The sequence below is a fragment of the Comamonas antarctica genome (assembly GCF_013363755.1).
In the GTDB taxonomy this organism is placed as follows: domain Bacteria; phylum Pseudomonadota; class Gammaproteobacteria; order Burkholderiales; family Burkholderiaceae_C; genus Comamonas; species Comamonas antarctica.
Genome location: NZ_CP054840.1, coordinates 2,833,810 through 2,890,542, shown reverse-complemented (window position 1 = coordinate 2,890,542; position 56,733 = coordinate 2,833,810). Strand labels below are relative to the sequence as shown.

At 67.0% G+C, this 56,733-nt stretch carries 46 protein-coding genes, 3 tRNA genes, 1 pseudogene and 1 riboswitch (1 of these 51 only partly in view); of the genes and pseudogenes, 28 read left to right on the top strand and 22 right to left on the bottom strand.

The annotated features are described in order from the left end of the window. Positions 1 to 118: 118 nt before the first annotated feature. The 4 genes from HUK68_RS13320 to HUK68_RS13305 are packed head-to-tail and all read left to right on the top strand — an operon-like array spanning position 119 to position 4,817. A complete protein-coding gene (locus tag HUK68_RS13320) occupies positions 119 to 1,243 on the top strand; it encodes a metallophosphoesterase (RefSeq protein ID WP_175504597.1) in 1,125 nt (374 codons plus the stop codon). A gap of 18 nt (positions 1,244 to 1,261) precedes the next feature. Continuing rightward, complete coding sequence (locus HUK68_RS13315) at positions 1,262 to 2,497, top strand: MFS transporter (protein ID WP_175504596.1); 1,236 nt, start codon at positions 1,262 to 1,264, stop codon at positions 2,495 to 2,497. 39 nt (positions 2,498 to 2,536) lie between these two features. Beyond that, positions 2,537 to 4,081: an acetolactate synthase large subunit gene (locus HUK68_RS13310; RefSeq protein WP_175504595.1), complete on the top strand. Its 1,545-nt coding sequence runs from the start codon at positions 2,537 to 2,539 to the stop codon at positions 4,079 to 4,081. Between the two features lie 34 nt (positions 4,082 to 4,115). Beyond that, entirely contained in the window at positions 4,116 to 4,817 is a 702-nt protein-coding gene (locus tag HUK68_RS13305; RefSeq protein ID WP_175504594.1) for a response regulator, read from the top strand. On the opposite strand, the gene HUK68_RS13300 is transcribed toward HUK68_RS13305, so the two are convergent. The 6 genes from HUK68_RS13300 to HUK68_RS13275 all read right to left on the bottom strand — a co-directional run bounded on the left by HUK68_RS13300 (position 4,814) and on the right by HUK68_RS13275 (position 12,767). Continuing rightward, positions 4,814 to 6,136: a sensor histidine kinase gene (locus HUK68_RS13300; protein ID WP_175504593.1), complete on the bottom strand. Its 1,323-nt coding sequence runs from the start codon at positions 6,134 to 6,136 to the stop codon at positions 4,814 to 4,816. The genes HUK68_RS13305 and HUK68_RS13300 overlap by 4 nt on opposite strands. A 93-nt stretch (positions 6,137 to 6,229) precedes the next feature. Next, entirely contained in the window at positions 6,230 to 7,837 is a 1,608-nt protein-coding gene (locus HUK68_RS13295; RefSeq protein ID WP_175504592.1) for a phosphoethanolamine transferase, read from the bottom strand. Beyond that, a complete protein-coding gene (locus HUK68_RS13290; RefSeq protein ID WP_175504591.1) occupies positions 7,837 to 8,520 on the bottom strand; it encodes a phosphatase PAP2 family protein in 684 nt (227 codons plus the stop codon). Before HUK68_RS13290 ends, HUK68_RS13295 begins: the two co-directional genes overlap by 1 nt. Before the next feature lie 61 nt (positions 8,521 to 8,581). Continuing rightward, positions 8,582 to 9,568, bottom strand: coding sequence for a thymidylate synthase (locus HUK68_RS13285; RefSeq protein ID WP_175504590.1), 987 nt, complete (start codon positions 9,566 to 9,568; stop codon positions 8,582 to 8,584). A gap of 75 nt (positions 9,569 to 9,643) precedes the next feature. Continuing rightward, positions 9,644 to 11,665 carry an ABC transporter permease subunit gene (locus HUK68_RS13280; protein ID WP_175504589.1) on the bottom strand — a complete coding sequence of 674 codons (2,022 nt, stop codon included), beginning with the start codon at positions 11,663 to 11,665 and terminating at the stop codon, positions 9,644 to 9,646. Between the two features lie 58 nt (positions 11,666 to 11,723). After that, complete coding sequence (locus HUK68_RS13275; RefSeq protein ID WP_208458666.1) at positions 11,724 to 12,767, bottom strand: amino acid ABC transporter substrate-binding protein; 1,044 nt, start codon at positions 12,765 to 12,767, stop codon at positions 11,724 to 11,726. A 248-nt stretch (positions 12,768 to 13,015) separates the two neighbouring features. Here HUK68_RS13275 and HUK68_RS13270 point away from each other — a divergent pair, with 248 nt between their 5' ends. The 4 genes from HUK68_RS13270 (at position 13,016) to HUK68_RS13255 (ending at position 17,371) form a co-directional block, all read left to right on the top strand. Then, a complete protein-coding gene (locus tag HUK68_RS13270) occupies positions 13,016 to 14,230 on the top strand; it encodes an aminotransferase class V-fold PLP-dependent enzyme (RefSeq protein ID WP_175504588.1) in 1,215 nt (404 codons plus the stop codon). Beyond that, complete coding sequence (locus HUK68_RS13265; protein ID WP_175504587.1) at positions 14,220 to 15,026, top strand: aspartate dehydrogenase; 807 nt, start codon at positions 14,220 to 14,222, stop codon at positions 15,024 to 15,026. Before HUK68_RS13270 ends, HUK68_RS13265 begins: the two co-directional genes overlap by 11 nt. Before the next feature lie 170 nt (positions 15,027 to 15,196). Next, the gene (locus HUK68_RS13260; RefSeq protein WP_175504586.1) at positions 15,197 to 16,480 is read left to right on the top strand and encodes an O-acetylhomoserine aminocarboxypropyltransferase/cysteine synthase family protein; all 1,284 of its coding nucleotides are present in this window, start codon (positions 15,197 to 15,199) and stop codon (positions 16,478 to 16,480) included. A gap of 276 nt (positions 16,481 to 16,756) precedes the next feature. Continuing rightward, the gene (locus tag HUK68_RS13255; protein ID WP_175504585.1) at positions 16,757 to 17,371 is read left to right on the top strand and encodes an Ivy family c-type lysozyme inhibitor; all 615 of its coding nucleotides are present in this window, start codon (positions 16,757 to 16,759) and stop codon (positions 17,369 to 17,371) included. Here the strand turns inward: HUK68_RS13255 and HUK68_RS13250 are convergent. Both HUK68_RS13250 and HUK68_RS13245 read right to left on the bottom strand, forming a co-directional pair. Beyond that, positions 17,368 to 18,798, bottom strand: coding sequence for an FAD-binding oxidoreductase (locus HUK68_RS13250; protein ID WP_175504584.1), 1,431 nt, complete (start codon positions 18,796 to 18,798; stop codon positions 17,368 to 17,370). The genes HUK68_RS13255 and HUK68_RS13250 overlap by 4 nt on opposite strands. A 26-nt stretch (positions 18,799 to 18,824) precedes the next feature. Further along, positions 18,825 to 19,211, bottom strand: coding sequence for a DUF2069 domain-containing protein (locus HUK68_RS13245; protein ID WP_175504583.1), 387 nt, complete (start codon positions 19,209 to 19,211; stop codon positions 18,825 to 18,827). Between the two features lie 21 nt (positions 19,212 to 19,232). Here HUK68_RS13245 and HUK68_RS13240 point away from each other — a divergent pair, with 21 nt between their 5' ends. Next, entirely contained in the window at positions 19,233 to 20,573 is a 1,341-nt protein-coding gene (locus HUK68_RS13240) for a YihY family inner membrane protein (RefSeq protein ID WP_175504582.1), read from the top strand. Between the two features lie 3 nt (positions 20,574 to 20,576). Then, positions 20,577 to 21,005: a VOC family protein gene (locus HUK68_RS13235; RefSeq protein ID WP_175504581.1), complete on the top strand. Its 429-nt coding sequence runs from the start codon at positions 20,577 to 20,579 to the stop codon at positions 21,003 to 21,005. Between the two features lie 54 nt (positions 21,006 to 21,059). Here HUK68_RS13235 and HUK68_RS13230 read toward each other — a convergent pair whose 3' ends face one another. Together HUK68_RS13230 and HUK68_RS13225 are read right to left on the bottom strand one after the other, a co-directional pair. Further along, entirely contained in the window at positions 21,060 to 21,872 is an 813-nt protein-coding gene (locus HUK68_RS13230; RefSeq protein WP_175504580.1) for an alpha/beta fold hydrolase, read from the bottom strand. A gap of 9 nt (positions 21,873 to 21,881) precedes the next feature. After that, on the bottom strand, positions 21,882 to 23,180 hold the full coding sequence (locus HUK68_RS13225) for an O-acetylhomoserine aminocarboxypropyltransferase (RefSeq protein WP_175504579.1): 1,299 nt from the start codon (positions 23,178 to 23,180) through the stop codon (positions 21,882 to 21,884). 224 nt (positions 23,181 to 23,404) lie between these two features. Between HUK68_RS13225 and HUK68_RS13220 the strand changes: the two genes are divergently transcribed. The 3 genes from HUK68_RS13220 to HUK68_RS13210 all read left to right on the top strand — a co-directional run bounded on the left by HUK68_RS13220 (position 23,405) and on the right by HUK68_RS13210 (position 25,860). Next, a complete protein-coding gene (locus HUK68_RS13220; RefSeq protein WP_175504578.1) occupies positions 23,405 to 23,854 on the top strand; it encodes a CBS domain-containing protein in 450 nt (149 codons plus the stop codon). 146 nt (positions 23,855 to 24,000) lie between these two features. Continuing rightward, positions 24,001 to 25,098, top strand: coding sequence for a chorismate synthase (aroC, locus tag HUK68_RS13215; protein WP_175504577.1), 1,098 nt, complete (start codon positions 24,001 to 24,003; stop codon positions 25,096 to 25,098). Positions 25,099 to 25,290: 192 nt separating this feature from the next. Beyond that, complete coding sequence (locus tag HUK68_RS13210; RefSeq protein ID WP_175505840.1) at positions 25,291 to 25,860, top strand: HdeD family acid-resistance protein; 570 nt, start codon at positions 25,291 to 25,293, stop codon at positions 25,858 to 25,860. A gap of 103 nt (positions 25,861 to 25,963) precedes the next feature. Here the strand turns inward: HUK68_RS13210 and nrdR are convergent, their stop codons facing one another. From nrdR to HUK68_RS13195, 3 genes are all read right to left on the bottom strand, one after another. Then, entirely contained in the window at positions 25,964 to 26,413 is a 450-nt protein-coding gene (gene nrdR / locus HUK68_RS13205) for a transcriptional regulator NrdR (protein ID WP_175504576.1), read from the bottom strand. Positions 26,414 to 26,428: 15 nt separating this feature from the next. Beyond that, positions 26,429 to 27,676, bottom strand: a complete 1,248-nt coding sequence (gene glyA, locus HUK68_RS13200; protein ID WP_175504575.1) for a serine hydroxymethyltransferase — start codon at positions 27,674 to 27,676, stop codon at positions 26,429 to 26,431. Between the two features lie 33 nt (positions 27,677 to 27,709). Then, positions 27,710 to 27,859, bottom strand: a riboswitch (ZMP/ZTP riboswitch). Between the two features lie 80 nt (positions 27,860 to 27,939). Continuing rightward, positions 27,940 to 28,776: a lytic transglycosylase domain-containing protein gene (locus tag HUK68_RS13195; RefSeq protein ID WP_175504574.1), complete on the bottom strand. Its 837-nt coding sequence runs from the start codon at positions 28,774 to 28,776 to the stop codon at positions 27,940 to 27,942. A gap of 1,013 nt (positions 28,777 to 29,789) precedes the next feature. Here HUK68_RS13195 and HUK68_RS13190 point away from each other — a divergent pair. After that, positions 29,790 to 32,624, top strand: coding sequence for a DUF349 domain-containing protein (locus HUK68_RS13190; protein WP_175504573.1), 2,835 nt, complete (start codon positions 29,790 to 29,792; stop codon positions 32,622 to 32,624). A gap of 143 nt (positions 32,625 to 32,767) precedes the next feature. Here the strand turns inward: HUK68_RS13190 and HUK68_RS13185 are convergent. The 4 genes from HUK68_RS13185 to HUK68_RS13170 form a co-directional block, all read right to left on the bottom strand. Next, positions 32,768 to 32,852, bottom strand: a tRNA-Leu gene (locus tag HUK68_RS13185). 577 nt (positions 32,853 to 33,429) lie between these two features. Next, entirely contained in the window at positions 33,430 to 34,602 is a 1,173-nt protein-coding gene (locus HUK68_RS13180; RefSeq protein ID WP_175504572.1) for a zinc-dependent alcohol dehydrogenase, read from the bottom strand. A gap of 10 nt (positions 34,603 to 34,612) precedes the next feature. Then, entirely contained in the window at positions 34,613 to 35,344 is a 732-nt protein-coding gene (locus HUK68_RS13175) for an SRPBCC family protein (protein WP_175504571.1), read from the bottom strand. 77 nt (positions 35,345 to 35,421) lie between these two features. Beyond that, positions 35,422 to 36,603, bottom strand: a complete 1,182-nt coding sequence (locus HUK68_RS13170; protein ID WP_175504570.1) for an L-dopachrome tautomerase-related protein — start codon at positions 36,601 to 36,603, stop codon at positions 35,422 to 35,424. 375 nt (positions 36,604 to 36,978) lie between these two features. On the opposite strand from HUK68_RS13170, the pseudogene HUK68_RS13165 reads away from it, so the two are divergent. After that, positions 36,979 to 38,127, top strand: a pseudogene (locus HUK68_RS13165) (glutathione-independent formaldehyde dehydrogenase). A 117-nt stretch (positions 38,128 to 38,244) separates the two neighbouring features. On the opposite strand, the gene HUK68_RS13160 reads toward HUK68_RS13165, so the two are convergent. Further along, positions 38,245 to 38,329: transfer RNA gene (locus HUK68_RS13160), tRNA-Leu, on the bottom strand. A 179-nt stretch (positions 38,330 to 38,508) separates the two neighbouring features. Further along, a tRNA-Leu gene (locus tag HUK68_RS13155) sits at positions 38,509 to 38,593 on the bottom strand. 34 nt (positions 38,594 to 38,627) lie between these two features. Between HUK68_RS13155 and rnr the strand changes: the two genes are divergently transcribed. Then, positions 38,628 to 40,961: a ribonuclease R gene (gene rnr / locus HUK68_RS13150; protein WP_175504569.1), complete on the top strand. Its 2,334-nt coding sequence runs from the start codon at positions 38,628 to 38,630 to the stop codon at positions 40,959 to 40,961. Positions 40,962 to 41,006: 45 nt separating this feature from the next. On the opposite strand, the gene HUK68_RS13145 is transcribed toward rnr, so the two are convergent. The 3 genes from HUK68_RS13145 to HUK68_RS13135 are packed head-to-tail and all read right to left on the bottom strand — an operon-like array spanning position 41,007 to position 45,195. Next, complete coding sequence (locus HUK68_RS13145; protein WP_175504568.1) at positions 41,007 to 42,509, bottom strand: NAD(P)H-hydrate dehydratase; 1,503 nt, start codon at positions 42,507 to 42,509, stop codon at positions 41,007 to 41,009. A 26-nt stretch (positions 42,510 to 42,535) separates the two neighbouring features. After that, a complete protein-coding gene (locus HUK68_RS13140) occupies positions 42,536 to 43,762 on the bottom strand; it encodes an FAD-dependent oxidoreductase (protein ID WP_175504567.1) in 1,227 nt (408 codons plus the stop codon). A gap of 56 nt (positions 43,763 to 43,818) precedes the next feature. Next, a complete protein-coding gene (locus tag HUK68_RS13135; protein ID WP_175504566.1) occupies positions 43,819 to 45,195 on the bottom strand; it encodes an amidase in 1,377 nt (458 codons plus the stop codon). A gap of 206 nt (positions 45,196 to 45,401) precedes the next feature. Between HUK68_RS13135 and rpsB the strand changes: the two genes are divergently transcribed. From rpsB to fabZ, 12 genes are all read left to right on the top strand, one after another. Beyond that, a complete protein-coding gene (gene rpsB / locus HUK68_RS13130; protein ID WP_175504565.1) occupies positions 45,402 to 46,154 on the top strand; it encodes a 30S ribosomal protein S2 in 753 nt (250 codons plus the stop codon). Between the two features lie 104 nt (positions 46,155 to 46,258). Beyond that, a complete protein-coding gene (gene tsf / locus HUK68_RS13125; RefSeq protein ID WP_175504564.1) occupies positions 46,259 to 47,155 on the top strand; it encodes a translation elongation factor Ts in 897 nt (298 codons plus the stop codon). A gap of 59 nt (positions 47,156 to 47,214) precedes the next feature. Next, positions 47,215 to 47,937 (top strand): UMP kinase, encoded by a 723-nt coding sequence (gene pyrH, locus HUK68_RS13120; protein ID WP_175504563.1) that lies wholly within the window; start codon positions 47,215 to 47,217, stop codon positions 47,935 to 47,937. Positions 47,938 to 47,981: 44 nt separating this feature from the next. Then, positions 47,982 to 48,542 carry a ribosome recycling factor gene (frr, locus tag HUK68_RS13115; protein WP_175504562.1) on the top strand — a complete coding sequence of 187 codons (561 nt, stop codon included), beginning with the start codon at positions 47,982 to 47,984 and terminating at the stop codon, positions 48,540 to 48,542. A gap of 26 nt (positions 48,543 to 48,568) precedes the next feature. After that, complete coding sequence (gene uppS, locus HUK68_RS13110; RefSeq protein WP_279614228.1) at positions 48,569 to 49,300, top strand: polyprenyl diphosphate synthase; 732 nt, start codon at positions 48,569 to 48,571, stop codon at positions 49,298 to 49,300. A gap of 12 nt (positions 49,301 to 49,312) precedes the next feature. Then, the gene (locus HUK68_RS13105) at positions 49,313 to 50,167 is read left to right on the top strand and encodes a phosphatidate cytidylyltransferase (protein ID WP_175504561.1); all 855 of its coding nucleotides are present in this window, start codon (positions 49,313 to 49,315) and stop codon (positions 50,165 to 50,167) included. Next, positions 50,164 to 51,348 (top strand): 1-deoxy-D-xylulose-5-phosphate reductoisomerase, encoded by a 1,185-nt coding sequence (ispC, locus tag HUK68_RS13100; RefSeq protein ID WP_175504560.1) that lies wholly within the window; start codon positions 50,164 to 50,166, stop codon positions 51,346 to 51,348. The genes HUK68_RS13105 and ispC overlap by 4 nt, the downstream gene beginning before the upstream one ends. A gap of 44 nt (positions 51,349 to 51,392) precedes the next feature. After that, entirely contained in the window at positions 51,393 to 52,757 is a 1,365-nt protein-coding gene (gene rseP, locus HUK68_RS13095; protein ID WP_175504559.1) for an RIP metalloprotease RseP, read from the top strand. A gap of 44 nt (positions 52,758 to 52,801) precedes the next feature. Then, a complete protein-coding gene (bamA, locus tag HUK68_RS13090; protein ID WP_175504558.1) occupies positions 52,802 to 55,099 on the top strand; it encodes an outer membrane protein assembly factor BamA in 2,298 nt (765 codons plus the stop codon). Next, positions 55,099 to 55,605, top strand: coding sequence for an OmpH/Skp family outer membrane protein (locus HUK68_RS13085; RefSeq protein ID WP_175504557.1), 507 nt, complete (start codon positions 55,099 to 55,101; stop codon positions 55,603 to 55,605). Before bamA ends, HUK68_RS13085 begins: the two co-directional genes overlap by 1 nt. A gap of 23 nt (positions 55,606 to 55,628) precedes the next feature. After that, on the top strand, positions 55,629 to 56,630 hold the full coding sequence (gene lpxD / locus HUK68_RS13080) for a UDP-3-O-(3-hydroxymyristoyl)glucosamine N-acyltransferase (RefSeq protein WP_175504556.1): 1,002 nt from the start codon (positions 55,629 to 55,631) through the stop codon (positions 56,628 to 56,630). Further along, on the top strand, positions 56,627 to 56,733 hold the start of the coding sequence (gene fabZ / locus HUK68_RS13075; protein ID WP_159913763.1) for a 3-hydroxyacyl-ACP dehydratase FabZ. It continues 334 nt past the right edge of the window; 107 of the gene's 441 nt are visible here — the first part of the coding sequence; it begins with the start codon at positions 56,627 to 56,629; its stop codon lies off the right edge, out of view. Before lpxD ends, fabZ begins: the two co-directional genes overlap by 4 nt.

The window sequence follows — 56,733 nt, the reverse complement described above, 5'->3', positions numbered from 1 at the left end:
CCATCTTAGCGGGCGCGGCTGCCTGCGGCGTATGCATGCGCGACAGCAACTGCCGGCGCGAATGCCGATGGCACGGCAGAATACCCGGCGTCCTCCTGCCTCATTTCCCGGGTCCCCTGTGTTTCACGTCTACTGCGCCATTGCCTATCTGTTCATCGTCGCGCGCGTCATCGCACCGCTGCCGATCCGCCCGCGCTGGCGCTTTCTGCTGGCCGTCGCGCTGCTGCCCGGTGCGCTCTACCATTTCTGGAGCCGCCTCCTGTTCGGCACCATGTTCTCGGCCGAGGTGCCGTATGCCATTGCCGCGCTGCTGGGCTGGACCTTCTGCAGTTTCGTGCTGCTGCTGGTGTTCACCGTCATCGGCGAGATCGTGGCCATGCTGCAGGCCCTGGCGCTGCGCCGCCTGTCGAATCCGCCCGGCGCGACGGCACGCCGGGTCACCAAGCTGGTGCTGGCGTTCGCGCTGGGCGGCTATGGCTTCATCCAGGCCGCGCGGCTGCCCGAAGTCCACCGCGTGCCACTGGCCGTGAAGGACCTGCCGGCCGATCTCGAAGGTTTCAGGATGGTGCAGCTTACCGACCTGCACATCAGCAAACTGTTCCAGCGCGACTGGGTCGAAGGCGTGGTCGGGCGCACCAATGCGCTCCAGGCCGATCTGATCGTCGTGACCGGCGATTTCATCGACGGCACGGTCGAGGCCCGTCGCGACGATGTCGCGCCGCTGGCGCAGCTCAAGGCGCGCCATGGCGTGATCGGCATTCCCGGCAACCACGAGTACTACTTCGATTACGGCGCCTGGAAAACCGCGCTCGAAGGCCTGGGCATACGCATGCTCACCAACCAGCATGCGGTGGTGCAGCACGGCGCAGGCCAATTGACCGTGGCCGGCATTGCCGACGCGGTCGCGCAGCGTTTCGGCTACGAAGGCCCCGACCTGAACAAGGCGCTTGAAGGCGCGCCGGCCGCCGCGCCCGTCGTGCTGCTCGCGCACCGGCCCGCGGGCGCGGCCAGCCACGCCGAGGCGGGCGTCGCGCTGCAGCTGTCGGGGCATACGCATGGCGGCATGGTGATGGGCATGGAGCCGGTGTTCGGCCCGCCCAACGAAGGCTATCTGAGCCGGGGCTACCGCGTTGGCGGCATGCAGCTTTACGTGAGCAACGGCACCGGGCTGTGGATGGGTTTCCCGATCCGGCTGGGCGTGCCGTCCGAGATCACCGAATTCGTGCTGACCCGTGATCGGTAAGCTGCCGTGACAACCCCCATGGACACCCGATCCTCCGTGCGCGGCCTGGCCGCGCTGACCTTTGCGCTCATGCTGAGCCAGTTCTTTCGCAGCTGCCTGGCCGTGATGGCGCCCGAGGTGCAAAGCGAGTTGCAGCTGTCGCCGGCCGGTTTCGGCACGCTGTCGTCGTGCTACTTCCTGTCGTTCGGCATCGCGCAGATTCCCGTGGGCATGGCCTTCGACAAATATGGCGTTGGCGCGCCCACGCGGGTGCTGCTGGCGCTGGGCGTGGTGTCCGCCGCGCTGTTTGCGTTCGCGCCCAACGGCGGCACGGCCATGCTGGCCCAGGTCGGGCTGGGCCTGGCCTGCGCGCCGGTCTTCATGGGGCTGATGCATTTCGCGGCGCTGGCGCTGCCGCCGCACCGCTTCGCGGCCTCGGTGAGCCGGGCCAACGCGGCCGGCATGCTGGGCGCGCTGTGCGCGACCGCGCCGCTGGGCTGGGCGGTGCATGCGTTTGGCTGGCGCATGCCGGTGCTGGTGGCGGGCCTGCTGATGGCCGTGGCCTGCTTCTTCGTCGCCACCCAGGTCCGCGACGCCGGCAACGCCGAAGCGCGCCAGGAGGGCACGGCGGCGATGCTGCGCGCCAGCGGCCGCCTGCTGTTCGTGCCCGCGCTGTGGACGCTGATCCCGCTGTGCATGGCGCTGGCCGTGGGCACGACCTTCCGCAACTCCTGGGGCGGGCCTTACCTGGCCGATGTGTTCGGCATGCCCGCCGGCACGCGCGGCCTGGCGCTGGCGCTGCTGAGCGTGGCGGCCATCTGCGCGGCGGCGGTGCAGCCCTGGTTCGTGCAGCGCTATTCGGTGCGCACGACGGTGCTGGGCTGGGCGCTGGCCGCACTGGCCGCGGCCGCGGCGCTGGCGCTGATGCCGGAAGCGGGGCTGCTGCTGGACCTTCCGCTGCTGGCGCTGCTGGGCACCATCGGCGTGCTGCACCCGCTGGTGATGTCCCACGGCCGGCTGCTGCTCGCGCCCGAGGTCATCGGCCGGGGCCTGGGCCTGCTCAATACCTTCGTGTTTCTCGGCTCGGCCGCCGCGGCCTGGATCTTCGGGCTGATTGCCGATGCCAACCTCGGCGCAGGGGGCACGCCCGCCGCCGCGTTCACCCGGATCTTTGCGTTTGCCACGGCCATGGTGCTGGTGGGGATCGCTGCCTATATGCTCAGTCCCTCGATGGCGCGCGCCGCGGCATCGACCCGCAAGCCCCCGGCTTCCTGAAGCCAGGGTTGAATCGAAGTCAAAAAGGAGATGGACAGGATGAATGGTGCAAAGAGCCTGGTGAAGACGCTGCTGGCAGCGGGTGTGGATACCTGTTTCGCCAACCCCGGCACGAGCGAGATGCATTTCGTCGCCGCCCTGGACCAGGTGCCGGGCATGCAGTGCGTGCTGGGCCTGCAGGAGAACGTGGTCACCGGCATGGCCGACGGCTACTACCGCATCGCGCGCAAGCCGGCCTGCACGCTGCTGCACTGCGGCCCGGGGCTGGCCAACGGCATGGCCAACCTGCACAACGCGCGCCGCGCGCGCAGCGGCATCGTCAACATCGTCGGCGACCAGGCCACCTACCACCGCCCGTTCGATGCGCCGCTCACGGCCGACACCACGGGCATGGCGCAGACCGTGTCCGCCTGGGTGCGCACCAGCACGCACAGCGCCGAGCTGGGCCGCGACGCTGCCGAGGCGGTGCGCGCGGCGCAGACCTTCCCGGGCCAGGTCGCGAGCCTGATCCTGCCCGCCGATGTATCGTGGGAAGAGGGCGGCATCGTCGGCACGCCCTTTGCCGTGCCGGTGCCGCCGGGCATCGACAGCGGCGCCATCGAGCAGGCCGCGCGCACGCTGCGCGACCAGCGCGACGTGCTGATCCTGCTGGGCGGCCCGGCCGTGTTCAGCGAATCCCAGGCGCTGGTCCAGCGCATCGCCAGCGCCACCGGCGCGGCCGTGATGGCCAGCTATGCCGGCGCCTCGCACCTCGCGCGCGGCCGCGGCCGCATGCAGCTCGAACGCGTGCCCTATGTCATGGAGCAGGCGATCAAGGCGCTCGACCCGTACCGCCACATCATCCTGGTCAACGCCACCCCGCCGGTCGGCTTCTTCGGCTATCCCGGCATGCCGTCGGAGCAGGCCAACCCGAACGCCCAGTTCCATGTGCTGTCGCGCCCCGACCAGGACCCGGTCGAAGCCCTGCGCGGCCTGGTCAAGGCGCTGAACGCGCCCGAGGCCGCCATTCCCGATCCGGGCCCGCGCCCCGAGGCCGCCAGCGGTGCGCCCACGCCCGAGGGCCTGGCCCAGACCCTGGCCGCGCTGATGCCCGAGAACGCCATCATCTCGGATGAAAGCGTGTCCTACGGCCGCGGTTTCTACAAATTCACGCACGCCGCGCCCGCGCACGACTGGCTGCATCTGGCCGGCGGCGCCATCGGCGATGGCATGCCGGTCGCGACCGGCGCGGCGCTGGGCGCGAAGAAGCAGCGCCGCGTCATCAACCTGCAGGCCGACGGTTCGGCCATGTACACGCTGCAGTCGCTGTGGACGCAGGCGCGCGAACAGTTGCCGGTGACCACCATCATCCTCAACAACAGCAAGTACAACATCCTCATCGGCGAGTACCGCAACGTCGGCGCCACGCCCGGCGCGACCGCGATGAGCATGCTGGACCTGGGCAATCCCTCGATCGAGTGGACCCGGCTCGCCAACGGCATGGGCGTCGAGGCCGCGCGCGCGGACTCGATGGAGGAACTGGCGAAGCTGATGCAGGCCAGCTTCGGCAAGAGCGGCCCCTTCCTCATCGAGCTGATGGTCTGACGCCGCGCCGCGGTATCTGCGCCAGAATCCGGCCATGCGAATCCTCATAGTCGAAGACGATCCCGGCATTGCCGCCGGTTTGCAGGAGAACCTGCAGCAGCGCGGTTACGCGGTGGATGTCTGCGGGAATGTCGCGCAGGCCTGGAGCGCGCTGTGCACCGAGCCGTTCTCGGCGGTGCTGCTGGACCTGGGGCTGCCCGACCAGGATGGCAGCGAGCTGCTGAAGCGGCTGCGCGGCAGCCCGCAAGCCGTGCCCGGCGTGCAGCGCCTGCCCGATCCGGCCACGCCGGTGCTGATCCTGACCGCGCGCGACCAGGTGCACCAGCGCATCGCGGGGCTGGATTCGGGCGCCGACGACTACCTGGCCAAGCCCTTCGACGTGGCGGAACTCGAAGCGCGGCTGCGCGCGCTGCTGCGCCGCTCGGCCGGCCGGGCCTCGCCGACCATCACCCACGGCGACCTGGTGGTCGACCCGGCGACCCGCACGGTGCACCGCGCCGGCGCGCTGGTCGAGATGTCGCCGCGCGAATTCTCGGTCCTGCTGGTGCTGCTCGAAGCGCGCGGGCGGGTGCTGTCGCGGCAGCAGCTCGAAGAGCGGCTCTACAGCTGGCAGAGTTCGCTCGACAGCAATGCCATCGAAGTGCATATCCACCACCTGCGCCGCAAGCTGGGCGGCGAGCGCATCCAGACCATGCGCGGCGTGGGCTACTTCATTCCCTGGGACAGCGAAGGCTAGCTGGCGATATCGCGCAGCGGGCCCATCCTGTGGCCCGTGGCGGCGCGCTCGGGGCAAGCCGTCTTGGCGAAGCCGGCGCCATGGATCGCGGCCACCTTCTGCACCACCTGGTGCCCCAGGCCGAGTCCCATGATTTCATGCGCCGCGCCTTCCTGCGCGCCTGGGCGCGCGGTGTCGCGCACCTCGATCGACACCGGCTCCGTGCCCACCAGCACTTCGATCAGGGTTCCGGGCGGGGTGTGCGCCAGCGAGTTCTCGATCAGGTTGCGCAGGGCCATTTCCAGCAGCGAGCTGTAGCCGCGCAGCATCACGGTGTCGGGCGCGCAGACGCTCAGTTCATGGCGCGCCTGGTAGGCCTTGTCGCCATAGTCGGCCGCCACCTGCCTGACCAGCTCGGCAAGGTTGAACGAGGCTGCATCCTCGGCCAGCTGCGTGCGGCTGGCGCGCGCCAGCGCGAGCAGATCGCGGATCACGGCGGCACTGCGCTGCGCATCCTGGTCCAGCCGCTGCAGCAGCGCCGGCATGGCATCGGGCGGCGCGGTCTTGAGCAGTTCGACATGCAGTTGCAGCGACGCCAGCGGGGTTCTGAGCTCATGCGCGAATTCATTGGCCAGGTCGCGCTCGCGCTGCAGCGCCGAGGTATAGCGGTTGGACAAGGTCTCGATGGCCTTGACCATGGTCTGGAACTCCTCGTGCGGCGGCACCTTCAGCTGCAGCGCCTGGCCGACTTCGAGCGAGCGCACCTGCTCGCTGAGCTGGTTCAGCGGCCGAAGCCCGCGCCGCACCGCCAGCACCAGTACCAGCGCCACGACCGGCAGCAGCCAGAGACCGGGCGTCGCCACCTGCTCGGCGATGTCCTCCGCCAGCGCATCGCGTTCCTCGATCGGCACCAGCACCGCAACGCGCCGCTCGCGTTCGCCGTCGTTCCAGCGCACGAACATGCGCCAGGGCACCTGCTTCGGCCCGAGCGCCACGGTCTGGAAGCCGTCGTCCAGCCCGAAGTCGGGCAACGGCGCCTCGCCGGTGCGCGCCAGCACGCGGCCGTCGCGGTCCCAGATCACGACGCTCATCGAGTGCTGGTAATCATGCGCCTTGAGGCTGGGGTTGCTCAGCGCCGCCGCGTCGGGCTGGCTGGTGAACGCCGTGGCGCGCTGCGCGAGCAGCAGCGAGGTCACGCTGGCCAGGTGCCCGTCGGTCAGCTCGTCGGCTTCATGTTCGCCCGTGAGATAGCCGAACCAGATGAAGGCCGACCAGACCACCACCAGTCCGCCCAGGGTCCACGCCAGCAGCTCGCGCTGCAGGGAAGGTCTGAATTGCATTGCAGGGTTTTTCTTGGAGGAAGGCATGGCGTCCATGCCATGCCCGCCAAGCCTACCCGTATCGCCGCATGGCATGCAAGCCCATGCGGCCACCTAGGTGCGGCATGCCCGGTAGAAGTCCAGTTCCGGCTGGTATTCGCGGGCCGCGACATCCGCCAGGCCCAGCACGGCGTGGAAGTAGCTGTCATGCGTCACGCGCTCGCCCGCGTGCTGGCGCAGGCAGCTGGAAGAGAGCCGGTTCTCGCGCTCGAATTCGGGCGACAGCCAGGTGATCCACGGCACTTTCTTCTGCGTATCGGGCGCAAAGGCATAGGGCAGGCCATGCAGGTAGACATTCGCCTCGCCCAGGGATTCGCCGTGGTCGGACACATACATCAGCGCCGAGTTGTCGGTGTTGGCCTGGAGCCAGTCGATGGCCTTGGCCAGGAAGTGGTCGGTGTAGCGGATCGAGTTGTCGTAGGCGTTGCGTACCTGGTCCTGGCTGCAATCCTTCAAGGCGCTGGTCTGGCACTCCGGCAGGAAAGCCTTGTACTGCTCGGGCGAGCGCTGGTAGTAGGCCGGGCCGTGGCTGCCCATCTGGTGCAGCACGATCACCGTGCCCTTGCCACGCTGGCGCTCGCCCAGCGCGCGCAGCCGCGCCTGCATCGCATTCAGCATGGTTTCATCGAAGCACTCGGCGCTGCCGCACTGGCTGGTGGTCTCGACGTGGGGCACGCGGTTGCAGACCTCCTTGCAGCCGGACTGGTTGTCGACCCACAGCACGTTCATTCCCGCCTTCTGCAGCAGGTCCAGCAGGTTCTCGTAGTTGGCCTTGCGGCCATGGAAGTCATCGCGCCCCAGGTGCGCAAACATGCACGGCAGCGACTCGGCGGTGCTGGTGCCGCAGGACCAGGCGTTGCCGAAGCTGACCACGCCACGCGCCTTCAGCTCGGGATTGGTCTCGCGCTCGTAGCCGTTCAGGCTGAAATGGTCGCTGCGCGCGGTTTCGCCGACGACCAGCAGCAAGGTCAGCGGCTTGGCGCCGGCATGCATCGGCGCCATGGCGCGCGCATCGTCGCCGATGGGCCGCAGCACGCTGGGATCGAGCTCGAAGGGCTTGAGCACGACACGCGCCGCCGAGTAGACGCTGGACAAGGGGTTGAGCAGGTAGCGCAGGTCCTTGTAGTTGCGCATGGTCGACGCCATCGTCTGGTAGGACAGCGCGAGCAGCGCCACGATGGCCACGATGGCCAGCGCCACGGTGGCGAGATTCTTCCACAGCTGCTTGCGTGCCGGGCCGTAGGCGATGGGCTGGCGCCAGATCAGCCAGCCCGGGATCAGGGCCAGCAAGACCACATTCACCACCAGGCCAGGATTGAGCAGGGCACCGGCTTCGTGGACATCGGTCTGTACCGCGTTGGTCACCATGCTGGGGTCGATGACGATGCCAAAGCTGTTCATGAAATGGCTCGCGAATGCCGTGACCAGCAACAGCACCAGCATGGCCGGCTTGAGCGCGCCTTTCCAGGCAAACAGCGCCAGCAACCCGGCCAGCGCCGCCGCGAGCATGACGGACAGCGCGAGCACGAAACCCACGCCAGACAGGTTGTGCATCAGCCCCAGGCTCGCCAGCTTCTTCCACAGGGCCGTGTTGCCGGCATAGGTCATCCACAGGCTGGCCGCGAGGATCAGCCACAGGGAATGGATTTTTCGCGCAAACATCAGCGGGCTCCTTGCGCTTGCGCGACGTGGCGCGAAAAGAAGATGTCGGTGGCCCAGCCGAACAGCCAGCAGATCCAGCCGGTCCACAGGGTGTGGCTCATGAAATGCGCGCCGCGCAGCTGCTGTGCGGCGCCCAGCAGCAGGCCCAGCGCAATCGATGCCGCAAGCCAGATCCGCGCGCGCCGGGGCTTGTCGGCGCGCAAGGCAAAGTAGCCGCCCATGAAGGCAAAGCCCGTGGACGCATGGCCCGCGGGAAAGCAATGCCCGCCGCCGCCATCGGCGCGCAGCCATCCTGCCCAGTGCGAGACCTGGCTGGCCACGCCGCCGAATTCCTGCAGGTCCCAGGGGCAGCTGGTGTGGCTGCCGGACTTGAGCAGCGCAATCACCCCGCTGGCGGCAATGGTCACGGCCGCGAGTTGCAGCCGGCGCGCGAAGGGCAGGCCGCGAAACGGTCCCCAGGGCCAGACCGTGGTGGCCGCGAGCGCCAGCGCGCCCAGCCAGGCCAGCGACTTCGCGGCGTCGTGAAAGACGGTGGAAAGCAGCCAGCTGTCGCGCAGCGGAAAGCCGGCGTGGGAGCCGGCCAGCTGCGCCAGCGCAGTGTCGAGGCCTGACGCATCCCACAGCGCGATCAGGCAGAAAACGGCCAGGGCAGCGCGGCTCTGGCGATCCAGGTACTTGTTCATACCCGGAAGTGTTGAAGCCGCAGCTTAACGCCGTCTTAAGGCGCCGGCGGCCTGCTGTGCGTCAGACCGCCATCGGCGCGGTGATATGCGCGTGGTGCTGGTAGCCCTCGAGCGAGAAGTCCGAAGGCTCGACCTTTTCCAGCCATTCGGGTTCGTACCTGCCCGTGACGGCATAGTCGGGAATGCGGTCGGACAGCAGCAGCTTCGGCGACTCGAACGGCTCGCGCTTGAGCTGTTCCTGCAGCATGTCCACATGGTTCTCGTAGATATGCGCGTCGCCGATGAAGTAGGTGAACCAGCGCGGCTTGTAGCCCGTGAGGCGGCCGACCAGATGCAGCAGCGCCGCGCCCTCGGTCAGGTTGAACGGCGTGCCCAGGCCCACGTCGTTGCTGCGGATGTAGAGGCACAGCGAGATCTCGCCCTTGCTCTTGTCGACCAGGAACTGGTAGAGCAGGTGGCACGGGGGCAGCGCCATTTCATCGAGCTGGGCCCAGTTCCAGCCATGGAACAGGATGCGGCGGTTGCCCGGGTCCTTGATGATCGTGTCCAGGCACTGGCGCAACTGGTCGACGGCCTTGTACATCAGCACGCCCGCCTGCTCGCCGGCGGCGGCATCGAGCACGCCGATCTGCTGGTAGCCCTTGGCCAGCGCGTCCTGGATCTGCGCCGGACCCTGGGGCTGGGCCGGGTCGATCAGCTTGTAGGCCGGCCACTGGCGCCACTGCACGCCGTAGACCGAACCCAGGTCGTCTTCCTGCAGCCGGTAGGGGTTGGCCAGCCACTGCGCGTTCTCGTTGGCGTTCTGGTCCCAGACCTTGCAGCCCAGCGCGCGGAAATCGGCGGCGCTGCGGCAGGCGCGCAGAAAGCCCACCATCTCGCCCACGGCCGACTTGAACGCCAGCTTCTTGGTGGTGACGGCGGGAAAGCCCTGCTGCAGGTCGAAGCGCAGCATCGCGCCCGGCAGGCTCAGGGTGCGGACGCCCGTGCGGTTGTCTTGCCAACTGCCGTTGTCGAAGATGTTCTGGACGAGGTCGAGATACTGTTTCATAGGCCCGGATCGTAGCGCAAGCGGCCCGCGCACGGGTCCGATCGGCGCAATGCCCCGGGCCTGTCGGGCCGCGGTTCAGTGGCGTGCAAGCCGGCGCGACAGCCACGACAGCGGCAGGCAGACCAGCAGGTAGAACAGGCCGACAAAGCAGTAGACCTCGACGAAGTAGGGGCGCCAGGCAGTGTCCGCGACCACGGCCTTGGCCGCGGCCAGCACGTCGAACACGCCGATGCTGGCGACCAGCGAGGTGTCCTTGACCGCGCCGACAAACACGCCCAGCGCCGCCGGCGCGGCCAGCGCGCGGGCCTGGGGCAGCACCACCGCCGCCAGCACCGCCGCCGGGCGCATGCCCAGCGCCATGGCCGCCACGCGCTGGCTGCCGGGCACGGCCTGGAGCGCGCCGCGCAGCACTTCGGCCAGCATGCAGGCGGTGTGCAGCACGATGGCCAGCAGCGCAAGCTGGAACTTCGCGTTGGACCAGTCGCCGCCGATGAAGATCGGAATCCAGAACGAGGCCACGAGCAATTGCACGACCAGCGGAATGCTGCGCACCGCATCGATCAGCGCGGCCGCGGGCCAGCGCAGCGCGCGCCGGGGGCTGCGCCGCATCAGCGCCAGCGCCACGGCCAGGGGGATCGCCAACACGATCGCGCTCAGCGCCATGGCCACCGTGGCCAGCAGCCCGCCCCAGGACACCACCGGCAACGCGGGCCACGGGCCCACGGCGCCGGCCAGCACCGCGGCCGCTGCGCCGCCACCGGCCAGCACCGTTGCCACGCGCCAGCGCGGCGCCAGCCGCGGCAGCACCAGCGCCACCGCCACGCCCGCCAGCAGCGTGCACGCCAGCCCGGCCTGGGCGCGCTGCGCGGGCGCGATCGTGCCGAAGGCCAGCAGCGGCGCGTTATGGGTGACCACGGCCCAGCAGGCGCCCGCGGCCTGGGCGCACGTCCCGGCCGTACCGGTCCAGACCGCATCGGTCAGCGCCCATCGCAGCCCGCGCCACAGCAGCCACAGCGTGGCGCCCCCGAGCACCAGCGTGAGCAGCGCGCGCTGGTGCGTGCCCGCCAGCGCGGTGCGGCTGAACTGCGGCCGGCGCAGCACCTGTCCCAGGCGCAGCGTGCCCGCGGCGTCGACGCTGTAGCAGTTCACATGCGCGTTGTAGCGCGCAATGGCCGCCGCCAGCAGCAGGCCCAGCAGCGCATAGAACGCCATGGCCAGCGTCATGCCTTCTATCGCGCGGCCGGTCTGCGTGATGGTGGTGTTGATGATGGCCATCAGCTCCTGGTAGCCGATGGCAATCGCCAGCGTGCTGTTCTTGATGAGCATCTGGCATTGGTTGGCATAGGGCGGCACGGCGACGCGCACCGCATAGGGGTAGATCACCTGGCGCGCCAGCGCGGGCCCGTCCATGCCCAGCGCCCGGCCCGCGTTGACCTGGCCCACGGGCACGGCCAGCACGCCCCCGCGCACCACATCGGAGATGAAGACCGCATGGAACACCGTCAGGCCCAGCAGCAAGGCGGTGAGTTCGGGGCTCAGGCTCCAGCCGCCGCGCAGGCCCAGTCCCGCGCGCCGCGGCGCATCCCAGTGCCAGGCGGCGTAATCCTGCACGCCGAGTGCCAGCAGCAGCGCGAACGCGGCCATGGCCCATGCCAGGCGCGGCCGGCGCCGCAGTGCCGCCGCGGGCAGCAGCAGCCACAGCGGCCACCCGCTCGCGCCTTCGAGCAGCGGCAGCGCCAGGCCGCGGTTGGACAGATAGACGCCCGGCAGCGGCTGCCAGGCTTCGCGCACTACGGGCAGCTGCAGCAGCAGCGCGTACCAGAGGAACAATTGCAGCAGCACCGGCGTGTTGCGCAGCGGCTCGACCACTGCGGCCAGCACGCGCGCCAGCAGCGGGTGGCGCGACAGGCGCAGCACGCCCAGCAGCAGCCCGAGCGCCGTGGCCAGGGGAATCGCGATCGCGGCCACGGTGAGCGTGTTGACCAGCCCCGCCACGATCACCTGCCAGTAGGGCTGATCGGGCGTCACCGTCCACAGGCTCTGCGCGATCTGGAAGCCGGCGCGCTGGCCGAGAAAGCTGAAATCCAGCAATGCCATGGAAAAAAGGCGGCCCGGGCGCAGCTGCTGCACCCGGGCCGCCGCCTGTATGGAGGGATTACTGGAAGGGCGGGGCGTAGAACAGGCCGCCCTTGTTCCACAGCGCGTTCTGGCCGCGCTCGAGCTTGAGCGGGGTTTTCGGGCCGACATTGCGGTCCCAGATCTCGCCGTAGTTGCCCACGGCCTTGATCACGTTGTAGGCCCACTTGTCGCTGAGCCCGAAACTCTTGCCGATGCCGGCATCGATGCCCAGCAGCCGGCGCACCTGCGGGTCCTTGCTGTTGCTGAAGCTGTCGATGTTTTTCGCCGTGATGCCCAGCTCCTCGGCCGTCACCACCGCATGCACGGTCCACTTGACGATGTCGATCCACTGGCTGTCGCTGTCGCGCACCCAGGGGCTCAGCGGCGACTTGTTCACGCGCTCGGGCAGGATCACGAAATCGTCGGCATGGCCGGCGCGCGACGAGCGGCTCGCGGCCAGCGTCGAGGCATCCGACAGATAGACATCGCAGCGGCCCGCATAGAACGCCTTCTCGAGCTCCACCAGGTTCTCGATGACCACCGCGCGGTATTGCATTTTGTGCGTTGCAAACCAGTCCACGAGGTTCTGCTCGTTGCTGGTGCCCGGCTGCACGCAGACCTGGGCGCCATCGAGGTCCTTGGCGCTCTTCACGCCCAGCTTCTTCGGCACCATGAAGCCCTGGCCGTCATAGAACACGATGGCCGGCGCCGTGACGTTCATGCCGGCATCGCGGCCCGAGGTCACGGTGGTGTTGCGGTTGAGCACATCGATCTCGCCCGACTGCAAAGCCGGGAAACGCTGCTGCGAGCTCAGTGGCACATAGCGCACCTTGTCGGGCGCGTTCAGCACCGCGGCCGCGAACGCCTTGCAGAAGTCCACGTCCAGCCCGCTCCAGCGGCCCTGGTTGTCGGCCAGCGACAACCCGGCCGAGCCCTGGCTCACGCCGCAGACCATCTGGCCGCGTTTCTTGATGGTATCCACCGTGGTGTTCTGGCCCTGCGCACTGGCGGGAACCAGGCTCAACGCAGCGGCCGCGCCGACGGCGGCCAGGGTCAATCGACGCAGCAAGGTATTGCGCATTTTGAATTGGAATGATTGATGGATGATTATCGAATCGTGCTGCGGGCGCGTTTCAGGGAAATGAATATTGCATATTGATGATATTCACCGATGTATTGAAATCTGCGCGCTCAGACGAGGTTTGGTTTATTGTAAGTAAACATTTCAAATCGGGCGGTTTTCGGTTAGAAGGAATGCAACTATGCATATGACTTAAAAAGTGAGGCTGTAACAGCCGTGGGTGAACAGGTCGGTTCTAGAATTTCCCCATGCACACGAGTACCGACGCGCCGCCCTGGCAGCAGGCTTTTCGCCGCCATTTCCCGATCACGGCCGAAAAGATCTATGCCTGCCAGGCGTACTGCAGCCCGATGGCGCCGCGCGTGAGCCAGGCGATGCAGCATTTCTTCAACCATCTGAGCTTGGCGCGCGCCGACAAGCCCGAGTGGCTCGCGGCAGCGGAAGGCGTGCGCACCCAGGTCGCACGGCTGATCGGCGGCAGGAGCCGCGACATCGCCTTCACCAAGAACACCACCGAAGGCCTGAACATCGTTGCCCAGGGCTTCCCCTGGCAGCCCGGCGACAACCTGGTGATCGACGACCAGGAGCATCCGGTCAACGCCGTGCCCTGGCTGCATCTGCGCGCGCGCGGCGTCGAGGTGCGCGTGGCGCGCACCGAAGAGCGGCGCGTGACGCTCGACGCCCTCTGGTCGCGGGTCGATGCGCGCACGCGCCTCATTGCCGTCTCGTACGTGCAGTACAGCACCGGCGTGCGCGCCGACATCGAGGCGCTGGCGCGGCGCTGCCGGGAGCAGGGCATCCATCTGGTGGTCGATGGCATCCAGGCCGTGGGCCTGCTGCCCATCGATGTCGAGGACTGGGGCATCAGCGCCCTGTCCTGCGGCGCCTACAAGGCGCTGCATGGCCCGCTGGGGCTGGGCTTCCTGTATGTCGCGCCGGCGCTGCTGGCGCAGCTGCGTCCCGCACATTCGGGTCCGTCGTTTGCCACGCGCATCGACAAGCGCGAGCAGGGCTGGCAGCTCAAGTCCGCAAGCGGCGACGCGCGCGTGCTCGAAGGCGGCAACATCAACTATCCCGGCGTCTACGGGCTGGCCCAGGCGCTGCTGATGATCGAGGAAGCCAGGGTCGAGAACCTCGCGCCCTGGACGCTAGCGCTGGCCGCGCGGCTCGATGCCGGATTGCGCGCCCAGGGCTTCGAGATCCTGTCCTCGGTGCACCCCGGCGAGGCCAGCAGCATCGTCTGCATCCGCCACCCGCAGGCGTTTGCGCTGCGCAAGTACCTCTACTCCCAGGGCGTGGTCTGCAACCTGCTCGACACCGGCTCGATCCGCTTTTCCATGGGCGGCTACAACACGCCCGCGGAAATGGACGCCATCCTGAAGATCACCGAAAGATTCATGGCCGATGCGCCACTGCGCCGCCAACTGATGCTGCCCACGGCCGCCACCGCCTATGCCCGCTGAACATTCCACTCCCCGGCCGCGCATCGCGGTCCTCGGCTACGGCGCCATGGGCCGCTACCTGCTGCCGCGTCTGGCGCAGCAGCTGCCCGAAGCCGCGCTGGCGCTGGTGCTGCGCGGCCCAGCCGATGCCCCCGCGGGCGTCACGCTACTGACCGGCGCCAAGGCGCTGCTCGACTGGCAGCCCGGTCTGCTGGTCGAATGCGCGGGCCATGGCGCGGTGCGCGAGCATGCGGCGCCCGCGCTGCGCGCCGGCATCGACGTGCTGCTGACCTCGGTGGGCGTGCTCGCCGATGCCGATCTGCGCGCGCAACTGGACGACAGCGCGCGTGCCGGTGCAAGCCGGCTGATCACCGTGTCGGGCGCGATCGGCGGGCTCGACGCGCTTGACGCGGCGCGCGGCGCCGGGCTGCACAGCGTGCGCTATGTGGGGCGCAAGCCGCCGCTGGCGTGGAGCGGCACGCCCGCGGCCGAGGCCTTCGACCTGGCGGTATTGCGCGAACCCGTGGTCATCTTCAGCGGATCGGCCGGCGAATCCGCGCGCGCCTATCCGAAAAACGCCAATGTCACGGCCGCCGTGGCGCTGGCCGGCATGGGCTTCGAGCAGACCCAGGTGCAGCTGGTGGCCGACCCGGGCATCACGCGCAACTGCCATGCGCTGGAAGTGCGCGGCGCGTTTGGCGAATTCCGTATCGAGCTGGCCAATGCGCCGCTGCCGGAAAATCCCAAGACCTCCTGGCTCGCTGCCCTGAGCCTGGAGGCGCAAATCCGTGGTTATTTCGGCACGGCCGTTTCCTGAGGGCCGCCATGCGCCTTATCCTGTGTATCGAGGCAAATCGCTGGCCATTATGTGATGCGCCAGGTTGATTCAAGCGTCACGCCGTTTATTGTTCAGTATTTATTTGAAACCGCGCCGCATGGATGAATACCATGGGGCATTTCCATCCATGAAACCGAAGAGGCAAGAAAATGCGCATTGAAACCCTGGCCGTCCATGCCGGCTACAGCCCCGATCCCACCACCAAGGCCGTCGCGGTCCCGATCTACCAGACCGTCGCCTATGCGTTCGACAGCGCCCAGCATGGCGCCGACCTGTTCGATCTGAAGGTGCCTGGCAACATCTACACCCGCATCATGAACCCGACCACCGACGTGCTGGAAAAGCGCGTGGCCGCGCTCGAAGGCGGCATTGCCGCGCTGGCCGTGGCCTCGGGCATGGCGGCCATCACCTATGCGATCCAGACGATCGCCGAAGCCGGCGACAACATCGTCTCGGCCGCGACGCTCTATGGCGGCACCTACAACCTGTTTGCGCACACCTTCCCGCAGCAGGGCATCGAGGTGCGCTTCGCCGACGCGCGCGATCCCGAGAGCTTCGGCAAGCTGATCGATGCCAAGACCAAGGCCATCTTCATCGAGTCGATCGGCAACCCGCTGGGCAACGTGACCGACATCCGCGCGCTGGCCGATGTCGCGCATGCGCATGGCGTGCCGCTGATCGTCGACAACACCGTGCCCTCGCCCTACCTGCTGCGCCCCATCGAGTTCGGCGCGGACATCGTCGTGCACTCGCTGACCAAGTACCTGGGCGGCCACGGCACCAGCGTCGGCGGCGCGATCGTCGACAGCGGCACCTTCCCCTGGGCCGAGCACCGCGAGCGTTTCCCGCGCCTGAACGAGCCCGATGTCAGCTACCACGGCGTGGTCTACACCGAAGCCCTGGGTCCCGCCGCCTACATCGGCCGCGCGCGCGTCGTGCCGCTGCGCAACATGGGCGCGGCGATCTCGCCGCAGAACGCCTTCCAGATCCTGCAGGGCATCGAGACGCTGGCGCTGCGCATGGACCGCATCTGCGAGAACACGCAGAAGATCGCCGAGACGCTGCAAAAGCACCCCAAGATCGAATGGGTGCGCTACGCCGGCCTCAAGGACCACCCCGACCACGCCATCGTGCAAAAGCAGTCGGGCGGCCGCGCTTCGGGCATCGTGTCGTTCAGCCTCAAGGCGGCCGGCGGCGACGACCGCGCGGCCGGCGCGCGCTTCCTCGACGCGCTGCAGCTGTTCACGCGCCTGGTCAACATCGGCGATTCCAAGTCGCTGGCCACGCACCCGGCCTCGACCACGCACCGCCAGCTCGATGCGGCCGAACTCGCCAAGGCCGGCGTGACCGAGGGCATGGTGCGCCTGTCGGTGGGCATCGAGCATATCGATGACCTGCTGGCCGATCTGGAGCAGGCGCTGGCCCAGGTCTGATCGCGCAGGTTTCAGCCACCCAACCCGACGCCGCCGGCGTCGGGTTTTTTCATGCTCGCTGCACAGGGACGCCGCAGGGCGGGGCCTTGGCCGACAGGATGGCGCGGGCAGGCGCCGCAAAATGGTGCGGGGCCGGGCCTGCCTGCGCGCTGTGCGCGGCGGCCGGGCAGTGATGAAAGATCGGGATGCGGCGTCGGCGCGATGCCGCACTCAACCCTTTGCTCGAAGGTGTGAACCATGCGCTTTGTATTTGCTTCCTGTCCAAAGGCGCTTGCCATGGCCGCGGCGGCCGCCGCCGCAGCCGGGCTGCTTGCCGGCTGCGAGCCCAAGCCGCCCGAACCCAAGACGGTGATCGTGGCGCCCACCGCCACCGCGCCCGCGCTGGCGGGCACCGTCCATGCGGCGCCGGTGGCGCTGAACGCCGCCGATGTCTCCGCCACCGCCGCGGTGATCCTCAAGGACAAGCCCGTGCCCACCGCGCCGGCAGCGGACGCGCCGGCCACGGCGGGCGCGCCGCTCGAATCGCTTGCCAGCCTGGCGCCGTCGGTCGGCCAGTACCCGTATGACGCCGACAACTACCTGGAGCAGGGCGTGCTCGCGGCGCGGCTGCGCGCGCTGCTGGGCGCCGAGTATCCGGTGCTGCTGGCCAACATGCGCACCGTCTCGCCGCTCACGGCCGCCGATGGCCTGTGGTTCATCACCGGCAACCGCCCGCACGAAGGCGGCGTCGAGGCCGCGGCCGTGGTCATCGACCCGCGCCAGAACGCGCTGCGCGTCTGGCTGCTCAACGCCGGCCAGTCGCAGGAGTTCATCGACCCGCCCGCGGCCCAGGTGCCATGGCCCAAGGACGTGCAGACGCTGATCCAGAACCAGCGCCGGGCCGTGCCTTAAACCGCTTCCTGCCGGGGAAGAACACAGCCGGGATTCATGATGCCCAGCGGATCGAGCGCCTGCTTGATCGCGCGCATCATGCCCAGCGCCACAGGCGACTGGTACTGCTGCAACTTGTCGACCTTGAGCGCGCCCACGCCATGCTCGGCCGAGAACGAGCCGCCGAATTTCGCCACGGCTTCGTAGACCAGGTCGTTGACGCGCGCTTCCTGCTCGCGCAGGAAGGCCTTGGGATCACCCTCGGCCGGGGCCTGCACGTTGTAGTGCAGGTTGCCGTCGCCCAGATGGCCGAAGTTGACCAGGCGCACGCCCGGTATCTCGGCCTGCAGCAGTGCATCGGCATAGTCCACGAACGCCGGAATGCGCGAGGCCGCAACCGAGATGTCGTGCTTGATGTTCAGGCCTTCCTCGGCCTGGGCCAGCGGAATGCTCTCGCGCACATGCCACAGCCCCTTGGCCTGGGCGATGCTCTCGGCCACCACGGCATCGAGCACGCAGCCGTCCTCGAAGGCCATTTCGAGCAGCGCCTCGAAGCGGCCGCGCGCATGCTCTTCCGATTCGCTGTCGGAGTTCTCCAGCAGCACGCAATAGGGCGCCTCGGCCAGGTCGGCAAACGGCACGCGCAGCTGCGGCATGTGGCGCACCACCAGGCTCAGCGCGAACTGGCCCATGACCTCGAAGCCCGTGAGGCCCGCGCCCAGCTGCTGGTGCGACAGGCCCAGCAGGCGCACCGCGGCCTCCATCGAGGGCACGGCGGCCCAGGCGGTAAGGCGCGCGGCGGGCTGCGGGAACAGCTTGAGCGTGGCCGCGGTGATCACGCCCAGCGTGCCTTCGCTGCCGATGAACAGGTCGCGCAGGTCATAGCCGGTGTTGTCCTTGCGCAAGCCCTTGAGCCCGTCCCAGATCTCGCCCTGGGGTGTGACCACTTCAAGCCCCAGGCACAGCTCGCGGCTGTTGCCGTAGCGCACGACCTGCGTGCCGCCGGCATTGGTGCCCAGGTTGCCGCCGATCGTGCAGCTGCCTTCGGCCGCCAGCGACAGCGGAAACAGCAGTCCGGCGTTGGCCGCGGCCTGCTGCACGTTCTGCAGGATGCAGCCGGCTTCCACCGTGAGCGTCAGGTTGTCGCGGTCGATGCTGCGCACCGCCTGCATGCGCTGCAGGCTCAGCACGACCTGCGTGCCGCTGGTATCGGGCGTCGAGCCCACCGACAGGCCGGTGTTGCCGCCCTGGGGAATCAGGCTGGTAGCGGTCTCGGCGCAGGCCTTGACCACGGCCGCGACTTCGGCCGTGCTGGCCGGGCGCACCACGGCCAGTGCCTTGCCGTGGCTGCGGCGGCGCCAGTCCTGCTCATAGGCGCTCAGGTCGCCTTCGGTCAGCACATTCGGGGCGCCAACGATCTGGCGCAGGGTGTCTAGCAGCTTGGACATGTCGATGGTTCTCGCAAAAAAATCGTTCAGAGCGCCGCGGCCCGCGCCGAGCGCTGGCGCCAGCGCACATGCAGCGTGCAGGCCGCAAACAGCGACAGGCACAGCGCGATCTCCGCCAGCGCCAGCCAACGGCTGGGCGCGGGGTCGCTCCAGGCGCGCACCACGCCTTCGGTGAAGTAAAGCCACACCACCAGGCTGACCCAGCGGTAGGTATACATGCGGCGCTTGAGCAGGCCGGCCAGCGGCAGGCACAGCGGCAGCGCCTTGAGCGCCAGCCACGAGCCGCCGGGTCGCAGCGGCGCGAGCCACAGTTCCCACGCAACGCACAGCAGCATCAATGCCAGCAGGCTGCCCACGGCCCACCAGCGCGTGGCAGCCACATCGCTGCCGGGTTCGGAAATGGAAGGATTCATTGGGATGGCATCATATCGGCCATGGCCTTGACCTTTCACCGAGCGCATGCGCGCTGGCGCCAATTGGCCCACACGCTGTCGACCTTTCCCTGGCGCAACACCGCGCACACGCTGTCGGCGCGCTTTCGCGAAGACCGGCTGGGCCTCACCGCGAGCAGCCTGACCTTCACCACCTTGCTGGCGCTGGTGCCGTTCGTGACCGTCGCGCTCGCGGTGTTCACCGCGTTTCCCACCTTTGGCCGGCTGCAGCTCACGCTGCAGCGCTGGCTGATCGACAGCCTGATTCCCGATGCCATCGCCCAGCAGGTCATGGACTACCTGTTCCAGTTCGCGGCCAAGGCCAGCCAGCTCGGCGGCGTGGGCTTCGGCGTGCTGCTGGTGACGGTGATCAGCCTGATCCTCACCGTCGACCGCACGCTCAACAACATCTGGCGCGTGCAGCGCATGCGCTCGCTGGGCCAGCGGCTGCTGATCTACTGGGCCGTGGTCACGCTCGGGCCGCTGATGATGGGCGGCAGCATTGCCACCACCTCCTATGTGCTCTACGCCTCGCGCGGCCTGGTGGCGGCGCTGCCCGAGGCGGTGCAGATGGCGTTCAACTCCATCGAGTTCCTGCTGCTGTCGGGTGCGATGGCGGCGCTCTACCACTATGTGCCCAACACGCCGGTCAAATGGCGCCATGCGCTGGTCGGCGGCCTGTTTGTCGCCATCGGCATGGCGCTGGCAAAGAAGGTGCTGGCGCTGTACCTGGCCTCGGTGCCGACCTATTCGGCGATCTACGGCACGTTCGCCACCGTGCCCATCCTGCTGATCTGGATCTACGTCGCCTGGGTGATCTTCCTGCTCGGCGCCGTGGTCACCGCCTATCTGCCCAGCCTGCTCGCGGGCATGGCGCGCAGTTCCTCGCACCGCGGCTGGAGCTTCGAGCTGGCGCTTGAAGCCGTGGCGGTCCTGGAGGAGCAGCGCCAGCACCCGGGGCGCGGCATGTCGGCGCTGGCGCTGGCGCGGCGCCTGCGCGTCGATGCGCTGCAGCTCGAGCCGACCCTGGCGGCGCTCACCGCCGTGCGCTGGCTGGGCATGCTGCCCGACGAAGGCCAGACCCGCGCGCTCGACGAGCACGAAGCCCGCTACGTGCTGATCTGCGATCCCGACACCACGCCGCTGGCGCCGCTGCTGGAGCATCTGCTGGTGGAGCGCACGCCGAGCACCGAGGCGCTGTGGGAGCAGGGCCGTTGGGACGAACTCACGCTGCGCCAGGCCCTGCCCACGGCCGCCGCGCCCACGCCGCCGCTGGCGCTGCCCGAACCGGCGATCGCCTCGGCCGTCAAGCCGACCCCTCTTGCCAACCTGACCCGGGAGTGAAGCATGGAAACACAGGAAATCCACCGCGGCCGCCTGATCGACCATATCCAGCTGGTGGTGCGCGATCTGGACAAATCCAAGTCCTTCTATACCGCCGTGCTGGCGGCGCTGCAGGTGCCGATGGGCGGCGAGGGCGAGGGCTTCTTCTGGGCCGATGAGCTGTTTGTCTCCACCGCTGACAGCGCGGCGGCCCAGGGCCGGCTGACCGGTCGCCACCACCTGGCCTTCCAGGCGCGCGACCGCGCCATGGTCGACGCGTTTTACCAGGCCGCGCTGGCCCATGGCGGGCAGGACAATGGCGCGCCGGGCGTGCGCCCCTACCACCCGAACTACTACGCCGCCTTCGTGATCGACCCCGATGGCAACAACATCGAGGCCGTGTTCCATGGCGAGGCCCGACGCAGCGCGCCATCGGTGTACATCACGTTCTGAATGAACAAGCCCCGCTCGTCTCGCGACGGCGGGGCTTGCTGCGCAGCCTGAAGCTCAGGCCGCCTTCAGGAAATCCCGCAGCGCAAACAGCGTTTCGTCCGGCGATTCCGTCATCTGGTTGTGCCCCATGGGCAGCATGACGCGCTGCGGATTCCGGCCCGCGGCCTGGGCCGCCTGGAACAGTGCCTGCGCGCCCTTGGGCGGCGTCATCTGGTCCTGGACGCCGAGCGCAAACAGCACCGGGCAGGTGATGGCGGCAATCGCCGCTTCACCGCCGCTGTAGCGGTCGCAGGCGACAAACCCGGTATGCAGCAGGTTCTGCCGCGCATTGCTGGCCAGCACGCGCCGGCCCAGCGCCACGCCCGCACCGAACACCCAGCTGCCCGCGCCGCCCGGCGGCGCCAGCGTCGCGCGCGAGAAGGTGTTGACCATCTGGATCGCCTGCTCGGGCGTGTCCAGCGCCGACTGCAGCAGCGCCGGCGAGACCTTCATTGGATGCGCGGTGCCCACCAGCGCGAGATGGCTCACGCGTTCGCCGAGGTCGGCCGCGGCCTGCAGTGCAATCAGGCTGCCCCAGCTATGGCCGACCAGCGCGGCTTTGTCCAGCCCTGCGGCATCCATCAGGTCGGCAATGAAGCGCGCGGCTTCCTCGACGCTTTGCGGCGCCGCGCCCTGGCTGCGGCAGTGGCCGGGCAGGTCGAGGGCCAGCACGTTCCAGCCGTGGTTGGCGAGGTAGCGGCTTTGCAGCGCCCAGACGCTGTGGTCGCACAGCACGCCGTGGATCAGAATGGCCGTGGGCTGGCCCGCGCGCAGTGCCTTGCCGCCGGTGTAGGCATAGATGGAGTGGCCGTTGACTTCGATGTTCATGCGTGCCTCCTATACTGCTTTTTCCGCGGCCTTGAGCGCGCGCTTGAGATCGTCGATGAGGTCGTCGGCATCCTCGAGGCCGATCGACAGGCGGATCGTGCCCTGACCGATGCCGGCATTGGCCAGCGCGTCGTCGTCCATGCGGAAGTGCGTGGTGCTGGCCGGGTGGATCACCAGCGAGCGGCAGTCGCCGACGTTGGCGAGGTGGCTGAACACCTTGAGCGTCTCGATGAACTTCTTGCCCTGGTTGCGGTTGCCGGCAATGTCGAAGCTGAACACCGAACCCGCGCCGCGCGGCAGCAGCTTCTTGGCCAGCGCATGGCTGGGGTGGCTCTCGAGCATCGGGTGGCCGACGCGGCTCACCAGCGGATGGCTGGCCAGGAACTGCACCACCTTCTCGGTGTTGCGCATGTGGCGTTCCATGCGCAGCGGCAGGGTCTCGATGCCCTGCAGGATCAGCCAGGCGGTATGCGGGCTCATGCAGGCGCCGAAGTCGCGCAGGCCTTCGCGGCGCGCGCGCAGCAGGAAGGCGCCAACGGTGCTTTCCTCGGTGAACACCATGTTGTGGAAGCCGTCATAGGGCGCCGTGAGTTCGGGGAATTTGCCCGAGCGTTCCCAGTCGAAGCTGCCGCCGTCGACGATCACGCCGCCGATCACCGTGCCATGGCCCGAGAGGAATTTGGTCGCCGAGTGGTAGACGATGTCCGCGCCCAGCGACAGGGGCTTCATCAACCAGGGCGAGGTCAAGGTCGAGTCGACCAGCAACGGCACGCCGGCCTCGTGTGCGATCTGCGACACGGTGGGAATGTCGAGCACGTCCAGGCCTGGATTGCCCACGGTCTCGCCAAAGAACAGCTTGGTGTTGGGGCGCACCGCGGCCTTCCAGCCGTCGATGTCGCCGGGCTTGACGAAGGTGGTCTCGATGCCGAAGCGCGCCAGCGTGTAGTGCAGCAGGTTCTGGCTGCCGCCGTAGAGCGCCGTGCTGGCAACGATGTGGCTGCCCGCGCCCATCAGCGTGGCCACCGACAGGTGCAGCGCCGCCTGGCCGCTGGCCACGGCAATTGCGCCCACGCCGCCTTCGAGCGCCGACACGCGCTGCTCGAGCACGGCATTGGTCGGGTTGCTGATGCGGCTGTAGACATGGCCCGGCCGCTCCAGGTTGAACAGCGAGGCCGCATGGTCGCTGGACTCGAACACGAACGAGGTCGTGAGATGGATGGGCACGGCACGCGCGCCGGTGACGGGATCGGGCTGGGTGCCCGCATGCAGGCTCAGCGTATCGAAGCCGGGGTCAGAATAACCGGGCATCTTGTCTCCAGAATAGTGTCAATCGCAGTGGTGCTCCGGGACGCAGCCCGGGCCAACGATTATGCATGGACCATCTGCCAAGCCGGAGCGCGCGCGCACCGCGCCGACCTCGGTGCCGACGCCCGAATGGCCGCGCCACCGGCTTGCCGCGCGGCTTTGTCGGCTAAGATCGATAACCATCAGGAGGCCACTCCATTCCCAGCGGCAACAGCCGGAGACACAGCATGAAAGTACGTGACATTCTTCGCGTCAAGGGCAACACCTTGTACGCCATTTCCCCCGACGAGCCGCTGAGCCGCGCAGTGGAGACGATGGCCGAGAAGGACATTGGCTCGCTGGTGGTGATGGAACACTCGGACGTCGTGGGCATGCTGACCTTCCGCGAGGTCATCCAGGCCCTGGTCAAGAACGCGGCCGGCACGACGCTGGTGCGCACCGCCATGGACGACGCGCCGCTGACCTGCACGCTGGAAACCGAAATGGACGAAGTCCGCCGCATGATGCTCGACCGCCATGCGCGCTACATGCCGGTCATGGACAAGCGCATGCTGATGGGCGTGATCAGCTTCTACGACGTCGCCAAGGCCGTCGTCGACAGCCAGAACTTCGAGAACCGCATGCTCAAGGCCTACATCCGCGACTGGCCCGAAGGCGAGCGCCAGGGCGCTGAATAGATCAGGTTTCGGGGTATTGGCCGTTCGTCCTGAGCCTGTCGAAGGATGAACATCCCGGCCTCGAGGTCGGCAACTTGGCTTGCCCATCGTACCTTTGATGTCCGGGGGGCGCCCCAGCCCCCCATACCCCGGCATAATTGCCCGCCATGAGCGGCAATACCTTCGGAACCCTATTCAGCGTCACCAATTTCGGTGAATCCCACGGCCCGGCCATTGGCTGCGTGATCGACGGCTGCCCGCCGGGCATGCCCTTGAACGAGGCCATGATCCAGCATGACCTGGACCGCCGCCGTCCGGGCACTAGCCGCCATGTGACCCAGCGCCAGGAGCCCGATGCGGTGGAAATTCTGTCCGGCGTCTATGAAGGCAAGACCACGGGCACGCCGATCGCGCTGCTGATCCGCAATACCGACCAGCGCAGCAAGGACTACGCCAACATCGTCGAGAGCTTCCGCCCGGGCCACGCCGACTACACCTACTGGCACAAGTACGGTATCCGCGATCCGCGCGGCGGTGGTCGCTCGTCGGCGCGCCTCACGGCCCCCACCGTGGCCGCGGGCGCCGTGGCCAAGCAGTGGCTCAAGGCCCAGTTCGGCACCGAGTTCCGCGCCTGCATGACGCAACTGGGCGAGCTGGACATTCCGTTCGAGGACTGGATGCATGTGCCGAACAACCCGTTCTTCGCGCCCGTGGCCGATGTCTCGGCCTTCGAGGACTACATGGATGCGCTGCGCAAGGCCGGCGACTCCTGCGGCGCGCGCATCCGCGTGCAGGCCAGCGGCGTGCCCGTGGGCCTGGGCCAGCCGCTCTACAACAAGCTCGACGCCGACATTGCCTACGCGATGATGGGCCTCAACGCGGTCAAGGGCGTGGAGATCGGCGTCGGCTTCGCCAGCGTGGCCCAGCGCGGCACGGTGCACGGCGATTCGCTCACGCCCGCGGGCTTTGCCAGCAACCACGCCGGCGGCGTGCTCGGCGGCATCAGCACCGGTCAGGACCTCGAAGTCTCGATTGCCATCAAGCCCACCAGCTCCATCCTGAGCCCGCGCGACTCCATCGACATCCACGGCCAGCCCACCGAAGTCATCACCAAGGGCCGCCACGACCCTTGCGTGGGCATCCGCGCCGCGCCCATTGCCGAGGCCCTGCTGGCCTTGGTGGTCATGGACCACGCACTGCTGCATCGGGCCCAGTGCGGCGATGTGCAGCAGGGCGTGCCGCCGATTCGCTCGTCGCTGCTCTGATGGCCCTGTGGCTGCCGATGAGGCAGCCATTTTTTTTTGGGCTGGTGCGGGCGTTGCGAAATGGGCTGGCTGCCGCGGCTTGTACGCTTTTGTCAAGCTTCGTTTGCCGGCAGGCAGGCAGCGTCACCGCCGCTGGCGCGCGGACATGGGGCGCGGCTATACTTTTTTCAGTACAAGCTGCAGGAGGTCGTCATGTCGTTGAATGCCGCAAACATCGAGCAACGCGTCTTGGAGCACATGCACAAGGAGTGGGGCTGGATTGCGCTGCGTGGCCTGTGCGCGCTGATCTTCGGCCTGCTGGCCCTGGTCATGCCGGCCGCCACGCTGGCCGTGCTGGTGCTGCTATGGGGCGCCTATGCGCTGGTGGACGGCGTGCTGGCGCTGGTGGCCGGAGTGCGAATCCGTGAGCACGGCAAACCGCTGTGGCCGCTCATCATTGTCGGTCTGGTGGGCATTGCCGCGGGCATTGTCACGTTCTTCTGGCCCGGTGTGACGGCGCTCACGCTGATCTTCATCATCGGCAGTTGGGCGATTGCCATCGGCGTGTTTCAGATCATGGCTGCCATTCGCTTGCGCAAACAGATCCAGGGGGAATGGCTGCACGCCCTGTCCGGCTTGCTTTCCATCGTCTTCGGTCTGCTTGTCGTGCTGCGCCCGGGGGCCGGTGCGATTGCGTTGACCTGGCTGATCGGCTGGTTTGCGATCTGCTTCGGCGTGTTGCTGCTGGTCCTGGCGTTCAGGTTGCGCAAGCAGCCCGTTTGAGCCGTTCCCCGCTTGCGCGCACAATGAAGAAAAGCTGCCGAAGCAGCTTTTCTGGGGGACAGCGCAGCTACGGCGCAAGCCGAGCCGGCGTTGGCGCGAGGCTCTAGGTCCTCACCTCGTCCATCACGCTCTTGAAGTCCTCGATGTCCTCAAAGCTGCGATAGACGCTTGCAAACCGGATATACGCGACCTTGTCGAGCTTCTTGAGCTCATGCATGACCAGCTCGCCAATGCGGCTGGATTGCACTTCGCGCATGCCCAGGTTGCGCAGCTTCTCCTCGATGCGCTCGATGGCCGTGTCGACCTGCTCGGTGCTCACCGGGCGCTTGCGCAGCGCCAGCGAGAACGAGCCGCTCAACTTGCTGCGGTCGTACTCGATGCGCCGCCCGTCCTTCTTGACGATGGCCGGGTAGCTGACCTCGGGCCGCTCATAGGTCGTGAAGCGCTTGTCGCAGCCACCGCACTGGCGCCGGCGGCGGATGAAACCGCCATCTTCCGCCTCGCGGGTCTCGACCACCTGGGTGTCGGGATGGCTGCAAAAAGGGCACTTCATGGCAGGGCGTCAGGCTCAGTCGCGGTAGACCGGGAAGCGGGCCGTCAGTGCCGCGACCTTGGCGCGCACGGCGGCGAGGTTGGCTTCGTCGCTCGGGTTTTCCAGCACGTCGGCCACCAGGTTGGCGGTCAGGCGCGCCTCTTCTTCCTTGAAGCCGCGCGTGGTCATGGCGGGCGTGCCCACGCGGATGCCGCTGGTCACCATCGGCTTTTCAGGATCGTTGGGGATGCTGTTCTTGTTGATGGTGATGTGGGCGGCGCCCAGCGCGGCTTCAGCGGCCTTGCCGGTGATGCCCTTGGCGCGCAGGTCGACCAGCATCACGTGGCTTTCGGTGCGGCCGGACACGATGCGCAGGCCGCGCTCGATCAGCGTTTCTGCGAACACCTGGGCATTCTTCACGACCTGGGCCTGGTAGGCCTTGAACTCGGGCGTCAGCGCTTCCTTGAAGGCCACGGCCTTGCCGGCGATGACGTGCATCAGCGGGCCGCCTTGCAGGCCGGGGAAGATGGCCGAGTTGATGGCCTTCTCGTGCTCGGCCTTCATCAGGATCACGCCGCCGCGCGGGCCGCGCAGGCTCTTGTGCGTCGTGGTCGTGACCACGTCGGCGTGGGGCACGGGGTTGGGGTAGACACCCGCGGCGATCAGGCCCGCATAGTGGGCCATGTCGACCCACAGGATGGCGCCGATTTCCTTGGCGATCTTGGCGAAGCGCTCGAAATCGATGCGCAGCGCGTAGGCCGAAGCACCGGCAATGATCAGCTTGGGCTTGTGCTCACGGGCCTTGGCTTCGAGCGCGTCGTAGTCGATCTCTTCCTTGTCGTTGAGACCGTAGGACACGACATTGAACCACTTGCCCGACATGTTCAGCGACATGCCGTGGGTCAGGTGGCCGCCTTCGGCCAGGCTCATGCCCAGGATGGTGTCGCCGGGCTTGAGAAAGGCCAGCAGCACGGCCTGGTTGGCCTGGGAGCCGGAATTGGGTTGCACGTTGGCGGCATCGGCGCCGAACAGCTGCTTCACGCGGTCGATGGCGAGCTGCTCGACCACGTCGACATTCTCGCAGCCGCCGTAGTAGCGCTTGCCTGGGTAGCCTTCGGCGTACTTGTTCGTCAGCTGGGAGCCCTGGGCTTCCATGACGGCCGGCGAGCAGTAGTTCTCGCTGGCGATCAGTTCGATGTGGTCTTCCTGACGCTGGTTTTCGGCCTGGATGGCGGCAAACAGTTCGGGGTCGGCTTTTTCAACAGTGATATTGCGGTGGTACATGGCAGTCCTATGAACTTGAAGTCCCTTGAGGCCAAGGGCTGCCCAGGCGAACGGCGGAACGCTTCAGGCCGGATCCGTTTGCCTGGGCGGTACGCTCCCCGGTGGTTCACGGATGAGATCCGCTGGTTTCCACGTCAGCGGCAGCCCGGTGGGCTGCGCCTATCGCCAGTTGCGTACCCTGCTAGTGTAGCTGAGCGCAGATGGCCCGCAGGGCAAAGGGTTCGCTGGCGCTGCGGCCGCGGCAGCGCGCAAATCGGCGAGGATCAGAGGTTGGTGTTGAGTGCCACCTGCTCGACGGCGCTGGCCACCGGGGCGGCGGCGGGCGCGGTCAGAGGCGTGGTCTGCTTGGCGGTGAGCAGCGGCTGGGGCGGGGTGGCCGGCAGCGCACGCAGCCCCGCGGCCTGGCGCAGGCGGCCATGCTCGGCCAGCACCTTGGCGGCATAGCCGCCGTCGCTTGCCAGGTTGGCCGCGCCGACATAGTGGCGCAGGCCGCCTTCGACCGAACCGGCGCGCGCGATGCAGTCCTTGAGCACCTTGACGCCCACGCGCAGGTTGGTCACGGGATCGAACGCCGCCAGGCGGCCGCCGAAGTTGTCGTACTTGTCGGTATGCACACTGGTCATGACCTGCATCAGGCCCTGGGCGCCGACCGCACTTTGCGCAAACGGATTGAAGCTCGACTCGATGGCCATGATGGCCAGGATCAGCGTCGGGTCGATCTTGTTGGACTGGCCCAGCGCATAGGCTTCGGAGACCAGCGAAGCCAGCGGCTCGGGCGCGACCTTGTATTTCTTGCTGAGCCAGAAGGCCACGGCGGCCTGCTCGCGCGGCAGGTCCTTGGGATTGCTGGCCGTGGCGCGGTCGATCGCATCGGGTTCGGTCGGCATGTCGATCACGGCCACCTGGCGCGACTGAAGCCAGTCGCGCAGCTGGGCCTCGCCCTCGTGGCGCAGGTCTGGACGGGCAAACAGCGTGATGGCCACGAACGCCACAGCCAGGCCCAGCAGAGCAAAGCCGCTATGGGTGATTTCGAGAAAACCGTCGGTCACATCGGACGCAAAGGTTCGCATTGCTGCGAAGACTTTTGCTGATGCAGGCATGTTGATTCCTTTCAAGAGGCATCACCCCGCTTTGCCGGACCGGTGAAGGGGGCATGGGGCGAATGCCTAGATTGGCGCGCTGCGATCCTTGGGGTCGGTGCCGGTAGGACATCGAAGGAAGTGGTCTGGGCCACCTGGCTGCAGCGAAGAAGAGAGTCTCTTTTTCGAGAGAAGCGGATTCTAGGAGTTCCTCAAATATGAAGTCAATACTATAAAAAATAGCTGTTATATTAAAACAGAATAAAGAAAACTGTATGCAAACGCAGGTTTTTGCTCGTTTTGTCTTCTGGGGAGAACTTGTCAAAGGCCGGCTGCGGTGGTCTATCGAACCATGTCCATCATTGCAAAAACTCATTGGATTGCTGCGTTGCAGCTCGCTTATCCTGTCGGTGACTGCCATGGCAGTTGACTGCTGGAAGAGCGTTGAAGGGCGGGACGGCACTGAAATCTGTCAGTTCCTCTCCGTAAACTGTCTCGGAAGGCCTGCAGGAAGCAATCGATGCTTCCACGCAACCAGGACCATCCTCTCCCGGTTGCAAACCCTTACGGCATAGGACTTGGAGCCTGCCGTGAAGCCCGGTCAGCGGTGGTACTGCTGACCGGGCTTTCTATTTGTACACTTTCTCTGCGTTGTGGTCGGGCGCGGACGCCCAGGCTTGCCTGCCCGTGCAGCATGGCTTGAATGCACTGGCCTCTGCCCCACATGGGTATGCGGTGCGGTTGCAGGTCTGGAAGCTGTCACTGACAATGGCTTGTCCTGTCCGGGCACAAGACGCACTGCGCAAGGGTGCTGCACCGGACTCCCTGCGCTGCTCTTATATAGCGGTGTATTCCGCCCGAACCGGCACCGTGGCCCGATCTGCAACACACCGTGCGGTGATTGAGTTTGGGCTCCGCGCAAATAACAGCGAAAATACTTCTTTATTCGCTGCGCCGCCTGCGGCGCAGCACAGGCTCCTGCTGTCCAGGGCCTATACCATTGAACAATGTCACCTCTTTCTCCACGTAGCAACATGTCCGACGCCCCTGAAGTGAACCCGGCCCTGGCCAAGACCTCTGAAACGCATCCTCTTGATGCGCTGACCGGCGGCGCGTTTTCCGCAGAAACCTCGGGTGAGCGTGCCTCGCGCATCCGGGACTGGCTCGCGACCCAGCCCGCACACGACCAACTGCAGGAAGTGTTCAAGGAACTCAGCGTGCGTGACAAGAGCGCGGCGCGTGCCGTGCGCGAGCGCCTGGATGAAATCCGCCGTCTCGAAACCCAGGACAAGATCGGTGCCGAATGGGCCGAGAAGGCCCAGCAGCTGCTGTCTGCCGAAACCCTGAACATTGCCGATGCCACTGCTTGGCAGCGCGATGCGGCCAAGGCCGGTGCGGCCCTGTCGCGCGAACCGCTGTCTGCGTTCAAGAGCCAGCTGGCCGAACGCGTCAAGGTCATCGAAGACCTGCAGCACCGCGTTCAGGTGCAGCGCGAAGCCGCGGTGCTGCTGGCGCAGCGCATCGAAGTGCTGTCGACCAAGCCCTGGCGCGATGCCGCCGCCGCGCTGGAGGCATTGAGCGCCGATGTCGCGCACTGGCAAGCCCAGGCCGCTGAACTTACCGGCGATGCGAGCTGGGTCAGCGTGGATGCGAAGTTCCCGCCCCAGCTGGAGAATTCGCGCAAGCAGCTGCTCGTGGTCTGGGAGGCATTCCAGTCGGCACTGACGCTGACGCAGGCCGCAGCCGCCGACGAGCAGGCCGAGTTGCCGCCCGTGCCGGTCTGGGCCGACGAGCTGCGCGTGGCGCGCGGCCTGCCGGCTGAAGCCGCTGTGGTGGCTGCCAAGACCGCTGCCGCCCCCGCCAAGCCGGCCGCCGCCCCGCGCGCCAAGCCTGCTGCCAAGGCGGCGCCGGAAGTGGTCGAAGCCGCGCTCCAGGCCGTGCGCAATGCGCTGGCCGAACTGAAGGCTGCCGCACCCGCACCCGCAGCCGCACCCGCACCCGCACCCGCAGCCGCAGCCGCTGACGAAGCCGCAGCCGCTGACGAAGCGCCTGTGGCCGACACCACGCCGTCCGAATCCGCTCCCGTGGAAGCCCCGGGGGCCGATGCCGCGGCGGCCGATGCCGCGCCGGCCGAAGCTGCGGCCCCCGCAGCCGCACCTGCAGCGCCGGCCGCCGCCGGCAATGGCAAGCAGGCCAAGGCCGTGGCCCAGCTGCGTGCCGTGCTCAAGCAGCAAGGCCGCCATGTCGACGCTGCGCTGGGTGCCGAAGTCAATGCTGCGCTGCTCGCCGCAGGCGATGCCCAGGGCTGGCAAGGCTGGAAGGCCGACTCGGTGCGCGAAGAACTCGTGGCCCAGGCCGAGTCGCTGCTGAACCGTCCCGATGGTCAGGCGCTGGGTGGCCGCAAGATGCAGGAATCGCTGCGCAACCTGCGCGAGCAGTGGAAGCAGGCGGACCAGGGCGCGCCCGCCAACCATGCGCTGTGGAAGCGTTTCGACGAGGCCTGCAATGCCGCGCACAAGGTGGTCGAGGCCTGGCTGGACCGCGTGCGCAGCGAAGCCGCCAACAACAAGGCGCAGCGCGTGCAATTGATCGAAGAGGTCAAGGCCTGGGCTGCCGAGCAGGCTGCCTCGACCGACTGGAAGGGCATGGCGCGCAGCCTGCGCCAGTTCGGCGAGCGCTGGCGCGATGGCGGCCATGTCGGCGAAAAGATGTTTGCCGAGCTGCAGCCCCTGTGGAAGCAGGCCATTGCCGCGGCCGAAGCACCGCTGCATTCGGCGCAAAAGGCCAGCCTGGCCCGCCGCCACGCAATGATCGACGAGGCCGTGGCGCTGGGCGAAGCCCCGACGCTGCGCATCGATGCCGTCAAGGCCCTGCAGCAGCGCTGGCAGGCCGAGGCGCAGGGCGTGCCGCTGGACCGCAAGCACGAGCAAAAGCTCTGGGATGCCTTCCGCAAGCCGCTGGACGACGCCTTCAACCGCAAGGGCAGCGAGCGCAACAGCCGTGCCCAGGTCGAACTCAGCGAGCGCGACCGCCAGGTGCTCGAAGCATCGAAGGCGCTCGAAGCCGCCAACGCCAGCGGCGATGCACAGCAGATCCGTGCGGCCATGACGGCGCTGGACGCCGCGCTGCACAGCCAGGCACAGGCACAGGCGCAGGAATCTGCAGCCAAGGCCGAGGCCGCTCCGGCTGCGGATACCGAAGCCGCCGCGAAGCCGGCGGTGTCCAAGCCCGTGGTCGCGGTGCGTGGCGATGACCGTCCCGGCATGAAGAAGGAAGCGCCTGCGGCTGCCGGTCGTCCCGGCCGCCCGGGTGAGCGCCGCGATGGCCGCCCCGGCGACCGTGGCGACCGCGGTGATCGCGGCGGCCGCTTTGGCGAGCGCAGCGACCGCGCGCCGCGCGAAGATCGCGGACCGCGCCTGGCCGATCCGGCCTTCCGCGCGCAGCGCGATGCGCTCGAACACGCCCAGGCAGCGCTGCGCAAGCTGGCCGTGCAAGCCCATGGCGAAGCCCTGACCCAGCTGCTCAATGCCTGGGAAAAGCGCGATGCCGAGCAACTGCCCAGCGTGCAGGAACTGGGCGGCCGCGTGACACCGCAGGTGCGCGGCGCCTGGGCCAAGTCGATTGCGGCGCCCGTGAGCGGCGATGCGGGCGAAGCCCTGCTGCGCCTGGAAATGGCCGCCGATGTGCCCACGCCCGCCGAGCAGATCACGGCCCGCCGCACGCTGCAGCTGCAACTGCTGACGCGCCGCAACGATCCGTCGCCGGCCGAGACCTGGGGCCAGGATGCGGCCCGCGTGCTGGCCAGCGCGCGCGACGAAGGCAGCGCCCGCCGCCTGCAGAACGCGCTCAAGGCCCTGCTGCGCAAGTAAGCCTGCCGGCTTGCTCGCGGCAACGAAAAAGCCACTCCTTGGAGTGGCTTTTTTCATGCGCCTGCGCGGACAGGGCGGGGCGCGTTGCGTCATGCAGACGCCCAAAGAAAAAGGCCGTTGCAGTTGCAACGGCCTTTTGAATTTGGTGCCCAGAAGAGGACTCGAACCTCCACGATGTTACTCGCTAGTACCTGAAACTAGTGCGTCTACCAATTCCGCCATCTGGGCATCTCAGGAATGAACGAATTATAAAGGGCGTTTTTGGACCAAAAAGAAGAAATACGAAATTTCTTTCAACGGTCTACGGGCTGTGAGCGGGCTCGGGAGAGGGCATGGCCAAGGGTGCTCTTGGAATTCGGTCATCCACACCGGTAATCCCTGGGCGGGCCCCCCTGAGCCTGTCGACGGGCGGCAGGGTCCAAGGCTTGAGGACAGGATGTTCATCCTTCGACGGGGCCGCCCAGGCGGGCTCAGGACGAACGGGAGGGGGAGGGGGGTTCATGACGAGCGGTGGGAGAGCTCGTGACAAACGGCAGGCTGACGGCCCGCCTGTCCGTTCGCCCTGGGCGGGGCCCCCTGAGCCTGTCGAAGGGTGGGGTCTTAAGGCCACGGTTAAGAGCGCCTGACAAAACCTTTTGCTTGGCGCGATCGCCGGGCTGGCCGCCAAGGCCGGCAGCTGGCCACAGGCCTTTTGCAGCACCATTGCCCGAGTGCCAGCAGCAGCCCGGCTTCCAGAAGCGTGCGCACAGCGCCGGTAGCCCCGGGCGGCGCCGCTCGGGGGCCTGTCCATCGGATGCGGCGGGCTCTATGGCGCGAATACCGCGCGCACGCAGCCATCCTTCTTATGCTTGAACATGTCGTAACCGTGCGGTCCGTCCTCGAGCGAGAAACGGTGCGTGGCGAGGTAGGCCGGGTTCAGTTCACCCCTCTGTGCGTGCGCAAGCAGCCGGTCCATGTAGGCTTGCCCGTGCTGCTGGGCGCTGCGCACCGTCATGCCCTTGTTCATGATGGCGCCCATGGGGAACTTGTCGATCAACCCGTAGACGCCGAGGACTGACAGCGTGCCGCCCTTGCGGCAGGCCATGATGGCTTCACGCAGGGCCTGTCCGCGGTCCGTTTCCAGGCGCAGGGCCTGCTTCACGACGTCATAGGCATACTGCGGGCCGGTGCCGTGCGCCTCCATGCCTACGGCGTCGATGCAGGCATCTGGGCCGCGTCCGCCCGTCATTTCCTTGAGCGCGTCCAGAACGCTGTCGACCTGCGTGTAGTCGATCGTCTCGGCGCCGGCGTGCTCGCGCGCCATTTGCAATCGCTCGGGAAAACGGTCGATCGCGATCACCCGCTCGGCGCCCATCAGCCGCGCGCTCTGCTGCGCCATCAGGCCCACGCCACCGCAGCCCCAGACCGCGACCGTGTCGCCCGGACGGATGTCGCAGAAATCGGCGCCCATATAGCCGGTCGGCGCCGCGTCCGATAGAAACAGCGCTGTCTCGTCCGCCACCCCGTCGGGGACCTTGAAGCAGTCGTTGTCGGCAAACGGTACCCGAACGTATTGCGCGTGCGCACCCGCGTAGCCGCCGAAAGCGTGGGTATAGCCGTAGATGCCGGCCGTGGGATATCCGCCGAGCATTGGCTCCTGCAATTCGGGTTTGGGATGCGTGTTGTCGCACAACGAGTAGAGAGATTGCTGGCAATACCAGCATTGGCCGCACACGATGAATGACGGGACCACGACGCGGTCGCCCTTCGCCACGCGCTTGACCGCGGGGCCGACTTCCTCGATCACGCCCATGAACTCGTGGCCGATCACGTCGCCGGCCTGCATGGTCGGGATGTAGCCGTTGATGAAATGCAGATCGGAGCCGCAGGTCGTCGACAGGCTGACGCGCAGGATGGCGTCATGGGGGTTCACGATTTCGGGGTCCTTCACCGTGCCGACCCGCAAGTCGTTCACGCCGTTCCAGTAAAGTGCTCGCATGTGCTGCTCCTCAGTGTGTGTCGGCGCGAGCGGCGGGCTGGCGCACGGTAGTCGGTATCTCGCCGGTTTCGACGAGGCTCTTGAAGCGCCGCAGCGCGCCGTCGGCAATCACGCGCAGAGGCGCGGCTCCCAGGAGTTCGAGGACCCACTCGCCGAGCGCGCCGCCGGGCGGGTTGAAATGAAACCGCAGCGTGACCACGGTGCCCCGGCCAGCCGGGGCGGGGTGAAAGCGGATCCATCCCTCGTTCGCGATGGCGCCGTCGGAAAGGGCGCGCCATCCGATGCCTTCGTCGGCCCGGTCGACTGTCTCGGTATCCCATTCGCAGGCGCGGCCGAGCGGTCCCGCCAGCTTCCAATGCATGCGGCCGTCATCAGTGGCATGCACGGAAGCAAAACCTGCCATGACTTGGGGCAGCGTGCCGGGGTCGAGCCAGCAGCGGCGAAGTTCATCTGCAGTCTTGCTGATCGTGATCGAACGCTCCACTTCCGGCTGGCCGCTTGCGGTCCCACGCGCGGACTGCACGCGCAGCGCGCCGACCGCGCCGGCGCTGGCGATCGCGGCGACCATGAGCGCCCCCGCGCCTTTCTTTCGCCCTCCGAGCCCGGCCACGATCGCGGCGGCGCCCAGTGCGATGGGAATCCAGCGCAGGTTCTGCCCCGTCCCGCCGGCCGAGGCGGCCCCGGCAGGGCGGCCGCGCTGCGATGACGTACTCCGTGGTGTATCAAAGATACCGTTTGCCATGATAAAAACCCCCTTGTGTTTTGCCCGCCATGCGGTCAGGTTTGGCGTTCGCGGCGCGGGCGGGCCGCACGAGGATGTCAGTCGCGTGGCCGAGGAAGGCGCCATAGCTGGGTCGGCAGGGCCGGTGGCGCATCCCGGGTGAAGAAAGCCGAGTCCTGGATACGCGAGGTGGTCACGTACAGGCTGCCGTCCGGGCCCTGGCTGAAGGTGTCGGGCCAGCGCAGCCGCGGATCCTGCAGCACCGTGCGCAGACGCCCGTCCGGACCCTCGGACAGGTCGCGCGCCTTGATGGCACTGTCCTCGATGGATGTGACATACAGGGTGTCGGTGCCGCGGCCGATCCAGAGACCGTCCGTAGGCCCGACCTTGCCGTAGGCCTGGACGTGGCTGGAGACATCTGCTCCGGCCAGGCCCTTTCCTGTGAGCGCCGCGGTCTGGATGCGGTACAGGGTGTGACCGGTAAGCGCTTTCCAGTACAGCCAGGCACCGTCGGAGGACAGGGCGATGCTGTCGGCGGCGAAAAGCACCTTGCGCCCGTCCGGATAGCGCAGCGGCTTGCCGTCGGTGCTCACGACCACGCCTTTTTCCGGCTGGGTCGACGGATGTCCATCCAGCACCCGGCGCGCCTTGCCGCTGGCCAGCTCCACTACAACCAGCGCCCCGCGCTGCCCGGCGTCGGTAAGAAAGGCATGCTTGCCGTCAATCGAGAAGCGGACATCGTTCAGGTACGATCCCGGAATTGCGACATCCTGGCCAAGGCGGACCACCTGGGCCACCCTGTCTGTGGCGAGATCGATGCGTACCAGCTTCGGTCCATCGGGTACTAGGCCATCCACGGGGGGAGCGGCGGGGTCCACTACCCAGACGCTGCCGCGACCGTCGGCCACCACGCTCTGCACGCACACCCAGTGATCCGATGGATCGAGCTCATCGCGCAGTACATTGCGCCAGGCATTCCATGGTTCGTTGGGATAAGGACGCAAGCTCCCATCCTTCATGAGTTCAGCGACCGAGACAGGCGAATCTTCCGTCCAGCGCGGAAAGTTGACGAAGATACGGCCCGTTTCGCTGACCGTCACGCCGGTGACCTGGTGATCGAACCGGGCTGCCTGCTGCAGCCGCGCATCGGCACGGTGATGTTCCGATTGCGCCGCGGGTGGCGCCTGTGCCGCGTGTGCGTGTGCGTGTGCCGGCGCCGAGCCGCAAGACAGGCATGCTCCTGCCAAGACGAGTGCGAAAAACAGGGACGTGGTTCGCATGACGCTACCTTTCCAATTACGGCACCCCGCGGTGGAGGACACACACTCTGCCACTGTCGATGCGATGCGCATGCAGGACTGCATGCCGCTGGCTTGCGGGTTTCGTTGTCGATGAGCCGCACCTTTGCAAAGTGGGCGGCAGGGCGTGGTTGCAAGCTTTTGAGATCGGCCGATCAATCAAAAAGACCAAATGAATGCCCTCTTGATAATTCGTGGCCTGCTTTCACTGTGTATGCCTGCACTTGCGGCGAATCGATGCTTCCGCGGTGTAGAGGCACCCGCGAGCGCTTGCTTGCGGGTTTTTGTCGATAGCTGCCGGGAGTGCCGTGCCCGTCAGGTGGGCCGTCATCTCCTGGTGGATCAAAGGAGCAGACTATGAAAGCTGTTGTCTATCGCGGTCCCAATCAAGTCGCCGTCGAAAACGTGCCCGATCCCAAGATCGAAGGTCCGACGGATGCCATCGTCAAAATTACCAGCACCAACATCTGCGGTTCCGATCTGCACATGTACGAGGGCCGGACCGATTTCGAGCAGGGCCGCGTCTTCGGCCACGAGAACCTCGGCGTGGTCATGGAAGTCGGTTCGGCGGTTGAGCGGCTCAAGCCCGGGGACTGGGTGTGCATGCCGTTCAATATCAGCTGTGGCCACTGCAAGAACTGTGAACGCGGCCTGACCGCATACTGCCTGAAGGCCAACGAGCCGGGCATAGCCGGCGGCGCGTTCGGCTTTGCCGACATGGGACCCTGGCAGGGTGGCCAAGCCGAACTCCTGCGGGTGCCCTGGGCCGACTTCATGTGCCTGAAGCTGCCACCCGACGCGCAGGAGAGGCAGACCGACTACGTGATGTGCGCCGACATCTTTCCGACCGGCTGGCATGCGACCGAACTGGCCGGCATGAAGCCTGGCGATGCAGTGGTCATCTACGGCGCCGGGCCGGTGGGCCTGATGGCCGCGCACTCGGCGATGATCAAGGGCGCCTGCAGCGTGATGGTGGTCGACTGCCATTCCGACCGGCTGAAGCTTGCCGAGTCGATCGGTGCGATCGCGATCGATTATGCGAAGGAGGACCCTGTGCAGCGGATCATGGACCTGACTCATGGCGTTGGCGCGGACGTGGGTTGCGAATGCGTCGGCTACCAGTGCCACGACCACCATCATCACCGCCAGGAGCGTCCCAACCTCACCATGAACAACCTGATCAACTCCGTCAAGTTCACCGGTGGGATCGGCGTGGTCGGCGTATTCGTTCCGGAGGATCCGAACAGCCCGGACGAGCTGGAGAAAGAAGGCAAGCTCGCGCTCGACTGGGGCAAGCTGTAGTTCAAGGGCCAACGCGTCGCCACCGGCCAGTGCAACGTCAAGGCCTACAATCGCCCATTGCGCGACCTGATCCACGCCGGCCGCGCCAAGCCATCGTTCATCGTGTCCCACGAACTGACGCTGGAACAGGCGCCGGACGCCTACCAGCACTTCGACGTGCGCGATCACGGCTGGACCAAGGTGGTCCTGCATCCCGGCGGCTAGCGCAGCAGGGGGCTCACGTTCGGCAATACCCCGCGCTTTGATGATGTACATGGACACGCATCAATTTTCTGCGCAAAACAAAAAAGGCCGTTGCAGGAAGCAACGGCCTTTTGAATTTGGTGCCCAGGAGAGGACTCGAACCTCCACGATGTTACTCGCTAGTACCTGAAACTAGTGCGTCTACCAATTCCGCCACCTGGGCTTTCAGGAAAGATTTGAATTATGCAGTAGAAGAAACCGCTTTTTTCCAAACTTCCAAAAATATTTATTTCCCAAAACTTGTTGTGCCGGCCTTGCCGCATCGCACAATCGCAATCAAAGACCACTGAGGTAGCAGTGGCCCTGAATTTTTCAAAAACCTTCACAGGTTCTCGTTAAACTTGGTGCCCAGGAGAGGACTCGAACCTCCACGATGTTACTCGCTAGTACCTGAAACTAGTGCGTCTACCAATTCCGCCACCTGGGCATCTCAGGAAAGATCAACATTGTATAGCAAAAAAATGAACCTCAGCACAAACTCTGCCAGCGCAACCGAAGAAATCGAAGGCAGCGTGCAGGGGCATCGGGACGGCCATGGTTTCGTGTTGCGCGATGACGGCGAAAAGGACATCTTCATCCCGGCCAATGAAATGCGTGCCGTGCTGCACAAGGACCGGGTCAAGGTGCATGTGGTGCGCTACGACCGGCGCGGCCGGCCCGAAGGCCGCGTCACCGAGATCATCGAGCGCCCGACCAAGACCATCATCGGCCGCCTGCTGCAGGAAAGCGGCGTCTGGCTGGTGGCGCCCGAGGACAAGCGCTACGGCCAGGATGTGCTGATTCCGGCCAATGCCACCGGCACGGCCAAGACCGGCCAGGTCGTGGTCGCGGAACTCACCGAATCGCCGGCGCTGTTCGGCCAGCCGGTCGGACGCATCATCGAGGTGCTGGGCGAAGTCGACGACGCCGGCATGGAAATCGAGATCGCGGTGCGCAAGTACGACGTGCCGCACGAGTTCTCGCCCGAATGCCTGGAGCAGGCCAAGGCGCTGCCCGACAAGGTGCGCGCGATCGACCGCAAGCAGCGCATCGACCTGACCGACGTGCCGCTGGTGACCATCGACGGCGAAGACGCACGCGATTTCGACGACGCGGTCTATTGCGAACCCGCCAAGATCGGCCGCAGCAAGGGCTGGCGCCTGCTGGTGGCCATTGCCGACGTGAGCCATTACGTGCGCACCGGCAGCGCCATCGACATCGATGCCTACGACCGCGCGACCAGCGTGTATTTCCCGCGCCGCGTGATTCCCATGCTGCCCGAAAAGCTCAGCAACGGCCTGTGCTCGCTGAATCCCGAGGTCGACCGGCTGTGCATGGTCTGCGACATGCTGGTCACCGCCAAGGGTGAAATCCACGCCTACCAGTTCTACCCGGCCGTCATGCACAGCCATGCGCGCTTCACCTATACCGAGGTCGCGGCCATCCTGTCGAACACGCGCGGCCCCGAGGCCCAGCGCCGCAGTGCGCGCGTTCCCGACCTGCTGAACCTGCACGGCGTCTACCAGTCGCTGCTCAAGGCGCGCCAGGCGCGCGGCGCAGTGGACTTCGAGACCACCGAGACGCAGATCGTCTGCGACGACAACGGCCGCATCGAGAAGATCATCCCGCGCACGCGCAACGAGGCGCACAAGCTGATCGAAGAGGCCATGCTCGCGGCCAACGTCTGCAGCGCCGATTTCATCGCGCAAAGCGGCCAGAACGGCCTGTTCCGCGTGCATGACAGCCCCTCGCTGGAAAAGCAGGAGGTGCTGCGCAACTACCTCAAGGCCATGGCCGTGGGCATGTCGATCAGCGACAACCCCAAGCCCGCCGAGTTCCAGGCGATTGCCCAGGCCACCAAGGAGCGTCCCGACGCGCCGCAGATCCACACCATGCTGCTGCGCTCGATGATGCAGGCCATCTACACGCCGGTGAACGAGGGGCACTTCGGCCTGGCGTTCGATGCCTACACCCACTTCACGAGCCCGATCCGGCGCTACCCCGACCTGCTGGTGCACCGCGTGATCAAGTCCGAGCTCGAAGGCAAGCGCTACCGCCTGCCGGCGCTGCCCACGCCGGGCGAGGCGCACGCCAAGCTGGCCAAGCGCCTGGCAAGCCGCGTGAGCGCACTGGGCCAGGCGCCGCGCAAGAAGCCCGCGGGCGGTGCCGAGCTGCAGGCCTGGGAGGCCGCCGGCCTGCATTGCAGCGCCAACGAACGCCGCGCCGACGAGGCCAGCCGCGATGTCGAGTCCTGGCTCAAGTGCAAGTACATGCGCGAGCACCTGGGCGAGGAGTTCTCGGGCACCGTCACGGCCGTGACCACCTTCGGCATCTTCGTCACGCTCGATGCGATGTATGTCGAAGGCCTGGTGCACATCACCGAGCTGGGCGGAGACTATTTCAAGTTCGACGAAATGCGCCAGGAACTGCGTGGCGAGCGCTCGGGCATCCGCTATGCCATCGGCTCGCGCCTGCGTGTGCAGGTCAGCCGTGTCGATCTCGACGGCCGGCGCATCGATTTCCGGCTGGTGCAGGAGGGCGGCGAGGCGCTGCCCGCGCGCAGCGGCGGCAAGCGCGAGGCCCGGGGCCAGCGCGGCCGGCGCGACGAGTTCGCGGGCCAGCGCCAGGAGCGCGATGCACGCGACAACCCGGAGTCGGGCGCCGAAATGCCCACGGGGCGCAAGCCGCGTGGCGGGCGTTCGCTGCCGTCGCTGCCGCCGCCGTCGCCCATCGAAGGCCTGAAGGCCTCCGTGCGCAAGGCCGCCAGCGGACCCAAGCCGCCCAGCGGCAAACCCAAGCGCAAGCCGCGGCGCTGAGCTGCGCGATGTCTGTCACGGGCCTCGGCAATGCCGAGGCCTTTTTCATTGCAGCGCCGCGGCGAGCGCGCTGGCCGTGAGCGCCTGGTGCGCAGGCCATTGGTCGGCAGCGGCGCCATGCGCCTGCACGGCGCTGCTCGCGGCGGCATGCGGCGACAGTCCTGCTGCCAGGCGCGCGCCTATGAGTCCGGCCAGCACGTCGCCGGTGCCGCCCGTGGCCAGGCGTGCGTTGCCGGTGAAATTGACGATGGTCCGTTCGCCTGCGGTGGCTGTGACCGAACCCGAGCCCTTGAGCACCACGGTGCAGGCATGGCGTTCGGCCAGCGCCCGGGCCGCGGCCAGCCGGTCGGCCTGCACCTCGGCGGTGGTGCAATGCAGCAGGCGCGCGGCTTCCAGGGGATGCGGGGTCAGGATGGTGGAAAGCCCCGCATCGGCGCGCGCGCGCAGCGCGGCGGCCAGTGCGCTGTCGCCGGCCACCGCATTGAGGCCGTCGGCGTCCAGCACCAGGCGCGCGGCCCGGGCCAGCACTTCGGGCAGCACGGCGCGCACCGCTTCGCCGCCGCCGCAGCCGCAGACCGCGGTGAGCTGCGGCCAGTCCAGTGCGTGCACGCGGCGCAGCATCAGTTCGGGCCAGGGCGGCGCGAGCGTCGTTCCCTCATCCAGCAGCGCGACCATGACCCGGCCCGCGCCGCCATGCAGCGCGGCGCTGGCCGCAAGCCAGGCCGCGCCCGTCATGCCCATGCCGCGCGCCGACAGGCCTTCGCCGCCGATCACCGCGACATCGCCAAAGCTGCCCTTGTGGCTGGCATGCCGCTGCGCCTGGCGCCCATCGGCCTGCTGCTGCGTTCCCAGTTGCGCCGTGGCCGCAGGCGCGAGCGCGCCGCAGCCCAGGTCGTCCAGCCAGACGCTGCCGCAGGCGTCGCGCCCCTGGCCCGTGAACAGACCGGGCTTGAGCGTCAGCAGGCTCAGCGTATGGCGCGCCGCCCTGGAGGGGGCATCTGGCGCAAAGCCCGGCGCGTATTGGCCGGTGTCGGCATCGAGCCCCGAAGGAAGGTCCACGGCCAGCAGCGTGGCCGGACTGGCGTGCAGTGCGGCCAGCAGCGCGCGCAGCTCGTGCGCAGCGCCGCGCTGCGACGTGGCGCGCAGGCCTATGCCCAGCAGGGCGTCGATGCATAGATCGTGCGGGCCCAGGTCCGCAGGCGGCCCGGGCGTGAAGGGCACGCCCGCAGCCAGTGCGCGTTGCCATGCGGCGCGCGCGTCGGCGGGCGTGGTGCTCGGGTCTCCCAGCCAGGTCACGCTGACCGCCTTGCCCGCTTGCTGCAGACGGGCCGCGGCTTCGAGGCCGTCGCCGCCGTTGTTGCCGCCGCCGCAGGCAATCCAGATCTGGCGCGCATGCGGCGCGAGCGCCAGCGCGAGGCGCGCCGTGGCCGCGCCCGCGCGCCGCATCAGGGTGTGGGCGGGCAGGCTGGCGGCGGCCGCGGCTTCCAGGGCGCGCGTCGCGGCCACATCGTGCAGGGCATGGGGCTGTGCGGCGGATAGTTGGAGCATGGCGCCAGCATAGCGCTGGTGCCGGTTCAGCGCAGCAGCAGGCCGCTGGTGTCGATGGCCGGCGCGCGCCCGTCGATCAGGTCGGCCAGCAGCTGGCCGCAGCCATGCGCCATGGCCGCGCCGTGGTTGCCATGGCCGACGTTGAGCCAGATGCCCGGCAGGCCGCTGGCGCCCAGCAGCGGTGCGCCGTCGGCACTCATCGCGCGGATGCCGCGCCAGCTCTGCACGCCTTGCGACGGCTGCATGCCGCCGGGAAACCACTGGTTCAGCGCGCGGTAGAGCCGCTGCAAAGTGGCGACATGCGGCGTGCCCGAGGTGCCGAGTTCGGCGCCCCCACCGGCGCGCACGCGCAGGCCCTGGCGCACCAGCGTGATCTGGCTGTCCCAGTCGATGACCGCGCAGCGCGGTGCATGGATGGGTTCACGCACCGGGGCATTGACCGTGTAGCCGCCCAGGCCGACCAGCGGCAGCGCCAGGCCCAGCGGGCGCAGCAGTGCCGCACTGTCTATGCCTGCGCAGACCACGATGGCATCGTGGGCGCGCGCGCTCGATTCGCCCTTGAGCAGCACCCGCGCCGGTGCCAGCTGCAGCCGGCTGACCTGCGCATCGAACACGAACTGCACGCCCAGCTGCTGTGCGGCGAAACGCTGCAGCTGGACCCAGAGACGGTTGTTGGCGGTGGCGGCCTCGGGCAGGTTGAGCGCGCCGGCCAGCGCAAAGTCGGCGGCCAGGCCGGGCTCGAGCTGGCGCGCCTGCGCGGCATCGATGCGCTGCACGCCCACGCCGGCGTCGGCCAGTACGGTGAGCGCGGGCGCGAGGCGTGCCAGCGTGGCCTCGCTGCGCAGCAGCACCAGCGCACCGTTGTGCGCTTGCAGGTCCTGGTCGATGGCGATCGGGTCGTTGTCGCGCAGCTGGCGGCTGTACTGGCTCAGCCGTTCGATGGCGGCCAGCGCCGGGTCGATGCGCTCGGGCGCGCGGCGGATGCGCCGGCCGGCCTGGCGCCAGCGCCAGAGCCAGGAAAGATCGGCGCCGCGCAAGCCGCCGCCCAGGCGCAGCTGGGAAGAGGGCGCACGCAGCCCCGGCGCGCTCCAGGGTTGCAGCAGGGCCGGCGCAAGCCAGCCCGTGGGCGCAAAGCTCGCGCCTTCGGCGGCGCTGCCGTGGCGGTCATAGACCGTAATGGCGTGGCCGCTTTGCGCAAGCGCGTACGCAGTGGCGATGCCGGTGGCGCCGGCACCCACGATGGCGATGTTCATGGGAGAGTGGTGGTCGGAGAGGGCCGGCGCCGCAGCGCCGGGGGAGGGCGCAGTCGCTACGCGGCTTGGAGTATGCCTTCGATCTGCTGGCTCACGGCCAGCACCGCGTCATCATGCATGCCGCCGTGCCAGACCATCATTCCGACCGGCAGCTCGCCCTGCTGGTGGCAGGGCAGCGACAGCGCGCAGCCGTCGAGCATGTTGACCACGCTGGGATTGCGCAGCAGCAGCGTGTTGGCGCGCTGGAAGCCGGCATCGCGGCGCGCATCCACTGCGGCATCGAGGCCGTCGGCCGGCGCCACGCTGTCGATGCTTGGCGCCAGGATGGGCACGGTGGGCGAGAGCAACGCGTCATAGCCGGCCAGTGCCTGCTCCATGCGCGCGATCCACTGGTTGCGCGCATGGTGCAAATCGATGTATTGCGCGGCCGTCATGCTGGCGCCGCGTTCGATGCGGCTGCGCACGCGCGGATCGTAGGGCCGGCCCAGCGCATCGGCGCGCGCCAGCAGCGGGCGGTGCCAGGCATAGCTTTCGGCGCCCGAGAAGCTGCCATGGTCGTTGATGTGCGCGAGCGTGTCGAGTTCGGGCAGGTCGATGTCGACGATCTGCGCACCGGCGGCGCGCAGCTGCGCCAGGCTGCGCTCGAAGGCCTGCAGCACCGCGGGTTCGATATCGTCGAAGAACAGCTGGCGCGGCACGGCCAGGCGCCATTCGGCGATGCCGGCGCTGCTGCGCGTGACGGTGCGTGCGGCGAGGATCTCATGCACCAGGATCGCATCGCGCACGCTGCGCGTGATGGCGCAGGCCGTATCGAGCGTGGGCGACAGCGGCACCGTGCCCTGCAGCGGCGTGAGGCGCGCGGTGTTCTTGAAGCCGACCAGGCCGCACAGCGCCGCGGGGATGCGGATCGAGCCGCCGGTGTCCGAGCCCAGGCCCACATAGGCCGCGCCGCTGGCCACCGACACCGCTGCGCCCGACGACGATCCGCCGCTCACGCGTGCCGGACCGGGCAGTGCGCCGAAGCGCGCGTCATAGGCCGCAGGCGTGCCGAAATGCGGGTTGACGCCCACGCCCGAGTAGGCGAACTCCACCATGTGGGTGCGGCCGATGATGGCCGCGCCCGCGGCGCGCAGGCGTGCCACGGCCGGGCTGTCATGCGTGGCCACGGGTGCATCCGCGAGCACCAGCGAACTCGCGGCGCTGCGCGTGCCCTGCAGGTCGAAAAGGTCTTTGACCGTGACCGGCAGTCCGGCCAGCGGCAGCTGCGGCGCGGCGCGTGCCGCATCGTGCATGGCACTGTCGAACAGGGTCTGCGCAAACACATGGTCGCAGACCGCAGAGCGGGCCGTCTCGATGGCGGCTTGGAGCAGATCGGTGGCGCGGCATTCGCCGCTGCGCACGTTGGCGCGCGTGGAGCAAAGATCAGAGTGCATGCTTGTGGTAGAATTTTTCGGCTTTGCTGAGTGCTGCCTTGCGGCATGTGAAATCAGATGCCGTGCCGGGCGCGTTTTTCGTGCCTTGGCTTGCAGTGTGCCCTAGTGGCGTGCAGCAAAGTAAATAGCAAACCAGTCCCCTCAAGGTGTTGCCCTCCCGGGCAAATGTCGGGCTGGATTTTAGACCCAACCTTTGGAGTATCAATATGTCCGTCACGATGCGCGAAATGCTCGAAGCCGGTGTCCACTTCGGTCACCAAACCCGCTTCTGGAACCCCAAGATGGCCCCGTTCATCTTCGGTCACCGCAACAAGATTCACATCATCAACCTGGAAAAGTCGCTGCCGATGCTCCAGGAAGCGCAGAAGTTCGCCAAGCAGCTGTCCGCCAACCGCGGTACCGTGCTGATGGTGGGCACGAAGCGCCAAGCCCGCGAACTGGTGGCTGCTGAAGCCCAGCGCGCTGGCGTGCCTTACGTCGACCAGCGCTGGCTCGGCGGCATGCTGACCAACTTCAAGACCGTGAAGACCTCGATCAAGCGCCTGAAGGACATGAAGGTCCAGCAGGAAGCCGGTCTGGAAAGCATGAGCAAGAAGGAACAGCTGATGTTCGCCCGCGAACTCGAAAAGCTGGAAAAGGACATCGGCGGTATCCAGGACATGAACGGCCTGCCCGACGCCATCTTCGTGATCGACGTGGGCTTCCACAAGATCGCCGTGGCCGAAGCCAAGAAGCTGGGCATCCCCCTGATCGGTGTGGTGGACTCGAACCACAACCCCGAAGGCATCGACTACGTGATCCCTGGCAACGATGACTCGGCCAAGGCCGTGGAACTGTACGCCAAGGCCATCGCCGATGCGATCATCGAAGGCCGTGCCGATGCCGTCAACGACGTCGTCAAGGCCGTGGCTGCCGAAGGCTCGGACGAGTTTGTGGAAGTGCAAGAGTCGGCTGCCTAAGGTCCGGCAACGCGACCTGTCGCGAGAAAGAAGCGGGGCTCTGGTAGCCCCCTTTTTTTAGCCTCATTCCTTGTAACGAATCGAAATCAAACCGGAGAAATAAGATGGCTGTTATTACCGCAAAACTGGTGGCTGAACTGCGCGCCAAGACCGACGCACCGATGATGGAGTGCAAGAAGGCACTGACCGAAGCCGACGGCGACCTGGCCAAGGCGGAAGAGCTGCTGCGCGTCAAGCTCGGCACCAAGGCTGGCAAGGCGGCTTCGCGCGTGACCGCCGAAGGCGTCGTGGCGGCTTCGATCAATGGCAACGTGGGCGCGCTGATCGAAGTCAACAGCGAAACCGACTTCGTCTCCAAGAACGACAGCTTCCTGGCCCTGGCCGATGCCGCCGCCAAGCTGGTGGCCGAGCACAACCCTGCCGACATCGAAGCCCTGGGTGCGCTGGCCTACGAGCAAGACACTTTCGGCCCCACGCTGGAAGACGTGCGCAAGGGCCTGATCGGCAAGATCGGCGAGAACATGTCGTTCCGCCGCTTCAAGTACTTCAGCGGCAGCAACCTGGCTTCCTACCTGCACGGCTCGCGCATCGGCGTGGTCGTCGAGTTCGAAGGCGATGCAGCCGCAGCCAAGGACGTCGCCATGCACGTGGCCGCGATGAAGCCCGTGGCCCTGAGCAGCGCCGACGTGCCTGCCGAGCTGATCGAGAAAGAGCGCACCGTGGCAACCGCCAAGGCCGCAGAATCGGGCAAGCCCGCCGACATCGTCGCCAAGATGGTCGAAGGTTCGGTGCAGAAGTACCTCAAGGAAGTCTCGCTGTACAACCAGGTCTTCGTGAAGGCCGCTGACGGCAAGCAGACCGTCGAGCAGATGCTCAAGGCCGCCAACACCACCATCAAGGGCTTCACCCTGTACGTGGTCGGCGAAGGCATTGAGAAGAAGGTGGACGACTTCGCTGCCGAAGTGGCGGCCCAGGTGGCTGCTGCCAAGGCTGGCGCGTAATTCATCCGTAGACCGTTTCCTTTCCCCCGATTTCTTTTTTTACCGTACGGAGTATTTTCATGACCCAAGCAGCACCAGCCCACAAGCGCATCTTGCTCAAGTTGTCTGGTGAGGCGCTCATGGGCGATGACTCCTTCGGTATCAACCGTGCGACCATCGAGCGCATGGTCGAAGAGATCGCCACCGTCACCCGCGTGGGTGTGCAGGTGGCGGTGGTCATCGGGGGCGGAAACATCTTTCGTGGCGTGGCCGGTGGCTCCGTAGGCATGGACCGTGCAACGGCCGACTACATGGGCATGCTGGCCACGGTCATGAATGCCCTGGCCCTGGCCGATGCCATGGACAAGCAGGGCCTGACGGCGCGCGTGATGTCGGCCATTGCCATCGAGCAGGTGGTCGAGCCCTACGTGCGTCCCAAGGCGCTGCAGTACCTCGAAGAAGGCAAGGTCGTGGTGTTTGCCGCCGGCACGGGCAACCCGTTTTTCACCACCGACACCGCCGCTGCGCTGCGCGGCGCGGAAATCGGTGCCGAAGTCGTGCTCAAGGCGACCAAGGTGGATGGCGTGTACACGGCCGATCCGTTCAAGGACGCCGATGCCACGCGCTACACCCAGCTGAGCTTCGACGAAGCGATTTCGCGCAACCTGGGCATCATGGACGCGACTGCGTTTGCGCTGTGCCGCGACCAGAAGCTGCCGGTGCGGGTGTTTTCCATCGTCAAGCATGGCGCGCTGCTGCGCGTGGTGATGGGTGAAGACGAAGGTACCTTGGTGTACGCTTGAGCACCATGCACCGCGCAGGTGCATTGCCGATCCCGAGGAATAACATGACGATTGCTGACATCAAGAAAACCACCGAAACCAAGATGGACCAGTCCATCACGGCGTTCAAGAACAACCTGGGCAAGATCCGCACCGGCCGTGCCAGCGCCGGCATGCTCGACAGCATCCAGGTCGAATACTACGGCTCCATGGTGCCGCTGACCCAGGTGGCCAACGTCTCGCTGCTCGACTCGCGCACGCTGAGCGTCCAGCCGTGGGAAAAGAACATGGGCGCCAAGTGCGAGAAGGCGATCCGCGAGAGCAACCTGGGCCTGAACCCCTCGTCCCTGGGCGACCTGATCCGCGTGCCCGTGCCGCCGATGAGCGAAGAGCGCCGCAAGGAAATGACCAAGCTGGCACGCAACGAAGCCGAAGGCGCGAAGATCGCCATCCGCAACCTGCGCCGCGATGCCAATGACTCGGTGAAGAAGCTGGTCAAGGACAAGCTGGCTTCCGAAGACGACCAGAAGCGTTCGGAATCCGATGTGCAGAAGGTCACCGACCGCCACATCGCCGAGATCGATCAGCTGGTGGCGGCCAAGGAACAAGAGATCATGGCGGTTTGACGGGCGCCTGTTCGATAGGTCACGCCTTGTATACCGAAATCTCCGTGCCCCGGCACGTGGCCATCGTGATGGATGGCAACGGGCGCTGGGCCAAGCACCGCTTCATGCCCCGGCTTGCGGGCCATTCGCAGGGCGTGAAGGCCTTGCGCCGCTGCGTCAAGGCCTGCCTCGTGCGCGGCGTGCGGGTGCTCACGGTGTTTGCCTTCTCCTCGGAGAACTGGCAGCGGCCCGAGGACGAGGTCTCGGGCCTGATGGGCCTGCTCACGACGGCCCTGGGCCGCGAGGTGGCCGAACTGGGACGCGAAGGCGTGCAGTTGCACTTCGTCGGCGAACGCCGCGGACTGAGCGAGCGCATGTGCGCGGGCCTGGCCGCCGCCGAGCAGGAAACGGCGCACAACAGCCGCCTGGTGCTCAACATCTGTTTCAATTACGGCGGACGCTGGGATATCGCCCAGGCCGCAGCCCGCCTGGCGGCGCAGGGCGAGCCCATCACCGAAGCCAGCCTGAACGCGGCCATGGGCCTGGCGCATGTGCCCGACCCGGATCTGCTGATCCGCACCGGCGGCGAGATGCGCATCAGCAATTTCCTGCTGTGGCAGTTGGCATACTCGGAACTGTTCTTCAGCCCTGTCCTGTGGCCCGACTTCGACGAAGCGGCGCTGGACGAGGCCTTTGCTGCCTACGGCGCGCGCGAGCGCCGCTTTGGCAAAACCTCTGCACAAATACAGTCGGCCCCTCCCGCAAAGATGCCGGTCTGAGAAAGGGAATCCATGCTCAAGCAGCGTGTCATCACCGCCCTGGTCCTGCTGGCGATTCTTCTTCCCGCATTGTTCTATCCCGATCCACTGCCGTTCTCGCTGGTGGTGCTGGCGATGATGACCGCGGGTGCCTGGGAGTGGGGGCGCATGCAGGGCTTGAAGCAGGGTGGGGCGGTCGCGCTGGCGGCGGCCTGCCTGCTGCTGTGCGGCCTGAGCTGGTCGCTGGGCTGGCTGGAGCGGCCGCTCACCGCGCTGTGGGTCATTGGCGGCAGCCTGTGGGTGCTGTCCGGGGCGCTGCTGCTGCGCGCCGGCGTGGCGGCCTGGGCGCGCATACCGCTCGCAGTGCGCCTGGTGGGCGGCGTGCTGGCGCTGTGGCTGGCCTGGCTGGCCGTGGCGCAGGCGCACCGCATGGGGGTCAACTTCCTGCTGTCGGTGCTGCTGCTGGTCTGGGTGGCCGACGTCTTTGCCTATTTCGCGGGCCGGACCTTCGGCCTCAAGTTCACGCGCAACAAGCTCGCACCCTCGATCAGCCCCGGCAAGAGCTGGGAAGGGGTCTGGGGCGGCATGGCCGGTGTGCTGGTGCTGGCCCTGGTGTGGGTCTGGGCCGACCGCCATTACGGCGTGGCCCTGCCGAGCTTCTATAGCCTGCTGGCGCGCCAGGGCCTGTGGTTCCTGTTGCTGGCCGTGGTGTTCATGGCGGCGATGAGCGTGGTCGGCGACCTGGTGGAATCGCTGGTCAAGCGCAGCGTCGGCGTCAAGGACAGCAGCGCGCTGCTGCCCGGCCATGGCGGCGTGCTCGACCGCATCGACGCGCTGCTGCCGACCCTGCCCCTGGCCATGATGCTTTCCTCTTTCGTACAGACATGAAACAACGTCTCACCATCCTGGGCTCCACGGGCTCGATCGGCACCAGCACGCTGGACGTGGTGGCGCGCCACCCCGACAGCTACGAGGTGTTCGCGCTCAGCGCTGCCACCCAGGTCGAGCTGATGCTGGCCCAGTGCGCACAATTCCAGCCGCGCTTCGCGGTCATGGCCAGCGCGGCGCATGCGCGCGAGCTTGCCGACAAGCTCCAGGCGAACGGCCTGGCGACCGAAGTGCTGCAGGCACCCGATGCGCTCGAACAGATTGCCGCGCATGAGGACGTCGATGCGGTCATGGCGGCGATCGTCGGCGCCGCGGGCCTGGGCCCGTGCCTGGCGGCCGCGCGTGCCGGCAAGCGCCTGCTGCTGGCCAACAAGGAAGCGCTGGTGGTCGGCGGCGCGCTGTTCATGGACACCGTCAAGCGCCATGGCGCGACGCTGCTGCCCATCGACAGCGAGCATTCGGCGATCTTCCAGTGCCTGCCCGAAGACCGCACGACCTGGGCGCAGCGCGTCGACAGCATCCTGCTGACGGCCTCGGGCGGCCCGTTTCGCGCGCGCGATCCGGCGAGCCTGTCGCAGATCACGCCCGAGCAGGCCTGCGCGCACCCGAATTTCTCCATGGGCCGCAAGATCTCGGTCGACTCGGCCACGATGATGAACAAGGCGCTCGAGGTCATCGAGGCGCGCTGGCTGTTCGACCTGGCGCCCGAGCGCATCAAGGTCGTGATCCATCCGCAGCAGATCGTGCATTCGATGGTGCAGTTCAACGACGCCTCGATCCTCGCGCAGCTCGGCACGCCCGACATGCGCGTGCCCATTGCCTGCGGCCTGGCCTGGCCCGAGCGCATTGAAAGCGGCGCGGCGCGGCTGGACTTCTCGCAGCTCGCGGCGCTGACCTTCGAGGATGCCGATGCACGGCGCTTTCCCGGGCTGCACCTGTCGTGGCAGGCGCTGCGCGCGGCCGAAGGCACGACAACAGTGCTCAACGCAGCCAATGAAATGGCGGTCGATGCCTTCCTGCACCGGCGCCTGAGCTTCGACCGCATCCACGCGGTCAACCTCGAGACCCTCGAGAAAATGCAGCTGCCGCAGGCCCCGGGTTCGCTCGAGGACCTGCTGGCCGTCGATGCCCGGGCGCGCGACTGCGCGCGCGCGGCGGTGCAACGCTGGGCGCTGGCCTGATCCGCGCGTCCCGGCGGTCCTCTTTGCGAAAGTAGGCCTTTTCCATGCTGATGACTGTCCTTGCCTTTGTGGTCGCGCTGGGCGTGCTGATTGCGGTGCACGAGTACGGCCACTACCGCGTGGCCGTGGCCTGCGGCGTCAAGGTACTGCGCTTCTCGGTGGGCTTCGGCAAGCCGCTGCTGCGTTGGCAGCCCAAGGGCTCGCCCACCGAATTCGTGCTCGCGGCGTTCCCGTTGGGCGGCTACGTGCGCATGCTCGATGAGCGCGAGGCGCCCGTGGCCGCCGAGGAGCGCCACCTGGCCTTCAACAACAAGCCCCTGCGTTCGCGCGCGGCCATCGTCGCCGCGGGGCCCGCGGCCAACCTGCTGCTGGCGGTGCTGCTGTATGCGGGCGTGAACTGGGTCGGCATCGAAGAGCCGCAAGCCATCGTCGCCAGCCCCGCGGCCGGCTCGCTGGCCCAGGCCGCGGGCCTGCAAGGCGCGGAGCGCGTGCAGGCCGTGGCGCGCGGCGACCGGGACTGGGAGCCCGTGGAATCCTTCGACGCGCTGCGCTGGGCGCTGGCGCGCGCCGCGCTCGAAGGCGAGAACGTGCGCCTCGAAGTGCAGCGGCCGCAGTCGGCGGCGACCGCGGTGCTGGAGCTGCCCGTGGGCACGCTCGAGACGCGTGAGGCCGACGAGCGCCTGTTCGAGCGCATCGGCGTGGTCGCGCCCTGGACGCCAGCCGTGATGGGCGAGCTGTTGCCTGACGGCGCGGCGCAGCGCGCGGGCCTGCGCGAAGGCGACAAGGTGCTGGCGGTGGGCGCCGTCAAAGTGGTCGACGGCCAGCAGTTGCGCGGCCTGATCCGCGCCTCGGTGCGGGACGGCCAGGGACTGGCGCAGGACTGGCGCATCGAGCGCGGCGGCCAGCCGCTGCAGCTGTCGGTACGCCCGGACGCGGTGCAGCAGGACGAACAGTGGGTCGGGCGCATCGGCGCGTTTGTCGGTGCCGCACCGGCCATGACGGTGGTGCGCCGGGGCTTTTTCGAGGGCCTGCAAAATGGCGCGCAACGCACCTGGGACCTGTCGATACTGACGCTGCGCATGATGGGCCGCATGGTCATTGGCGAAGCCTCGATCAAGAACATCAGCGGCCCGCTGACGATCGCCGACTATGCGGGCAAGTCGGCCAGCATGGGACTCACGCAATACCTGGCATTTCTTGCGCTCATCAGCGTGAGCCTGGGCGTGCTGAACCTGCTACCCTTGCCGGTTTTGGACGGTGGGCACCTGATGTATTATCTTTGGGAAGGCGTCACGGGCCGGCAGGTGTCCGAGGCTTGGATGGAAAGATTGCAGCGTCTCGGCGTGGCCGTGCTGTTGCTGATGATGGGCATCGCCTTTTTCAACGATATCAACCGGCTCTTGGGCTAACTATTTTTGCCGAATTTGCCAAGCAAGTCGGCGGCAATCCACTCATGAAAAAACACATCAATCGCTTAGGCGCGCGTACCGCTTCGGCCTTGACGGCCATGGTTTTTGCGGCCAACGCTGCCTGGGCACTGGAGCCTTTCAAGGTCCAGGACATCCGCGTCGAAGGCCTTCAGCGCGTGGAAGCCGGCACCATCTTCGCTTCCATTCCCCTGCGCGTGGGCGATGACTACAACGACGAGAAAGGCTCGGCCGCGATCCGCGCGCTGTTCGCGCTGGGCCTGTTCAAGGACGTGCGGCTCGAGGCCAACGGCAATGTGCTCACGGTGGTGGTCGAGGAACGTCCGACCATTGCCGACGTGAACTTCGCCGGCACCAAGGAGTTCGACAAGGACACGTTGAAGAAGGCCATGCGCGATGTCGGCCTGGCCGAAGGCCGACCGTTCGACAGCGCGCTGTCGGACCGCGCCGAGCAGGAACTCAAGCGCCAGTACATCAATCGCAGCCTCTACGGCGCGGAGGTCGTGACCACGGTGACGCCGATCGAGCGCAACCGCGTCAACCTGACCTTCACCGTGACCGAAGGCGAGCCCGCCAAGATCAACGAGATCCACGTGGTCGGCAACAAGGCCTTCAGCGAATCGACGCTCAAGGGCCTGTTCGACCAGGACACCGGCGGCTGGCTCAGCTGGTACACCAAGTCCGACCGCTACGCACGCTCCAAGCTCAATGCCGACCTGGAGACGCTGCGCTCGTATTACCTGCAGCGCGGCTACCTCGAGTTCCGCATCGAATCGACCCAGGTCGCGATCTCTCCGGACAAGCAGACCATCTCGCTCACGGTGAACATCCATGAAGGCGAGCGCTATGTGGTCTCCGACGTCAAGCTCGAAGGCAACTACCTCGAGCGCGACGACGAGTTCAAGTCCATGGTCAAGATCAAGCCCGGCGAGCCCTACAACGCCGACCAGGTCACCGAAACCACCAAGGCCTTCTCCGACCACTTCGGCAACTTCGGCTTTGCCTTCGCGCGCGTCGAAGCGGTGCCCGAGATCGACCGTGAAAACAACCGCGTGTCGATCGTCGTCAAGGCCGAGCCTTCGCGCCGCGCCTATGTGCGCCGCATCCAGGTCAGCGGCAACAACCGCACGCGAGACGAAGTGATCCGCCGCGAGTTCCGCCAGTTCGAGGCTTCGTGGTACGACGGCGACAAGATCAAGCTGTCGCGCGACCGCGTCGACCGCCTGGGCTTCTTCACCGAGGTCAACGTCGAAACGCAGGAAGTTCCGGGCTCGCCCGACCAGGTGGATCTGGTCGTGTCGGTGGCGGAAAAACCCACGGGTTCGCTGCAGCTGGGTGCGGGTTTCTCGAGTGCCGAGAAAGTCTCGCTGTCCTTTGGTATCAAACAGGAAAACGTGTTTGGTTCGGGTAACTATTTGGGTGTTGATGTAAATACCAGCAAATACCGCCGGACCCTGGTGCTGAGCACCACCGATCCTTATTTCACCAAGGAAGGCATTTCGCGCACGCTGGATGTCTACTACCGCACCGACAAGCCGTACGAAGACCAGGGCGGCAATTACGAACTCGTCACGGCCGGCACGGGCGTGCGCTTCGGTGTGCCGTTCAGCGAACTCGATACCGTGTTCTTCGGTGCGGGCCTGGAGCAGACGCGCATCAAGCCCGGCACGAACATCCCGGCGGCCTACCTGGCCTATGCCGACACCTACGGCTACACCAGCATGGCCGTGCCGCTGACCATCGGCTGGTCGCGCGACAGCCGCGACAGCGCGCTCGCTCCCAACGCCGGCCGCTACCAGCGCCTGAATACCGACTGGTCGGTGGGCGGCGATGCACGCTATGTGCGCGCCAACTACCAGATCCAGCAATACGTGCCGCTGAACAAGAAGTTCACGCTGGCCTTCAACGGCGAACTCGGCTGGGGCAAGGGCCTCAACGGCCGTCCGTTCCCGGTGTTCAAGAACTTCTACTCGGGTGGCCTGGGCTCGGTGCGTGGTTTCGACCAGGGCACCCTGGGCCCGCGCGACGTCATCGGCTCCTCGCTGGGCGGCCCGAAGAAGGTCACGCTGAACGCCGAATTCATGGCGCCGCTGCCGGGCGCGGGCAACGACCGCACCTTGCGCGTGTTTACCTTCGTCGACGTCGGCAATGTGTTCGGCGACAACGAAACGGTCGATTTTTCGCAGATGCGTGCGTCGGCTGGCCTGGGTCTGAGCTGGATTTCCCCGTTGGGGCCATTGCGCTTGGCGTATGCTCAGCCCGTGCGTAAATTTGCTGGCGATAAAATCCAGAAACTTCAATTCCAAATCGGAACGTCCTTCTAATGAAATCTATCTCTCGCCAAATCTCTATGGCCGTGCTGCTGGGCGGCATGGCGCTGGCTGCGCATGCGCAAGAATTCAAGGCCGGTTTTGTCAATACCGATCGCGTGTTCCGCGAGGCGACTTCCGCCAAGGCCGCGCAGGCCAAGCTGGAAGCCGAATTCGCCAAGCGCGAAAAGGATGTTGTCGATGCGGGCAATTCGCTGAAGGCCGCTTCGGACAAGTTCGAGCGCGAGGCGCCGACGCTGTCCGAATCGCAGCGCACCGCACGCCAGCGCCAGCTGGTCGACCAGGACCGCGAGTTCCAGCGCAAGCGCCGCGAATTCCAGGAAGACCTGAACTCGCGCAAGAACGAGGAACTGTCGCAAGTGCTCGAGCGCGCCAACCGCGTGGTCAAGTCGGTGGCCGAAGCCGAAAAGTACGACGTCATCCTGCAGGAAGCGGTGTACATCAATCCCAAGCACGACATCACCGACAAGGTGATCAAGGCGCTCAACGCCTCCAAGTAATCGCCTTAGAAGACGTACAGACAGTGAGCTTGTCACTCGGGCAAATTGTGGGTGCGCTGGGAGGAACGCTGGAGCTGGCGGGCAGCGATACGGAGATCTTCCGCATCGCCCCGCTGGACTCCGCAGGCCCGGGAGACTTGAGCTTCCTGAGCAATCCGCGCTACCAGCAGCAACTGGCCGCCTCCAAGGCGGCCTGTGTCATTGTGGCGCCCGCGATGCGGGAGGCCGCGATGCAGCGCGGGGCGTGCATCGTGGCGGACAACCCCTATGTGTATTTCGCGCGTGCCACGCAGCTTTGGAAGCAGCATGAGCAGGCGCATCAGGTGCGCTGCGGCGTGCATCCCAGCGCGGTGGTCGACCCGCTGGCCGAGGTCGACCCCACGGCCTATGTGGGGCCGCTGTGCGTGGTCGAGCGCGGCGCGCGCATCGGCGCCGGCACGGTGCTGAAGTCGCGCGTGACGGTGGGCGAGAACTGCAGCGTCGGCGCGCGCTGCATATTGCACTCGGGCGTGGTGCTGGGCGCCGACGGCTTCGGGTTCGCGCCCGAGCGTGGCACCTGGGTGAAGATCGAGCAGCTGGGCGCCGTGCGCGTGGGCGATGACGTGGAGATCGGCGCCAACACCTGCATCGATCGCGGCGCGCTGGACGACACCGTGATCGAGAATGGCGTCAAGCTGGATAATCTCGTGCAGATCGGGCACAACGTGCATCTCGGCGCGCATGTCGCGATGGCCGGATGCGCGGGCGTGGCCGGCAGCGCGCGCATTGGTGCGCATTGCACCGTGGGAGGCGGTGCAGTCGTGCTCGGACACCTCGAATTGGCCGAGAATGTGCATGTTTCGGCGGCGACCGTGGTGATGCGTTCTTTGAACAAGCCCGGCGTCTATACAGGAGTGTTTCCTGTCGATGAAAACAACAAATGGGAAAAAAATGCTGCCACTCTGAAGCAGCTGCACAGCCTGCGCGAGCGCATCAAGGCACTCGAGCAGCAGCAGCAGCAGGACAGCAAGAACGGAACGCAATGATGGATATCCACGCAATTCTCAAGCAACTGCCCCACCGCTACCCTTTTTTGCTGGTGGACAAGGTACTCGAGCTCGAGAGCAACCAACGCATCAAGGCCATCAA

Coding starts and splice junctions, on each gene's coding strand:
- HUK68_RS13315 (WP_175504596.1), top strand. CDS start 1,262: ATGGACACCCGATCCTCCGTGCGCGGCCTGGCCGCGCTGACCTTTGCG.
- HUK68_RS13310 (WP_175504595.1), top strand. CDS start 2,537: ATGAATGGTGCAAAGAGCCTGGTGAAGACGCTGCTGGCAGCGGGTGTG.
- HUK68_RS13305 (WP_175504594.1), top strand. CDS start 4,116: ATGCGAATCCTCATAGTCGAAGACGATCCCGGCATTGCCGCCGGTTTG.
- HUK68_RS13300 (WP_175504593.1), bottom strand. CDS start 6,136: ATGCAATTCAGACCTTCCCTGCAGCGCGAGCTGCTGGCGTGGACCCTG.
- HUK68_RS13295 (WP_175504592.1), bottom strand. CDS start 7,837: ATGTTTGCGCGAAAAATCCATTCCCTGTGGCTGATCCTCGCGGCCAGC.
- HUK68_RS13290 (WP_175504591.1), bottom strand. CDS start 8,520: ATGAACAAGTACCTGGATCGCCAGAGCCGCGCTGCCCTGGCCGTTTTC.
- HUK68_RS13285 (WP_175504590.1), bottom strand. CDS start 9,568: ATGAAACAGTATCTCGACCTCGTCCAGAACATCTTCGACAACGGCAGT.
- HUK68_RS13280 (WP_175504589.1), bottom strand. CDS start 11,665: ATGGCATTGCTGGATTTCAGCTTTCTCGGCCAGCGCGCCGGCTTCCAG.
- HUK68_RS13275 (WP_208458666.1), bottom strand. CDS start 12,767: ATGCGCAATACCTTGCTGCGTCGATTGACCCTGGCCGCCGTCGGCGCG.
- HUK68_RS13270 (WP_175504588.1), top strand. CDS start 13,016: ATGCACACGAGTACCGACGCGCCGCCCTGGCAGCAGGCTTTTCGCCGC.
- HUK68_RS13265 (WP_175504587.1), top strand. CDS start 14,220: ATGCCCGCTGAACATTCCACTCCCCGGCCGCGCATCGCGGTCCTCGGC.
- HUK68_RS13260 (WP_175504586.1), top strand. CDS start 15,197: ATGCGCATTGAAACCCTGGCCGTCCATGCCGGCTACAGCCCCGATCCC.
- HUK68_RS13255 (WP_175504585.1), top strand. CDS start 16,757: ATGGCCGCGGCGGCCGCCGCCGCAGCCGGGCTGCTTGCCGGCTGCGAG.
- HUK68_RS13250 (WP_175504584.1), bottom strand. CDS start 18,798: ATGTCCAAGCTGCTAGACACCCTGCGCCAGATCGTTGGCGCCCCGAAT.
- HUK68_RS13245 (WP_175504583.1), bottom strand. CDS start 19,211: ATGAATCCTTCCATTTCCGAACCCGGCAGCGATGTGGCTGCCACGCGC.
- HUK68_RS13240 (WP_175504582.1), top strand. CDS start 19,233: ATGGCCTTGACCTTTCACCGAGCGCATGCGCGCTGGCGCCAATTGGCC.
- HUK68_RS13235 (WP_175504581.1), top strand. CDS start 20,577: ATGGAAACACAGGAAATCCACCGCGGCCGCCTGATCGACCATATCCAG.
- HUK68_RS13230 (WP_175504580.1), bottom strand. CDS start 21,872: ATGAACATCGAAGTCAACGGCCACTCCATCTATGCCTACACCGGCGGC.
- HUK68_RS13225 (WP_175504579.1), bottom strand. CDS start 23,180: ATGCCCGGTTATTCTGACCCCGGCTTCGATACGCTGAGCCTGCATGCG.
- HUK68_RS13220 (WP_175504578.1), top strand. CDS start 23,405: ATGAAAGTACGTGACATTCTTCGCGTCAAGGGCAACACCTTGTACGCC.
- aroC (WP_175504577.1), top strand. CDS start 24,001: ATGAGCGGCAATACCTTCGGAACCCTATTCAGCGTCACCAATTTCGGT.
- HUK68_RS13210 (WP_175505840.1), top strand. CDS start 25,291: ATGTCGTTGAATGCCGCAAACATCGAGCAACGCGTCTTGGAGCACATG.
- nrdR (WP_175504576.1), bottom strand. CDS start 26,413: ATGAAGTGCCCTTTTTGCAGCCATCCCGACACCCAGGTGGTCGAGACC.
- glyA (WP_175504575.1), bottom strand. CDS start 27,676: ATGTACCACCGCAATATCACTGTTGAAAAAGCCGACCCCGAACTGTTT.
- HUK68_RS13195 (WP_175504574.1), bottom strand. CDS start 28,776: ATGCCTGCATCAGCAAAAGTCTTCGCAGCAATGCGAACCTTTGCGTCC.
- HUK68_RS13190 (WP_175504573.1), top strand. CDS start 29,790: ATGTCCGACGCCCCTGAAGTGAACCCGGCCCTGGCCAAGACCTCTGAA.
- HUK68_RS13180 (WP_175504572.1), bottom strand. CDS start 34,602: ATGCGAGCACTTTACTGGAACGGCGTGAACGACTTGCGGGTCGGCACG.
- HUK68_RS13175 (WP_175504571.1), bottom strand. CDS start 35,344: ATGGCAAACGGTATCTTTGATACACCACGGAGTACGTCATCGCAGCGC.
- HUK68_RS13170 (WP_175504570.1), bottom strand. CDS start 36,603: ATGCGAACCACGTCCCTGTTTTTCGCACTCGTCTTGGCAGGAGCATGC.
- rnr (WP_175504569.1), top strand. CDS start 38,628: ATGAACCTCAGCACAAACTCTGCCAGCGCAACCGAAGAAATCGAAGGC.
- HUK68_RS13145 (WP_175504568.1), bottom strand. CDS start 42,509: ATGCTCCAACTATCCGCCGCACAGCCCCATGCCCTGCACGATGTGGCC.
- HUK68_RS13140 (WP_175504567.1), bottom strand. CDS start 43,762: ATGAACATCGCCATCGTGGGTGCCGGCGCCACCGGCATCGCCACTGCG.
- HUK68_RS13135 (WP_175504566.1), bottom strand. CDS start 45,195: ATGCACTCTGATCTTTGCTCCACGCGCGCCAACGTGCGCAGCGGCGAA.
- rpsB (WP_175504565.1), top strand. CDS start 45,402: ATGTCCGTCACGATGCGCGAAATGCTCGAAGCCGGTGTCCACTTCGGT.
- tsf (WP_175504564.1), top strand. CDS start 46,259: ATGGCTGTTATTACCGCAAAACTGGTGGCTGAACTGCGCGCCAAGACC.
- pyrH (WP_175504563.1), top strand. CDS start 47,215: ATGACCCAAGCAGCACCAGCCCACAAGCGCATCTTGCTCAAGTTGTCT.
- frr (WP_175504562.1), top strand. CDS start 47,982: ATGACGATTGCTGACATCAAGAAAACCACCGAAACCAAGATGGACCAG.
- HUK68_RS13105 (WP_175504561.1), top strand. CDS start 49,313: ATGCTCAAGCAGCGTGTCATCACCGCCCTGGTCCTGCTGGCGATTCTT.
- ispC (WP_175504560.1), top strand. CDS start 50,164: ATGAAACAACGTCTCACCATCCTGGGCTCCACGGGCTCGATCGGCACC.
- rseP (WP_175504559.1), top strand. CDS start 51,393: ATGCTGATGACTGTCCTTGCCTTTGTGGTCGCGCTGGGCGTGCTGATT.
- bamA (WP_175504558.1), top strand. CDS start 52,802: ATGAAAAAACACATCAATCGCTTAGGCGCGCGTACCGCTTCGGCCTTG.
- HUK68_RS13085 (WP_175504557.1), top strand. CDS start 55,099: ATGAAATCTATCTCTCGCCAAATCTCTATGGCCGTGCTGCTGGGCGGC.